The organism is Aeromonas sanarellii, assembly GCF_000820085.1.
Classification (GTDB): domain Bacteria; phylum Pseudomonadota; class Gammaproteobacteria; order Enterobacterales; family Aeromonadaceae; genus Aeromonas; species Aeromonas sanarellii.
In genome coordinates, this window is sequence record NZ_CDBN01000092.1 from 1 (window position 1) to 57,671 (window position 57,671).

Annotated in this window: 47 protein-coding genes, 4 tRNA genes, 1 pseudogene and 1 riboswitch (1 of these 53 running past the window's edge); of the genes and pseudogenes, 32 read left to right on the forward strand and 20 right to left on the reverse strand. The window is 62.3% G+C overall.

The window, feature by feature from the left end; genetic code table 11:
* The first annotated feature begins 513 nt into the window (after positions 1-513).
* A complete protein-coding gene (locus BN1132_RS17040) occupies positions 514-1,008 on the forward strand; it encodes an RNA recognition motif domain-containing protein (protein ID WP_042079006.1) in 495 nt (164 codons plus the stop codon).
* 4 nt (positions 1,009-1,012) lie between these two features.
* Here the strand turns inward: BN1132_RS17040 and murI are convergent, their stop codons facing one another.
* Positions 1,013-1,801: a glutamate racemase gene (murI, locus tag BN1132_RS17045; RefSeq protein ID WP_042079007.1), complete on the reverse strand. Its 789-nt coding sequence runs from the start codon at positions 1,799-1,801 to the stop codon at positions 1,013-1,015.
* 108 nt (positions 1,802-1,909) lie between these two features.
* Positions 1,910-3,775 (reverse strand): TonB-dependent receptor domain-containing protein, encoded by a 1,866-nt coding sequence (locus tag BN1132_RS17050; protein ID WP_042079008.1) that lies wholly within the window; start codon positions 3,773-3,775, stop codon positions 1,910-1,912.
* A gap of 52 nt (positions 3,776-3,827) precedes the next feature.
* Positions 3,828-4,005, reverse strand: a riboswitch (cobalamin riboswitch).
* 208 nt (positions 4,006-4,213) lie between these two features.
* On the opposite strand from BN1132_RS17050, the gene purE reads away from it, so the two are divergent.
* On the forward strand, positions 4,214-4,723 hold the full coding sequence (gene purE / locus BN1132_RS17055; RefSeq protein WP_042079009.1) for a 5-(carboxyamino)imidazole ribonucleotide mutase: 510 nt from the start codon (positions 4,214-4,216) through the stop codon (positions 4,721-4,723).
* Positions 4,720-5,844, forward strand: coding sequence for a 5-(carboxyamino)imidazole ribonucleotide synthase (locus BN1132_RS17060; RefSeq protein WP_042079010.1), 1,125 nt, complete (start codon positions 4,720-4,722; stop codon positions 5,842-5,844). The genes purE and BN1132_RS17060 overlap by 4 nt, the downstream gene beginning before the upstream one ends.
* 70 nt (positions 5,845-5,914) lie before the next feature.
* On the opposite strand, the gene BN1132_RS17065 is transcribed toward BN1132_RS17060, so the two are convergent.
* The 3 genes from BN1132_RS17065 to BN1132_RS17075 form a co-directional block, all read right to left on the reverse strand.
* Positions 5,915-7,111: an L-lactate MFS transporter gene (locus BN1132_RS17065; protein WP_042079011.1), complete on the reverse strand. Its 1,197-nt coding sequence runs from the start codon at positions 7,109-7,111 to the stop codon at positions 5,915-5,917.
* A 109-nt stretch (positions 7,112-7,220) separates the two neighbouring features.
* On the reverse strand, positions 7,221-7,949 hold the full coding sequence (locus BN1132_RS17070; RefSeq protein ID WP_042079012.1) for a LytR/AlgR family response regulator transcription factor: 729 nt from the start codon (positions 7,947-7,949) through the stop codon (positions 7,221-7,223).
* A gap of 46 nt (positions 7,950-7,995) precedes the next feature.
* Positions 7,996-9,669, reverse strand: coding sequence for a sensor histidine kinase (locus BN1132_RS17075; RefSeq protein ID WP_042079013.1), 1,674 nt, complete (start codon positions 9,667-9,669; stop codon positions 7,996-7,998).
* 168 nt (positions 9,670-9,837) lie between these two features.
* Here BN1132_RS17075 and BN1132_RS17080 point away from each other — a divergent pair, with 168 nt between their 5' ends.
* Positions 9,838-10,278, forward strand: coding sequence for a hypothetical protein (locus BN1132_RS17080; protein WP_042079014.1), 441 nt, complete (start codon positions 9,838-9,840; stop codon positions 10,276-10,278).
* Positions 10,279-10,306: 28 nt separating this feature from the next.
* On the opposite strand, the gene BN1132_RS17085 is transcribed toward BN1132_RS17080, so the two are convergent.
* The gene (locus BN1132_RS17085; protein ID WP_042079017.1) at positions 10,307-13,897 is read right to left on the reverse strand and encodes an ATP-binding protein; all 3,591 of its coding nucleotides are present in this window, start codon (positions 13,895-13,897) and stop codon (positions 10,307-10,309) included.
* A 5-nt stretch (positions 13,898-13,902) separates the two neighbouring features.
* A complete protein-coding gene (locus BN1132_RS17090) occupies positions 13,903-14,526 on the reverse strand; it encodes a response regulator transcription factor (RefSeq protein ID WP_042079018.1) in 624 nt (207 codons plus the stop codon).
* A gap of 476 nt (positions 14,527-15,002) precedes the next feature.
* Between BN1132_RS17090 and ecpA the strand changes: the two genes are divergently transcribed.
* The 5 genes from ecpA to BN1132_RS17115 all read left to right on the forward strand — a co-directional run bounded on the left by ecpA (position 15,003) and on the right by BN1132_RS17115 (position 21,136).
* Complete coding sequence (gene ecpA, locus BN1132_RS17095) at positions 15,003-15,575, forward strand: common pilus major fimbrillin subunit EcpA (RefSeq protein WP_042079020.1); 573 nt, start codon at positions 15,003-15,005, stop codon at positions 15,573-15,575.
* Between the two features lie 59 nt (positions 15,576-15,634).
* Entirely contained in the window at positions 15,635-16,294 is a 660-nt protein-coding gene (locus BN1132_RS17100; protein WP_042079022.1) for an EcpB family pilus assembly chaperone, read from the forward strand.
* Positions 16,295-16,374: 80 nt separating this feature from the next.
* Complete coding sequence (locus tag BN1132_RS17105) at positions 16,375-18,822, forward strand: fimbrial biogenesis outer membrane usher protein (RefSeq protein ID WP_244462964.1); 2,448 nt, start codon at positions 16,375-16,377, stop codon at positions 18,820-18,822.
* Positions 18,823-18,824: 2 nt separating this feature from the next.
* Positions 18,825-20,447 (forward strand): hypothetical protein, encoded by a 1,623-nt coding sequence (locus BN1132_RS17110; protein ID WP_042079024.1) that lies wholly within the window; start codon positions 18,825-18,827, stop codon positions 20,445-20,447.
* A 14-nt stretch (positions 20,448-20,461) separates the two neighbouring features.
* A complete protein-coding gene (locus tag BN1132_RS17115; protein WP_244462965.1) occupies positions 20,462-21,136 on the forward strand; it encodes a fimbrial biogenesis chaperone in 675 nt (224 codons plus the stop codon).
* 45 nt (positions 21,137-21,181) lie between these two features.
* Here BN1132_RS17115 and leuE read toward each other — a convergent pair whose 3' ends face one another.
* Complete coding sequence (leuE, locus tag BN1132_RS17120) at positions 21,182-21,820, reverse strand: leucine efflux protein LeuE (protein WP_042079027.1); 639 nt, start codon at positions 21,818-21,820, stop codon at positions 21,182-21,184.
* Between the two features lie 298 nt (positions 21,821-22,118).
* Here leuE and BN1132_RS17125 point away from each other — a divergent pair, with 298 nt between their 5' ends.
* Positions 22,119-23,336, forward strand: coding sequence for an MFS transporter (locus tag BN1132_RS17125; RefSeq protein WP_042079029.1), 1,218 nt, complete (start codon positions 22,119-22,121; stop codon positions 23,334-23,336).
* 80 nt (positions 23,337-23,416) lie between these two features.
* On the opposite strand, the gene BN1132_RS17130 is transcribed toward BN1132_RS17125, so the two are convergent.
* Both BN1132_RS17130 and ftnA read right to left on the reverse strand, forming a co-directional pair.
* A complete protein-coding gene (locus BN1132_RS17130; RefSeq protein WP_042079030.1) occupies positions 23,417-24,601 on the reverse strand; it encodes a BaiN/RdsA family NAD(P)/FAD-dependent oxidoreductase in 1,185 nt (394 codons plus the stop codon).
* A 158-nt stretch (positions 24,602-24,759) separates the two neighbouring features.
* Entirely contained in the window at positions 24,760-25,284 is a 525-nt protein-coding gene (gene ftnA / locus BN1132_RS17135; protein ID WP_042079031.1) for a non-heme ferritin, read from the reverse strand.
* Positions 25,285-25,493: 209 nt separating this feature from the next.
* Between ftnA and BN1132_RS17140 the strand changes: the two genes are divergently transcribed.
* Positions 25,494-27,275 (forward strand): GGDEF domain-containing protein, encoded by a 1,782-nt coding sequence (locus tag BN1132_RS17140; protein ID WP_042079032.1) that lies wholly within the window; start codon positions 25,494-25,496, stop codon positions 27,273-27,275.
* Positions 27,276-27,302: 27 nt separating this feature from the next.
* Here BN1132_RS17140 and fabV read toward each other — a convergent pair whose 3' ends face one another.
* Positions 27,303-28,490 (reverse strand): enoyl-ACP reductase FabV, encoded by a 1,188-nt coding sequence (gene fabV / locus BN1132_RS17145; RefSeq protein WP_042079033.1) that lies wholly within the window; start codon positions 28,488-28,490, stop codon positions 27,303-27,305.
* A gap of 454 nt (positions 28,491-28,944) precedes the next feature.
* On the opposite strand from fabV, the gene BN1132_RS17150 reads away from it, so the two are divergent.
* Both BN1132_RS17150 and trpS read left to right on the forward strand, forming a co-directional pair.
* Positions 28,945-29,379, forward strand: coding sequence for a universal stress protein (locus BN1132_RS17150; protein WP_042079034.1), 435 nt, complete (start codon positions 28,945-28,947; stop codon positions 29,377-29,379).
* A 192-nt stretch (positions 29,380-29,571) separates the two neighbouring features.
* Positions 29,572-30,585 carry a tryptophan--tRNA ligase gene (trpS, locus tag BN1132_RS17155; RefSeq protein WP_042079035.1) on the forward strand — a complete coding sequence of 338 codons (1,014 nt, stop codon included), beginning with the start codon at positions 29,572-29,574 and terminating at the stop codon, positions 30,583-30,585.
* Here the strand turns inward: trpS and BN1132_RS17160 are convergent.
* Complete coding sequence (locus tag BN1132_RS17160; RefSeq protein ID WP_042079036.1) at positions 30,564-31,523, reverse strand: LysR family transcriptional regulator; 960 nt, start codon at positions 31,521-31,523, stop codon at positions 30,564-30,566. The genes trpS and BN1132_RS17160 overlap by 22 nt on opposite strands.
* A gap of 91 nt (positions 31,524-31,614) precedes the next feature.
* On the opposite strand from BN1132_RS17160, the gene BN1132_RS17165 reads away from it, so the two are divergent.
* Together BN1132_RS17165 and BN1132_RS19775 are read left to right on the forward strand one after the other, a co-directional pair.
* A complete protein-coding gene (locus tag BN1132_RS17165) occupies positions 31,615-32,514 on the forward strand; it encodes a DMT family transporter (RefSeq protein WP_042079037.1) in 900 nt (299 codons plus the stop codon).
* Positions 32,499-32,660: a hypothetical protein gene (locus tag BN1132_RS19775; RefSeq protein WP_084203067.1), complete on the forward strand. Its 162-nt coding sequence runs from the start codon at positions 32,499-32,501 to the stop codon at positions 32,658-32,660. The genes BN1132_RS17165 and BN1132_RS19775 overlap by 16 nt, the downstream gene beginning before the upstream one ends.
* A 106-nt stretch (positions 32,661-32,766) precedes the next feature.
* Here BN1132_RS19775 and BN1132_RS17170 read toward each other — a convergent pair whose 3' ends face one another.
* Positions 32,767-33,237: a DUF6314 family protein gene (locus BN1132_RS17170; protein WP_042079099.1), complete on the reverse strand. Its 471-nt coding sequence runs from the start codon at positions 33,235-33,237 to the stop codon at positions 32,767-32,769.
* Positions 33,238-33,279: 42 nt separating this feature from the next.
* Between BN1132_RS17170 and BN1132_RS17175 the strand changes: the two genes are divergently transcribed.
* Positions 33,280-34,134 (forward strand): carboxylate/amino acid/amine transporter, encoded by an 855-nt coding sequence (locus BN1132_RS17175; RefSeq protein ID WP_042079038.1) that lies wholly within the window; start codon positions 33,280-33,282, stop codon positions 34,132-34,134.
* Between the two features lie 75 nt (positions 34,135-34,209).
* Here BN1132_RS17175 and BN1132_RS17180 read toward each other — a convergent pair whose 3' ends face one another.
* Positions 34,210-35,073, reverse strand: coding sequence for a sensor domain-containing diguanylate cyclase (locus tag BN1132_RS17180; protein ID WP_042079040.1), 864 nt, complete (start codon positions 35,071-35,073; stop codon positions 34,210-34,212).
* Positions 35,074-35,311: 238 nt separating this feature from the next.
* On the reverse strand, positions 35,312-36,025 hold the full coding sequence (locus tag BN1132_RS17185) for a 3-deoxy-D-manno-octulosonic acid kinase (protein WP_042079100.1): 714 nt from the start codon (positions 36,023-36,025) through the stop codon (positions 35,312-35,314).
* A 139-nt stretch (positions 36,026-36,164) separates the two neighbouring features.
* Between BN1132_RS17185 and BN1132_RS17190 the strand changes: the two genes are divergently transcribed.
* The 9 genes and pseudogenes from BN1132_RS17190 to BN1132_RS17220 all read left to right on the forward strand — a co-directional run bounded on the left by BN1132_RS17190 (position 36,165) and on the right by BN1132_RS17220 (position 43,657).
* Entirely contained in the window at positions 36,165-37,265 is a 1,101-nt protein-coding gene (locus tag BN1132_RS17190) for a glycosyltransferase family 9 protein (RefSeq protein WP_042079101.1), read from the forward strand.
* A gap of 27 nt (positions 37,266-37,292) precedes the next feature.
* On the forward strand, positions 37,293-37,424 hold the full coding sequence (locus tag BN1132_RS19780; protein WP_080989930.1) for a guanylate kinase: 132 nt from the start codon (positions 37,293-37,295) through the stop codon (positions 37,422-37,424).
* 96 nt (positions 37,425-37,520) lie between these two features.
* Entirely contained in the window at positions 37,521-38,147 is a 627-nt protein-coding gene (gene gmk, locus BN1132_RS17195; RefSeq protein ID WP_042079041.1) for a guanylate kinase, read from the forward strand.
* 79 nt (positions 38,148-38,226) lie between these two features.
* Positions 38,227-38,502 (forward strand): DNA-directed RNA polymerase subunit omega, encoded by a 276-nt coding sequence (rpoZ, locus tag BN1132_RS17200; RefSeq protein WP_005307060.1) that lies wholly within the window; start codon positions 38,227-38,229, stop codon positions 38,500-38,502.
* Positions 38,503-38,637: 135 nt separating this feature from the next.
* Complete coding sequence (gene spoT / locus BN1132_RS17205; protein WP_042079042.1) at positions 38,638-40,755, forward strand: bifunctional GTP diphosphokinase/guanosine-3',5'-bis pyrophosphate 3'-pyrophosphohydrolase; 2,118 nt, start codon at positions 38,638-38,640, stop codon at positions 40,753-40,755.
* A gap of 107 nt (positions 40,756-40,862) precedes the next feature.
* Positions 40,863-40,943 (forward strand): annotated as a pseudogene (locus BN1132_RS20520) (tRNA (guanosine(18)-2'-O)-methyltransferase TrmH); the annotation flags it as partial.
* Between the two features lie 31 nt (positions 40,944-40,974).
* Positions 40,975-41,721, forward strand: a complete 747-nt coding sequence (gene trmH / locus BN1132_RS17210) for a tRNA (guanosine(18)-2'-O)-methyltransferase TrmH (RefSeq protein ID WP_042079043.1) — start codon at positions 40,975-40,977, stop codon at positions 41,719-41,721.
* Positions 41,711-42,751, forward strand: a complete 1,041-nt coding sequence (locus tag BN1132_RS17215) for an alpha/beta fold hydrolase (RefSeq protein ID WP_042079044.1) — start codon at positions 41,711-41,713, stop codon at positions 42,749-42,751. Before trmH ends, BN1132_RS17215 begins: the two co-directional genes overlap by 11 nt.
* Before the next feature lie 93 nt (positions 42,752-42,844).
* Positions 42,845-43,657 carry a Cof-type HAD-IIB family hydrolase gene (locus BN1132_RS17220; protein ID WP_042079045.1) on the forward strand — a complete coding sequence of 271 codons (813 nt, stop codon included), beginning with the start codon at positions 42,845-42,847 and terminating at the stop codon, positions 43,655-43,657.
* A 58-nt stretch (positions 43,658-43,715) separates the two neighbouring features.
* Here the strand turns inward: BN1132_RS17220 and BN1132_RS17225 are convergent, their stop codons facing one another.
* From BN1132_RS17225 to BN1132_RS17245, 5 genes are all read right to left on the reverse strand, one after another.
* On the reverse strand, positions 43,716-44,228 hold the full coding sequence (locus BN1132_RS17225) for an RICIN domain-containing protein (protein ID WP_042079046.1): 513 nt from the start codon (positions 44,226-44,228) through the stop codon (positions 43,716-43,718).
* A 179-nt stretch (positions 44,229-44,407) separates the two neighbouring features.
* Positions 44,408-44,484: transfer RNA gene (locus BN1132_RS17230), tRNA-Pro, on the reverse strand.
* 64 nt (positions 44,485-44,548) lie between these two features.
* A tRNA-Leu gene (locus BN1132_RS17235) sits at positions 44,549-44,634 on the reverse strand.
* A 20-nt stretch (positions 44,635-44,654) separates the two neighbouring features.
* Positions 44,655-44,730 (reverse strand) — tRNA-His (locus tag BN1132_RS17240).
* A gap of 51 nt (positions 44,731-44,781) precedes the next feature.
* Positions 44,782-44,858: transfer RNA gene (locus BN1132_RS17245), tRNA-Arg, on the reverse strand.
* A gap of 269 nt (positions 44,859-45,127) precedes the next feature.
* Between BN1132_RS17245 and BN1132_RS17250 the strand changes: the two genes are divergently transcribed.
* The 7 genes from BN1132_RS17250 to kdpB all read left to right on the forward strand — a co-directional run.
* Positions 45,128-45,718, forward strand: coding sequence for a TetR/AcrR family transcriptional regulator (locus BN1132_RS17250; RefSeq protein ID WP_042079047.1), 591 nt, complete (start codon positions 45,128-45,130; stop codon positions 45,716-45,718).
* Positions 45,715-46,821, forward strand: a complete 1,107-nt coding sequence (locus tag BN1132_RS17255; RefSeq protein WP_042079048.1) for an efflux RND transporter periplasmic adaptor subunit — start codon at positions 45,715-45,717, stop codon at positions 46,819-46,821. Before BN1132_RS17250 ends, BN1132_RS17255 begins: the two co-directional genes overlap by 4 nt.
* Positions 46,822-46,836: 15 nt before the next feature.
* A complete protein-coding gene (locus BN1132_RS17260) occupies positions 46,837-49,917 on the forward strand; it encodes a multidrug efflux RND transporter permease subunit (RefSeq protein WP_042079049.1) in 3,081 nt (1,026 codons plus the stop codon).
* A 120-nt stretch (positions 49,918-50,037) separates the two neighbouring features.
* Complete coding sequence (locus BN1132_RS17265; RefSeq protein WP_042079050.1) at positions 50,038-51,996, forward strand: ATP-binding protein; 1,959 nt, start codon at positions 50,038-50,040, stop codon at positions 51,994-51,996.
* Between the two features lie 76 nt (positions 51,997-52,072).
* A complete protein-coding gene (gorA, locus tag BN1132_RS17270) occupies positions 52,073-53,422 on the forward strand; it encodes a glutathione-disulfide reductase (protein WP_042079051.1) in 1,350 nt (449 codons plus the stop codon).
* 441 nt (positions 53,423-53,863) lie between these two features.
* On the forward strand, positions 53,864-55,546 hold the full coding sequence (gene kdpA, locus BN1132_RS17275) for a potassium-transporting ATPase subunit KdpA (protein WP_042079053.1): 1,683 nt from the start codon (positions 53,864-53,866) through the stop codon (positions 55,544-55,546).
* A gap of 73 nt (positions 55,547-55,619) precedes the next feature.
* Positions 55,620-57,671, forward strand: partial view of a potassium-transporting ATPase subunit KdpB gene (gene kdpB, locus BN1132_RS17280; RefSeq protein WP_042079054.1) — the 5' portion only. The gene runs 6 nt beyond the window's last position; only the first 2,052 of its 2,058 coding nucleotides appear in the window; its start codon is at positions 55,620-55,622; its stop codon lies off the right edge, out of view.

The window sequence follows — 57,671 nt, forward strand, 5'->3', positions numbered from 1 at the left end:
ATCAAAAATTGTTTTTGATGCTCGATGCTGTGAGTGCCCACACAGATTGCTTGATTCAAATTGTTAAAGAGCGTCACGCTTATCGCGTTGAGGAGGCGCATCTTACGCTCCTCACTTCGAAAGTCAAGCGGTTGTTTTCGCTTTTCTTTCGGCGCTGGCTTCACGAGGAAGCGAGCTCATCAGGTTGGCGTGGTCCGCCGTGCTGGTAGGGGCGCATTATAGGGAGCCGCGCCGCGATGACAAGGGATTTTTTGAAGAAAGTCACGGAAACTTTAAATTATCCGGTTAGAAACAGCTTACCCAGTGTATATATACAATGTTATCCACAAGCCGATGATTTCAGCCCTGTTTTATTGGCACTTATTCGGATCTTCCATGCCGAAGGAATGCCATACTGAAGCGGATAATATGTCCCGAGTGGTCCATGGTAGCGCCTGCTCGTAAAGCTGGTTACCATGGAGGTGAATAGAGTGTTGCACCTTTTTTGCTTTCATTTACAAAAGGTCTTTAAAGATGAATTTATCCAAGTTTCCCGTTTATGTGCAGGCTGCAGTGCTTGCTCTGGTATTGGCGTTGCTCGGCTATCTGGTTGCCCAGGCCCTGCAGTTTTCTCTGAAAGCCGAGGTGATTTTTGCCGTGGGTCTGGCCATCGGCGGTTTCGTAGTACCGCTGTTCCTCAACAACCGCGCACCGGTTGGTACCACTGAACAGACTTCCAGCCAGGAGACCTGCACATTATATGTAGGCAACCTGCCCTATCGCGCCAACGAGATCGCCGTACGCGAGCTCTTTGCCGAACAGGGCCAGGTGATCTCGGTCCGTCTGATGAAAGACAAGGCCACCGGCAAGCGCAGGGGCTTTGGGTTTGTGGAGATGCCCGTCGCCGATGCGGCCAAGGCCATCGCCGCGCTCAACGACAAGGAGTATCAGCAGCGCACTCTGAAAGTACGCGAGGCCAATGACAAGCGGGACAGGGATGAGAAGGAAGGAAACGACGTCGACGCCTGATAGATCAGCATTCGACCTCTTCCAGTGATGACAGCCCCCATGCCTGCAAGGGGGCTGTCAGTTTTTGGGCCTGGGCATCCAACCGGCTGCAGTAGGCAAGACCTGTCCCCTCGTCGGGGAGGGAGGACGGAATCGCCGCCAGCAGATGGGCCACCCGCCTTGCGACGGCACAGCCCGAATCCACCAGCTGACACTCCGGCATCAGTTGTCGAATCTCTTCATTCAGCAGCGGGAAATGGGTGCACCCCAGCACCAGAGTATCCGGCCTCTCCTCTCCTTCTATCCAATCCGCCAGTACCTCTCTCAGTAGCGCCATATTGACAGGCAATCCCGCCAGCTTGCGCTCGGCCTCGATCACCAGCTCGGTGGCCCCCTTGAGCAACACGCGCTTGCCCGGTGCAAACTGGGCGATGAGTTCATGGGTATAGGCGCGGCTGACGGTGCCTGGCGTGGCCAGCAGGCCGATGCAGCCATTGCGGGTCAGGGCGGCAGCGGGCTTGATGGCGGGCACCACCCCCACCACCGGGATATTCAGGGAGGCACGCAGGGCAGGCAGCGCTATGGTGCTGGCGGTGTTGCAGGCGATCACCACCAGATCGATGGCGTGCTTGGCCACCATGTGGCTGACCAATCCGGTGCAGGCAGAAATCAGCTCTGATTCGCTCAACTCGCCGTAGGGGAAGTGGGCATTGTCGAAACAGTAGAAATAGTTGTGTGCCGGCAGGGCGCGACGGATCTCCCCATAGACGGTCAGCCCGCCCATACCGGAGTCGAACACGAGAATATTGGCCACCTGAGCTCCCCCTTGGATGCGAGGCGGCGATCATACTCCCGCCCGGCGCCAATAGAAAAGGCCCCGCCAATGGCAGGGCCCCTGATTTTTCCGATCCGGACGACGGGATCAGAGCGTGTAGTCCACCGTCACATAGTAGGCACGCTCGTCCGCCGGGTAACCCACCGAGGTCTGGTACTCCTTGTCCAGCAGGTTGCTGATCTTGCCGGAGACCTTCCAGGAAGGCGCGACCCGATAACCGACCGCCAGGTTCCACACGCTGTAACCGCCCAGCTGGGTGGTATTGGCGGCGTCACCATAGCGCTCACCCTGGTAGATCCAGCTCAGAGAGCCGTCGAACTGCTGCCACTGTGCCAGGCCAACCCATTTAGCCCCCTTGCGGGAGATCAGCTGCAACTGCTTGTCGGTGACCTTGTCCTTGGGATCCTTGTATTCGGCGGAGATTCGATGGGTCAACCAGCCGGTCTCGAACTCCCCTTCCAGCTCGACCCCTTCAATCCGCGCCTTGCCGACGTTTTGCGGCGTCCACATGCCCTGGCTGTCCGGTGCCCACTGGATCATCTGCTCGAAGTCGTTGCGATAGCCGGTCACACGCCACTCCACGCCGGCGGTCTGGCCATCCAGCATCAGCTCGCTGCTCTTCGACTCTTCCGGCTTCAGCTCGGGGTTGCCAGAGCCCGGATAATACAGATCGTTGAAGGAGGGGGCGCGGAAGCCGGTGCCGTAGCGGGCGCTGAGACGGTAATCCTCCACGAAGCGCCAGCCAGCGCCGGTCTGCCAGGTGTTGTGACGACCGAACTGCTCGTTGTCATCGCTGCGACCGCTCAGCTCCGCCTGCCACACCTGGTTGTCAAACTGGGCCAGGGCATAGAGCCCTGTGTTGTCGCGCTCATCGGCATCGCTCGGGAAGGCGACGCCAGAGGAGCGGGAACGCTCGTCCAGCATGTCGCGCTGCCAGTCTGCGCCACCGCCCAGGGTCCAGCGCTCGTCCAGCTTGACGCTGTTGACCCAGTTCAGGGTGTATTGGCGGGTATAAAGCCGATCGGCGGACTGATCGCGACCGCTGGTATCCGGATAGTCGTAGGCATCCTGCTTGGAGAAGGCCCCGCGCAGTTCGCTCAGATAACGCTCGTCGTGATAACGGGTACCGAGCTGGTAGCTCTGGTTCTCGGTCCAGGTTTCGTTGCGCTGATGGAATGCAGGCCCCCAGTCGGAAGCGGCAGAGGATCTGTCGTACTGGGCGATGTTGCGGAACCAGCGGGTCGTCCCGAACAGCTCCCAGTTGCCGGCCAGCGCCTGCTGATAATCCACCATGGCGTTGTAGCCCCGGTGGCCATGCTTGTCCCCATCGTTCACCCCCGGAATGGGGTGCACGTTGTAGCCGGTCTCGTCATCGAAGCCCCCGGCGACCTTGAGCTGGCCCGCCTCGCCGACCTGACTGGCGCTGCTGAAGGCGGCCTGGCGCTGCTTGTTGGAGCCGGCCCCCAGGTTGAACTTGTGCTGGTTGGTCCCCTGATCCGGGCGAGTGATGATGTTGATGACCCCACCGATGGCATCGGACCCATAAATGGTGGCGCGCGCACCGCGGATATATTCGATCCGCTCCACCTGGTTGAGGGGCAGGTTGTTGAGCTCGGTCATCCCGGCGGTCAGGGAGGCGCTGCGCACCCCGTCCACCAGCACCAGGGTCTGGGAGGAAGTGCCACCACGCACCCGCAACGAGCTGAGCTGGCCGCGACCGCCGTTGCTGACCACTTCCACGCCGGGCAGGGTCTTGACCACATCGGTCACGGTCTGGGCTTGCAGGCGATCGATCTCGTCACGGGTCACCACGTTGACGGGGGCCAGCACGCTGGAGGCGGGCTGGGCGACGCGGGTGGCGGTCACCACCATGGTGGGGTTGACGGGAATGGTCAGTTGTTGGGCAAAGGCCGCCGTTGGCAACAGGGCAGCCGCCAATAATGTCTTGGACATGAGAGATCCTTAGGTTCGCGTAAGCATCTACTTCGTGGCCGGTTTCTCTCGGCCCGAAATACGAACTTTGGCAGGTCTTCGGGCTTGGGGGCTGATGGCCTAAGGCGACGGCTTCCCACCTGACGGCAGTGCCCTGATGTCGCTTCGTTCCCCCTTACCGCTGCGCGCCAGCTCCGGATTCTCACCGGATTCCCTTTTAAGCAGAATGCGCCAAAGCGGGAGGATTATAGGCAGAGCCAGATTGGATGTATAGCCATCTAGATTTCTGTTTTTCGTTTTTTCCCTTCCGGCAGAGCCGAGTGGCTCAGTTACTACCCCCTCCTCTGCCGTCAGGCCCGCCGACGACCCTCGGAGAGGGACAGAGACGCGAAATGTTGAGCCAGATCCCACGGCTTTTTGGTAACATGCGGCAAACGTTTGACATCCGAGGAAGCCGTAATGACGACCCCCCCTATGATCGGCCTGGTAATGGGCTCCGACTCTGACTGGCCCGTGATGCAGGCCGCCGCCCGCATCCTCAAGGAGCACGGCGTGCCCTATGAAGCGCGCGTCGTATCCGCCCATCGCACCCCGGATCTGCTGTTCGAATATGCTGCCAGCGCCCGCGAGCGCGGTCTGCGCGCCATCATCGCCGGTGCCGGCGGGGCTGCCCACCTGCCGGGCATGCTGGCCGCCAAGACCACGGTGCCGGTGCTGGGCGTGCCCATCCCCACCCGACAGCTCAAGGGGATGGACTCCCTGCTCTCCATCGTCCAGATGCCCAAGGGGGTGCCGGTCGCCACCTTCGCCATCGGCGAGGCGGGTGCCGCCAACGCCGGTCTGTTCGCCGTCTCCCTGCTCTCCGTCGCCCAGGATGGCGACGCTCCCCGCTATCAGCAGCAGCTCGACGGCTTCCGCGCCAAGGAACGCGACCGGGTGCTGGCCCTCACCCTGGAGGAGCCGGCATGATACTGCCCCCCGCCACCCTGGGTATGCTCGGTGGCGGCCAGCTCGGCCGCTACTTCGTGATGTCCGCCCACCGCCTCGGGTACAAGGTGATAGTGCTGGATCCGGATCCCGTCAGCATCGCCGGTGCGGCCGCCGACGAGCAGATCGTGGCCGCCTATGACGATGCCGATGCCCTGCGCGATCTGGCCAGCCGCTGCGACGCCATCACCTGCGAGTTCGAGAACGTGCCCGCCGCCTCCCTGGCGCTGCTGGAGCAGTACAAGCCGGTGCGCCCGGCGGCGAGCGCGGTGCGCGTCTGCCAGGATCGCCGGGAAGAGAAAGCCTTCCTGACCCGCGCCGGCGTGCCGGTCGCCCCGAACCTGACCCTGCTGCCGGGCGAGCCACTGCCCGTACTGACCACAGACCTCTTCCCCGCCATCCTCAAGACCGCCCGCGAGGGCTACGATGGCAAGGGGCAGTGGACCATCCACCGGGCCGACGAGCTGCCCACGGCCCTGGCCGCCAGCGGCGTGCCCTGCGTGCTGGAAAAGCGGCTGCCGCTGGAGGGGGAGTTCGCCCTGACCCTGGCGCGCAGCCCGAGCGGTGCCATCAGCGCCCTGCCCCTGGTGCAGAACTGGCACAGCGGCGGCATCCTGGATCAGACCCGCTCCCCGGCCAATGTGCCCGCCCTGGAGGCCGAGGCCCAGCGCATCGCCGAGCACATCATCGCCGCCCTCGACTATGTGGGCGTGCTGACGGTGGAGTTTTTCCTGGTCGGCGGCCGGCTGCTGGTCAACGAGATGGCGCCCCGCCCCCACAACTCCGGCCATCCCAGCATCGACAACGCCGGTTGCAGCCAGTTCGAGCTGCAGGTGCGTGCCCTGTGCGATCTGCCGCTGCCGGCAAAGGCTGACGTTCAGCCCGCCATCCTGCTGAACCTGCTCGGGGATCTGTGGCAAGACGGCACGCCGGATTGGGCCGGCGCCCTGGCCCTGCCCGGGGTGCACCTGCACCTCTACGGCAAGGGCGAGGCCCGCCCCGGTCGCAAGATGGGTCACCTCACCGTCACCGGTCGCGACTGGCCGACGGTCGAGGCCACCGCGCACCAGCTGCGCGCCCTGCTGGGTCTGCCGCCGCGCTAAACGCCGCTCGTACCAACGAAAAGACCCGGGCCTTGGCCCGGGTCTTCTTTTTGGCGTCCGTTCGCCGGGGTCAGCCCCGATCCACCACCACGGCGACGGGAGCCGGCAGGCGGATGGTGAGGGAGAGCACCAGCGCCACCACCAGCAGCACCAGGATCAGGTTGAAGGTCGCCATGAAGCCGCCGAACAGGGAGGCCACGATGGAGCCGATGATGCTGCCCAGCCCGAAGCCCAGATAGATGACGCCGTAATTCTTGGTCAGGTTGTTGAGGCCGAAGAAGTCGCTCACCAGCGAGGGGTAGACGGTGATGGTGCCGCCGAAGCTGAACGCCACGCAGGCCACCGCCACGAAGAACAGGTTGGCGTTGAGCGGCACGAACAGCAGCAATCCCATACCACCGAGCGTAATCAGTTGGGCGATGGTGATGACCCGGATGCGGGACATCTTGTCGGAGAGGATGCCCAGCACCAGCCGGCCACCCAGGTTGGCCATGGCGATGATGGCGACGGCGTTGGCGGCGACCACGGCAGGCAGGCCCACCATCTTCTCGCCGATGTCCTTGGCCACGCCGATAACGTAGAGACCGCTCATGCAGGCGGTGAGGAACATCAGTGCCAGCATCCAGTACTGCGGCTTGCGCATCGCCTCGGCCAGGGTGAAGTCGCGGCTCTCGCTCTGCTGCACGGCGGCCGCCTGCTTGGGTGCGTCCTTCATCAGCATGCCGCCCACCAGCACCATGGACATGGCGATCAGCCCCCACAGCTGGAAGGTGGTCTCAAGGCCGTTGCTGGAGAGCAGCAGCAGGTTGATGTACTTGAAGCCCAGGCTGCCGAGGCCATAAGCACCGATGGAGCAGGCGGAGATCAGCCCCTTGCGCTCCGGGAACCACTTCACGCAGTTGGAGAGGGTCATCAGGTAGCCGGTGCCGTCGGCGAAGCCCACCAGGATGCCGGCGCAGAGGTAGAGCATCGCCAGGTTGCTGGCATGGGCGGTGAGGAAGAAGCCGATGCCAAGCAGCACGCCGGCCCCCAGGGTAACGTTGCGCACCCCGAACCGCTCCTGCAGCTTGCCCGCCAGGGAGGAGGCCACCGCCAGGGAGAGGCTGAGCAGGCCGAAGGCGAAGGCGACCTGGCTCACCGGCTCGTCCAGCTTGTCGGAGAGCTGGGCGTTGAACAGGCTCCAGGTGTAAACGGATCCCAGCGCGAACTGGGTGATGATGGTCCCCAACAGGGTGAGGTAGCGGGTGCGATTCATCTCTCTGGTCATGATGCGTCTCGGTCGATGGCCTTAAGGAAACTGGGGCCACTATAGGCAAGACGCCGCTCCCGCCGACCGATTACGGCATGAAATGCAGATCGGCGGGAATGAATGACAATCAGAGCCGCATCAGCTGACGGAACGCCTTGATGTTGCTGCGGCTGACCGGCACCTCGAACGGCAGGTCATGGAGCCGGATGAGATAGGTGCTGTTGAACCAGGGCACTATCTCGCGGATCTTGTTGATGTTGACGCAGTAGGAGCGGTGACAACGGAAGAACCCCTCGGCGGGCAGCCGGCTGACGAACTCGCTGAGGGTCATGGTCATCACGTAGCGATCGGTACGGGTGTAGACATAGGTCAGCTTCTCGTCGGCTTCCGCATAGTAGATCTGCTCGCAGGGGGTGACGATGATGCGCTCCCCCTTCACCAGGTTGACCGTGCGGTTCTGTGGCGTCCCTGACTCCGCGCCCTGGGGCTGGGACTTGCCCGCCAGTTCGAGCTTCTGCAGCAGATTGATGAGGCGCGGCTCGTTGTAGGGCTTGAGGATGTAATCGAACGCCTCCAGCTCGAACGCCTCCACCGCAAACTCCTTGTAGGCGGTAACGAACACGATGTGGGGCGGATGGCTCGACTTGTGCAGGTTCTTGGCCAGCAGCAGGCCGTCGATGGCGGGGATCTGGATGTCGAGGAACACCACGTCCACCTCGTGATCCTGCAGGTACTTGAACGCCTCCAGCCCGTCCTCAAAGCTCGCCACTATCTCTATGGTGCTGTGCTGGTTCACCAGATAGGCGAGCTCCTCCCTGGCCAGGTATTCATCTTCGACGATGATGGCTCTCAACATGGCTGTCCCTCTCGCGTCATGGCGTTCTTCTCAATATTGATGGCGATCAGCAAGGCATGGCCTCCGGATCCGGCAGATAGAAACAGACTTCGGTGCCGGGTTCCAGCCGTCTGAGCTGCAGGCCATCCCCATAGAGCAGCTTGACCCGCTGATGCACGTTCATCAGGCCGATGCTGCGGCTCTCCACCCGACCGGCGGCCACGCCATCGATCACCGCCTGGCTGATGCCGTAGCCGGTGTCGCGCACCGCGACCCGGATGCCGCCCGCCAGCTGCTTCACCTCTATGGTGACCCGACCCGGCGCACTGCGGGGCTGGATGCCGTGCAGGATGGCGTTTTCCACCAGGGGCTGCAACAGCAGGCTTGGCACCTGGATGTGCACGTCGTCCACCTCGAACACCACCTCCAGCTTGTCACCGAAGCGAGCCTGCTCGATGGCCACGTAGTCGCGCACCTGCTGCAGCTCCTCCTGGATGTCGATGAGGGTATCCCCCTTGTTGAGGTTGTAGCGCAGGTAGTCCGCCAGATTGGCGATGAGCTGGCGCGCCTGCTGGGGACGGATGCGGATGAGGGACGAGATGGCGTTGAGGGCATTGAACAGGAAGTGCGGGTTGATCTTGCTCTGCAGCGCGGTGAACTCCGCCTTGCGGGTCATCTCCTTGAGCTGCTCGATGCGCGACACCTCCATCTGGGTGGAGATGAGCTGAGAGAGGCCCACCGCCATCTCCTTCAGGGAGCTGGTGATGCTGTGGGTGCGGCGATAGTAGATCTTGAGGGTGCCGCTGACGGCGCCATTCTCCCGCAGTGGAATGATGATGACCGAGTGGAAGTCGGCCAGATGGTACTGACGCAGATCGTTGTTGATGATGATCTGGTCCAGCAGCACCGCCCGCTGGGTCATGTCGCTGATGGCGTGGTGCTCGTCCAGCTCGTAGTAGTCCTTGCCCACCCCCACGTAGGCCAGCACGTCCCGGGTGTCGGTGATGGCCACCGCATCGGCACTGATCTCGCTGCGAATGATGCCGCACACCTGACCGAGGGAGTGGCGGTCGATGTTCTGGAAGAAGGGCAGCGTCTTGTTCGCGATGTCGAGCGCCAGCTTGGCCTGCTTGGCGGCAATCAGCTCCTTCTCGTCGTCCAGATCCTGCACCAGCTTGATGATGAGCCCGATGCAGAGGGTGCCCGCGATCATCGGGTAAGCGATGTGGCTGACGATCTCGACCCCCACGACGTGGGGCTCGGTCAGCTGCCAGATAAGCAGCATGGTCAGCCCCTCGCAGGCCATGCCCGCCAGGATGCCGTACAGCCAGAGCCGCGACTTGCGGCAGCGCAGGTGCAGCCAGGTCGCCAGCAGGCCGGCGATGATGCTGGCGATGAGGCAGGGGATCGAGGTGTGGCCATCCATATCGATGAGGTAGCGGTGCAGCCCCGAGATGACCCCAGCCGGAATACCGACCCAGGGGCCGAACAGGATGCCGCCGGAGATGATGGCGATGATCCGCACGTTGATCAGCGCCCCTTCCACCGGGATGCCGGTGTAGGTGCTGAACACCGCGAACAGGCTGAAGATGCTGGCCACCAGCACCAGCTCGGCCGGGGTATGGTCCCGCTTCTGGAACAGCCGCTGGAACGGCCGGGTTCGGGTCAGGAGGAAGAGCGTCATCAACATCAGCGCCGCCCGCTCAAACACCGCCAACAACATCATCTGATTCTCGAGCAAATCAGCCCCCAGTGAACGACATGGCACAGCGCCAAGGTGCGGGATCATACCCCTTATCTCCTGCCGGCTCATTGCCGAATATCAGGTGACGGGTTCAGCTTTCGGGAATGGTGGCCGATAAGAGGAGGCTCCCGCCAAGGGGAGCCCAGTCCGACAAAGGAGATAACTATGTTTCAGAAAAACATGGTGCTGGCATTGATGATTGGCTGCAGTAGCGCCGCCGTTCACGCCAATGCGCAGGTGGGCCAGCTGAACTGGCAAGCCACCGCCAGCAAAGAGACCAACATGGAAGTATCCCTCACCCACCCCGGCTTCCAGCCCATCAACTCGGACCCGGTACAGGACCCCGTCCAGAGCCTGGCAGCCGACCTCAGTCACCCGGATTTCAACACCACCTATCGACTGCAAGCCCGCAAACTCTATGGCACCCTGCCACAGCAAGACGGCAGCCAGATCCACCTGACCCTGAATGGACAACCGCTCTCCGAAACCCATCCCCTGCCCCTGACACAGGCGACCCGCTACTACCTGAGTTATCAGGCCCCCTCAGCCAGGCCGGACCAGGTGGGTGAGGCCGCCTATGAGCTGATGGTCTACTGGCTCGGTTGAGCCGTCTGAAGGCATGCCCCGCATGCCTTCAGGTTTGTTCGTCCGCGGTCTGGAGCCGGGTGGCGGCCAGTCTGACCACCTCGTAGTCCTGGCGCAGCCGTGCCAGCGCCGCCGGCAGCGTCTCTTCGTCGAGTGTCCAGGACTCTATCTCGCCGCACGTGGCGACCAGTTTCAGGGTACCCATGATCCTGGCGCCCCCCTTGAGCCGATGCACCTTGTCCATGAAGCGACCGACGTCCCCCGCCTGCGCCGCCTGCTGCAGACCCAGCAGGTCGTCGTCACTGGCACGGACAAACTCGGCCAGCAGGGGCGACATCAGGGTAGACTGGTGCGCCGTCAGCGGCCCGAGGTATTGCCTTATCTCCCGCATGCAGGTGGCAATGTCGCTCTGATCTTCACGCTGCATATGGCGCCGCAGGCTCTGATCGAGCGCCTCCAGTCCGATCGGCTTGAACAGGCAGTCATCCATGCCCGCCGCCTGCCCCTCGTTGATCTGCTCCTGACGCGCATCGGCCGTCAGCCCCAGGATCACGCAGCGCGGCCAGCCGTGGCGCCGCTCCAGCGCCCGGTATTGCCGCGTCAGTTCGAAACCGTTCATGCCTGGCATGTTGAAGTCTGTGATGACGACATCCACCCGGGTATCGGCGAGCACCTGCAGGGCCTCCCCCCCCGAGGCCACGGCCTTGGCCTCATGCCCCAGATAGGCCAGTTGCTGGGTCACCAGCAGGCGATTGGCGGGGTGATCGTCCACCACCATCACCTTCAGCCGTCGCCCTTCCTCCACGGCCTGTCCCCGGTCGGCAGACGGGGGGGCCACCACGACCGCGGCCATGGGCAACTTCATCTCGACGCAGACCCGGGTCCCCTGCCCGAGCTCGCTCTCCAGCACCAGGGAGCCCCCCATGGACTCGCACAGGGAGCGCGAGATCATCAGGCCCAGACCGGTGCCGGACTGCTGGATGTGCTCGGGCTGGCTGGCCTGGCTGAACGGCTGGAACAGCCGAGCCTGCTCAGCGGGTGCTATCCCTATGCCGGTATCCCTGATGACGAGCTGCAGGGTACACCAGCCGTCGCTGACCCAGGATCCCAGCGTCACCCTGACCGACCCCCGCTCGGTGTACTTGATGGCGTTGCTGATGAGGTTGGAGACTATCTGCTTGTAGCAACGGCCATCTATCTGTACCCAGTGCGTCTCTCCCGTCACCAGCTCCAGCCGCAGATTTTTCTGCCTGGCCAGCGCGGTGAAGACGGTGACGACCGACTCGGTCAGGGCCACGATGTCGTGGGGCTCAGGCGCCAGCTCGAACCGGCCGGACTCTATCTTGGAGATATCCAGGATGTCGCCGATGAGGCTCAGCAGATCCTTTGCCGAGCCATGGGCAATGGTGAGGGACGCCTGATCCTCCTCGTGCAGCCGACCCCGCTTGAGGGCCAGTTCCAGCAAGCCGATGATGGCATTCATGGGGGTGCGGATCTCGTGGCTCATGGTCGCCAGGAAGGTGCTCTTGGCGCGGTTGGCCTCCTGGGCCTCCTGGCTGGCCACCGCCAGCTCATCCAGCAGGCGCACCCGTTCACTGACGTCTATCCAGCCCCCCACGCCCCCCTGCACCTTGCCCTCGAGATCGTAATAAGGCTGCACCCAGTGGTACACGTCCACTGCGCCCGTCGGCAGGATCAGGCGATGGTCTCCCTCCTGTGGCAGCCCTGTGTCCCGGGAGAGGGCCAGGTCTGCGAGCAGGGGGACAAGAAAAGGCCAGCGCGTGCGCGCGTCATCCAGCCCCGTGCCGAGCAGACTGACCTTGGGTTCCCCGAAGAAGCTCGCGTAGCTGCTGTTGCACAGGACCAGCCCCCCTTCCAGATCCCTCGCATAAATGGGGTGGGGCGTCCCGTCCACCAGGTCGGCGATGAACTTGAGCTGGGTGCTCAGCGCCCCCTCCACCAGCCGCCGCTCACGCACCTGCTTGCGCAGCGACAACCCCCACAGGCCGACCCAGAGAGTCAACAGCAGGATCAGCGCGATGAAGCCCCCAAACTCCCGCACCAGCTCCTGCCAGGAGATGGACTCCTGCTGGGCACTGACCCGCCAGCGGTTGGAGAGCCCCTCCAGCTCATCAGGGGGAATGATGGCGATGATCTTGTCCAGGATGTCCCGCAATATCTGCTGATCGGGGGCCACCGCAAAGGCGGCACCGATAGGAATGGAGTCGAACAATTCCCCCGTGATGATCAGGCTGTCGGGGAATTTGCTGTTGATGTAGTACTTGGCCACCCGCAGCGGCAGCACGGTCACGTCGCACACTTCCGTTGCCACGCAGCGCAGCGCATCTTCAATTCTGTCGAACTGCCGTGTCGTCAGCCTGCCGTAAGCCTCCGAGACGGCTTGCGTCGTGATATACCCCTTGATCACAGCCACGGTACCGGACTTGAGCAAGGTATCGGGCGACACGCCCTTGTGCCGCAGCCCCACCACGTAGGACAGGGGATCGAGGACAAAGGCCCTGCTGAACAGATAGCGGTTCCTGCGATCCGCCGACGGACTCAGTACACCGACGTCCACCAGGCCGCCATCCAGCAGCTGGGTCATCTGCTCGGGCGTCTTGACGGGCACGACCTCGATCTCCACTCCCAGCTTCGCGCGAATGACCTGCAGCAGATCGGCGACCACTCCATGCATGGTGCCAGTGACGTCGAGAAAGCTGAGGGGCGGCACGCCGCTGTTGACGGCAATCCGGATATTTTCCCGCCTGCCCAGCCATTCCCACTGCTCGCGGCTCAGCCCGACCTTGCTGGCCCCGATCGAGAGGCCTCCCCCATTCCAGCGCTTGGCCACTTCCGCCCGCTTGCCCTCCAGGATCTCCCCCAGCGCTATGTCCATTATTCTCTTGAGTCGCCGGTCTTTGGGATTGAGCGCAAAGGCAAAACCATTGGTATTGATATAAAGCGGCTTCAATAATTGAATGCTGCTCTGATAAAATTTGTTGACGATAAAGTTACCGGAGATCATATCCACCATGACGGCATCCGCCTGGCCATAAGCCACGGCGGAGAGCGCGCTATAACGGGAGGGATATATCTTAACTTTATAGTCGGACAAATAGCGCATGATATCCGTATATGGCAAATAATACTCGGGGACTGCCACCGACTTTATTTCTCGTTCCCTTATCGCGATATTTTTATAAATGGCGGGATCATCTGCAATATATTTATCGGTCAACAGGAGTTGCTGCTCTTGCTCATAAGTGTTCGAGGCGCTCAGCAAGTCGATCTCCCCTCGCTTGAGCGCCTCGATGGCAGCCGCTCTGGAGGGGTATCCCTTCACCAGGATCTGGATATGCAGCAAATGGGTGAGCATGCCGACGATGTCGGCCGTCACCCCCTCATAGGCATTGGCACGCAGGGTGATGTCCATGGGGGGATTATCGGGTCTTGGCACCCCCAGGATCAGCCGCTCACGCTCCTGCAGCCAACGCCACTCCTCCCCGTGCAACGGCAAGGGGCTGGCATCCAGGTACTCCCCGCCATCCCGCGAATAGACTTGCAGCAGCGGCTCCGCCTGCGCCCTAGGCGACAATGGCCACGCACAGATCAGAACGAGCAGTAACAGCAGCGGTTTCATCGCGCTCACAACAGCTTCTGCCGTCTGGCCAGACTGATCAGATCGACGATGTTGGTGATGTTGAGTTTCTTCATCAGCCGGGTCTTGTAAGTGCTGACGGTTTTCTCGCTCAGCAGCATGCTCTGGGCAATCTGCTTGTTGGCATGGCCCTGGCAAATCTGCAACAGCACGCTCATCTCCCGGGAAGAGAGGCTGGAGAGCAGATCCTCGCGATCGACGGTATGGGCATGTCTGGCGCCGGCAATCACCTCACGAGGATAGTAGAGCTGCTTCTTCTCTATTTTTGCGATCGCATCCTTCAATAAAGACAAATCATCCAGCTTGGACAAAAAACCCTCAGCACCGGCTTGCAGACAACGCACCATAATATGGTGGGTAGATTGGGCAGACAGCACCAGGATCCGGGGACCTATATCCAGCAGCTTGAGTCTTTTAATGACTTCGATACCATCCAGCTTGGGAATGCCAATATCAAGAACGACGATATCTGGTCGGTTTATCTTGGCTGCAGAAATAGCATCAACACCATTATCGACCTCTGCCAAAACATGATGTCCATCCTGTTCAAGCAGCATTTTCACAGCCATTCTTATTGCTGGGTGATCATCTACTATCAATACCTTTGACATATATAAACCTGCTGTTTAGTCCTTTCCAAGTAGTATATTAACTACAAATCAAGCAGCTATACCATACAGCCCCCTTGATGTTCACAAGATGTTACAAAAATAAGAAATCACAAATTTTAAAACTGGCGCTGATTATAGCGTTATTATTTTTTCATATATTTATCAATCGATTACATTTTCTACACCTCGTTTACCCCCTCTGCCAGCCGGGTTCACTACGGCGGATCCCTGGCTCCCCATCACTGCCTCCCACCCCCCCTTTGAGATTTTTCCTACACAGCATTCGATCGATCCAGGCAAGTCCTATCGCTATCTTAGTCGACGAAAAAACGAGCTGGTCCGAGGAACAACATGTTCCAGGGCCGGCTGCCTCCCTTGGTCAAATCGTCACAGGGGGCAACGACATGCCCATGGCGGGCAATGAATCAACCGGGTGGCCTGCGCCGCCTATCGGAAAACGTGTAGGAAATATCGTAATGAAGAAGACTCTGATTGCACTGACCATCGCTGGACTGGGCTTTGCCGCTACCGCTCAAGCTGCCGTGGAAGCCTCCGCCGTCGCTACCTGGCAGGCCACCGCCAAGAAAGACACCACCTCCGAGCTGGTGGTCACCCCGCTCTCCAGCCTCTCCTTCCAATATGCCGAAGGGATCAAGGGGTTCAACACCGTCAACGGCCTGTTCGATGTCGCCATCAAGGGGGATGCCAGCGCCACCTCCTTCACCCTGAAGGCGAAGAAGCTCAACGGCACCCTGAATCACCTGGGTGGCGATTCCACTGTCGACGTGGGCGTGCTGTGGGGCGGCGCACCGGTCAGCACCACCGCCTATACCACGCTGATCGACACGGCGGCCGGCATCACTGGGGGCAACCTCTCCCCCATCGCCAACGGCTTCCAGAACGATGCGCAGCGCACCACGGCCCAGGGCTCTTTCACCTTCAACATCGAGAGCGCCACCGCCAACGGCAGCAGCACCACCTTTGACGCCCTGCCGGATGGCCTGTGGAGCGGCGAAGTCAACGTCGAGTTCGTGGCGAACTGGGTCTGAGTCATTCACCGCATACCATTCGGGGCCCTGCGGGGCCCTTTTTACTCTCGAGATATCCCATGAATCTGAAAATCATAGCCATATGGTTGCTGCTCATTCCCGGCATCAGCCAGGCGATCAATGTCGGCGCCGTGACCACCTTCATCGACGCAGACAGCCAGGAGGTCGCCAAGCAGATCGAAAATGGCAGCGACCAGGCCAGGCTGGTCACGGTCACGGTCACGCGCATCTCCTCCCCGGAAGAGGGGGGACGGGAGATCCCCATGGAGGTGAGCGGTGAACTGATGCTGTCGCCCAGCCGGATGATGCTGCCCGCCAATGCCAAGAACAACGTGAGGTTCTTTTACAAGGGCCCGCAGGATGACAAGGAGCGTTACTACCGCATCCGCTGGCTGGACACGGCCCTCTCGGCAGACGATCAGCGCAGCGAGCGTCGGCAGGCGGTCGCCACCACCTCGGCCCAGATAGGCACCATCCTGGTGGTGACGCCGCGCCAACAGCGATTTGCCTACGACCTGAAGGGCGACACCCTGACCAACAAGGGCAATGCCTCCTACCGCACCGTGGCGTACGGCCCCTGCCTGAAAAGCCAGGAGTTGTGCAAGGAGACCTACTACGACCTGCCGGGAAAGCAACGCCGGTTCAAGCAGGTCGACATGCGTGATCCAAAGAGCCACCTGGGGCTCTGGCTGGGTCAGGAATTCGTCGTCGTCAAATAACCCCTTTTTACCGGTACTGTCCTCGCCCCTCGCAGGGTAACGAGGCCCCGTTGCCGACATCTGGAACCATGGTGCTCGATATGTTGAAGAAAGCCTGGCTGCTGCCGCTCTCATGGCTGATCGTGCTGTCAGCCCCGGCCAGCGCCACAGCCCCCCTCAGGATCGCCAACGTCATCATTCCCGCCAGCTTTGCCAGCGCACTGGAAGAGGGGCTGGCGGTGCCGGTGCGCCTCCAATACACGGATGAGGACAATCGGATCGACACCCTGACCGATGGCTCCATCGGCAACGCCACCCTGTTGCTCCAGGACGGCAAACTGCATTTGCTGCACCTTGATTTCAGTGCCGGCCAGCAGCAAGGCCTGCTGAACGACGCCCTCACCGCCATGCTCTCCAGCAAGCAGCAACGCACCTTTTCTGCCGATGGCAGCCTGCGGCTCGATGCCAATGCGAGCATGCAGCTGGATCTCGTCGCCATGCTGTTGACCATTCGGGTCTCGCGGGAAGCATTTGGCCAGGCCAGGCAGCCAGACAACCGGGTGGCATTGACCCCGACGGTCGATACCTTGACGGGGGTGCATCGCTACAACCTGGGCTACTCCTTCATCAACAACCCGCAAAGCGGTCACAGCGACTCCAATTTCCTGCAACTGGATAGCACCGTCGGGCTGGGTGCCCATCATGTCGCCATGGACGCCTCCCTCTACAATCTGGGTGAGCCTGAGCAGACCGGAGATATCTACCGCGCCATGTACGAACGGGATCTCGATGATCGCCGCATCGCGGCCGGCATGGTGTCAACGTGGGACCTGCAGACCCTGGGGGTGGTGACGGGCCTGACCACGGGCCGTATCTACGGGGCGTCCTATGGCAACCAGGCGCAGTCTCGCAAACAGACGGCCAACGAATCGACCACGCCGCTACAAGTCTTCATGCCCGCCAATGGCGAGGCCAGAGTCTATCGGGATGGACGCCTGATCGGCCTGCAAAACCTGGCTATTGGCAACCAGAGCCTGGATACCTCTGCTTTCCCCAACGGGGTCTACAACGTCACGGTCGAAGTCCATGTGGATGGACGGCTGACCAGCACCACGACACAGCGTGTCACCAAGCTGGGCGGCAACCTGGGTTTTACCCGGGAGTGGGGCTGGCAATGGTGGGGAGGCATGATGGAAGGTACCCAGAACAGCGGCGATTCCCCCCTGTTTGGCATGTCGCTGGCGCGTTCGCTGGACACCCTTGAACTGGCCACCACTACCTATGCCTTCGAGGAGGCGGCGGTAGGCGAGGCGCGCGCAAGCTGGCAGGTCACCGATCGCCTCGGCACTCAGCTGCAAAGCATGCTGGCTTCGGATCGTTCGTGGCGATTGGCCTCCAGCCTCTCCCTGCAGGCCCACGACTACGCCTCCTTGTGGATCAGCCAGGAGAGGCTGAAGACTGGCAGCACCCTGATGGTGGGCGATACCGAGCTCTACTCCGCCGGCATCACGCTCAACCTGGGTGGCTGGATCAGCGGGCTAGGTCAGCTGACCTTCAACACCCTGCACGATCGCCAGATGAACAGCGATCGCAGCTATATAGATTACTACCAGCACCTCTATGCGGGTCGATACGGCAACCTGTCGCTGCGCGCCAGCCTGCAGAGTGACAGTGGCACCCTCAATGGCTTCAGTAACAAGAGTGTGACCCTGGATTATTCGATTCCGTTCGACAACCTGTTCAGCTTTGGCATGAGCAGCAACGAACAGGGTCAGACAACGGCCAACCTCAGCTACCAGAAACGCATGGACGGCGTCATCAATCTGGCTGCGTTCAACGCCTCGCGCATGGTGCACGGCAGCAATGAGCACAATACGGCGCTCTCCGGCACCCTGGGTTTCGAGCACAGTGCCATGGGCGGCACCATGACGCTGGGCCGCGGCCATGGCGGTGACATCAACGGCAACCTCATTGCACGGGGCGCCCTGGTCACCACGGAGAATGCCGTGATCGCATCGAGCCGGAGTGCCTCGGGTGCAGGTCTGATCATCAATACCGGGATCGCCCGTGAAGGGAAGATGATCGCCAAGGTGAATGGGCAGGACTACCCCCTGCAAGGGGAACAGACCTTCCTCGCCCTCTCCCCCTATCAGGAATACGAGGTTGAGCTGCTCAACAGCAAGACGGGGAAAGACAGCTATGACATCAATACCGGCAAGCAGCGCTACACCCTGTTCCCCGGCAACGTCGCCACCCTGGATGCAAGCGATAGCGTCAAGGAGATGGTGACTGTCTTCGGCGTACTCAAGGCAGAGGATGGCTCACTGCTGGCCAACGCCCGCATTGACAACCATATCGGGACCACGGTCACCAACGACGCCGGCGAATTCTCTCTGGATGTGGACAAGGCCAATCCCTTGCTGACCTTCCGCCAGGGGAGTGACTTCTGTGAAGCCGAGCTGGATCTTGCAAGACACACGGGCGCGGCCTGGGTCGGAGTCGTGACCTGCCAGGGACTGCCCACCTATGCCATGGTGAGGAAATATTGATCATGAACATCACACACAGACTGCTATTGGTCATTGCGCTTGGTACTGGCTGGGCTCAGCAGGGCAGTGCGGCTGTCTCCAAAACCGTCTGGCCGAATGCACCACTTCGCAATTTCCTGTTCATTGAAAACCAGGAAGACAACAACCTGTTTGTTGCACCAACCGATGCACTGGATCCACGACTGACCGGTGCGAATGCCTGGACCTCGCTCAAAGGAAATGGACAGGTGAGTCTGGCGTACGTTGATAACGGGTACAACACCGATATCAACAACTGGAACGTCGACATGTGGGAGAACGGCCCCATCCGTCGCCCTTATGTCAACCAGCGGTGCATCATGACATATACCCGTTGCGATCCCGACACGGCAGAGGCAGTCAACAAGCCGGCCGTTGTCGATGATCTCGGCTTTTTCGGGCTCATGGGGGCATCCGCTGGATGGGGCCATGGCAAGCTGAGTCCAGGCTTCTTCGACTATCTGCGGGTAATGCCCGTTGGGGCGATTCTGAACAGGGAAATGAATCTGTGCAGGACCACGCTCAAATATGATGCTGCTGCCGGAGAACGCTGTGTCGATCAGAACAGCGGTAACTGGTATGTGAGGAACATGCAGCACAAGAAGGCCGGACATTTACGCTTTATACAAACCAACGCAATTAGCGAAGTGATCGTAGACAGCAATGGAACACCTTACGTCTTGCCGGGTTCACAGGGTTGCGAGAACTACAGGCTGGGCACTCGAGACGGTATTTTGTGTCGATTTCTTGATTACAATTTCAATGAAGATGGCAGCCAGAGCTATACCGAGCCTTATATGTATACCAATGTCAAAAACAGCTCGCTAAATAGCGCCATCGGCACAGCAGACCTGCAAATGAGCGCAGATCTAAAGAACTGGGCAAATAAGGGATCTCGTTACAATATCAGCTACTTAAGGGGGCAACAGTCTGTCTACCTTTTCTTGTCTAGCAACTTTTTCAAGCAGATCGTGAGACTGGGTTTACAAGAGCAGCTCACTCGCAGCCTGATCAACTTCAACATGAAAAACGGATATGCTCCAGAGAGTGGATATTATGAGTTCAGCGGTACAACCGAGATTCATATCAAACCACGGGATTTCAGCGTCTCGATCCTATCTTCGGATGGAGTAACCAATCCTTACAGGGAAGGCAGCGTCGGTAAAGATGTATTGAGCTTCCCATACAATATTTCGGATAGTGGCCCCATCAGTGCCGATCTGCTTGAGATCTTCATATCACAGGATAAGGGTGCCCCTTACCAGGGGTATTGCACTTTTTATCCTGCCGGAACGTCCACCTCCGAACAGGCCGTACCAATACCGACCAGGCTAGTATTCGATTCGGCGACGCATGGTGCCGCCTCCCGACATGCCATTCGCTGTGATCGGACCCCGGTAGATATTCGCGCATTGGGCATACAAGACAGCCAGCCACCGCAGGAATGGAACGATCCGATCAACGGCAAAGGCATTACGCGGTTCTATCAACTGGCGCTGGAATTTGACCTGACCGATCCCAGGGTACAGCGCACCGTCAACGATGAGATGTGGGAAGGTGCGGTAGAGCAAAGCGGCACCATTACCATCAAGGGAACCTGGCGCTGAGAATGGAGCACAACATGCATCGTCTTCTTTGGCCCTTGCTGGCCAGCCTCTTTGCCTCACAGGCCACGGCCATCGACATCGGGGCCATGACGGTTGCCATGGACCCGAAGGAAGAGTTCACCACGCGTACCGTGACCAACAACAGTGGCGCACCCAAGGTGTACGAAGTGCAGATGGAGAAGATCAGCGATCCCACGGCCAGAGGGCGCGCGGTGCCCACCATACCCGGTGAGCTGTTGTTTGCCCCCAAGCGCTTCACGCTGCACGGCAGGCAGGCACAGAACGTCAAACTCTACTACAAGGGACCGGCGGATAGCCAGGAGCGTTACTATCGCATCACCTTCACCGAGTCGCCGGCAGCCCAGGTGGATGAAGGCGGTCAGGCGCAGCGCCGGGGAACCGTAGAGGTGAAACTGGCTCTGCAATCCATCTTGGTCGTGCGCCCGCGTCAGTCACGTTTTGAATACCAGCTGGATCCGGCAAAGGGCAGCATCACCAATACCGGCAATACCTACTTCGAGTTCATGGTCAAACAGGGTTGTCAGCAGGCGGACAGCGAGGCCGACAGCAAGTACCTGCTGCCCGGCGAGACCTATCACAACCCCAGGATCGGTCAGCCGGGCAATCAGAAGCTGATCGTCTATCAATCCAGATTCATCCAGGTTGGCAGGGAGTGCTGGCCAGACTAGAGGCGCCCGGCACCGGGCGCCCAGGGTCCTGCAACCCTCCAAGGGTCAGGAGGAGAGGGTTGCCAGCCGGGCGGCGAAACCCATGAAGAAGAGGCCGATGAGGCCGTTGCCGAGGCGCGCCGCGGTCTGGCGCCGGCGGAAGAAGCGGGCCATCAGGGTGCCGCCGAAGATCAGCAGGGTAAGGTAGACGAAGCTCATGGCCTCCAGCATGCCGGCCAGCACCAGATAGGAGATCCAGGTGTGGGCATAGCTGAAGTCGATGAACTGCACGAAGAACGATACGTAGAACAGGATCGCCTTGGGGTTGGTGAGGCTTAAGGTGAGCGCCTTGGTGAAGTAGCGCTCCCCCGGGTCCATCGCCGACGCCTGCCCCGCCTTTCTGGCGACGAAGTTGGCATGCAATATCTTCACCCCCAGGTAGAGCAGATAGAGGGCGCCGAGGTAGCGCACCAGGGTAAACAGCAATGGGGTGGTGCGAATGAGGGAGGCGATCCCCAGGTAGGCGCAGAAAATCAGGATGGCGTCGCCGACGAAGACCCCGAGAGCCGCCTTGTAACCCGGGCCTATGCCGCGCACCGCTCCGGTACGCAGCACGTACAGGGAGTTGGGCCCCGGCGCTATGATGATGAAGAAGAGACCCACCAGATAGGTCCAGACGTTGATAACACCCAAACTCTCAAACATGGCGCGCCCCCCTGGACTTGGAAAATAGCCCGGTCAGGTAGGCCCAGACGTTGATGAAACCCAGGCTTTCGAACATGTTCCCTCCATGGCGGGTGATGAACCGGATAACGGCGGCAGGCCTTCTATACTAATCCGCCCCCCGCCAAGCACAAGATCTGGCCTGCTCTCCACACGCCTTAGGATGAACGGCCTGCGCGCCGATCGAGAGCAACCCCGGAGTTCGCCCACTTTGGTTATGTCCAGACGCCCAGGGATAAGGCATGGTAGAAGACGTTTTGAACCACAGACACCACACCCCATGGAAAAGATCCTGAGCACAGAGACGCTCGACGCGCCCCCCGCAGCCGATGCCCTGAACACCACCCGATACCCCGTGATCGCCGCCATCAGCTTCTCGCACCTGTTGAACGACATGATGCAGTCGGTGCTGCTGGCCATCTATCCGCTGCTCAAACTTGGTCTCGACCTGTCGTTCGCCCAGATCGGCCTCATCACCCTCACCTACCAGTTCACGGGCTCGCTGTTGCAGCCGCTGATCGGCCTCTGCACCGATCGCAGGCCCATGCCCTACTCCCTGCCCCTCGGCATGGGGTTCACCCTGGTGGGGCTGCTCTCCCTCTCCCAGGCGGACAGCTTCGGCGCCGTGCTGCTGTCGGCCATGCTGATCGGCATGGGCTCGTCGGTGTTCCACCCGGAATCCTCCCGGGTCGCCCGCATGGCGGCCGGCAACCAGCCCGGCCTGGCCCAGTCCCTGTTCCAGATCGGCGGCAACCTGGGATCGGCCATAGGTCCCCTGCTCGCGGCCCTGATCATAGTGCCGCAGGGTCAGGGCAGCGCCGCCTGGTTCTCCCTGTTCGCCCTGGTCGGTGTCGTGGTGCTCGTCTTCGTCGGGCGCTGGTCAAGCCAGCACGGTGCCCACTTCCACCGCAGGATGAAGGCCCAGATCGGCAACGGCCTGAGTCGCCGCCAGATCGGCTGGTCCCTGGCCATCCTGGGCCTGCTGATGTTCTCCAAGTTCTTCTACATGACCAGCCTGAGCAGCTATTACGCCTTCTACCTGATGGACAAGTTCGGCCTGTCGCTGGACAGAGCCCAGCTCCATCTGTTCGCCTTCCTGTTTGCCGTCGCGGCGGGCACCGTACTCGGCGGGCCGGTCGGCGACCACATCGGCCGCAAGCGGGTGATCTGGATCTCCATCCTGGGCGTCGCCCCCTTCACCCTGCTGCTGCCCCATGTCGACCTGTTCTGGACCACGGTACTGTCGATGATCATCGGCCTGATCCTGGCGTCGGCCTTCTCCGCCATCCTGGTCTATGCCCAGGATCTGGTCCCCGGCAAGGTTGGCACCATCTCCGGCCTCTTCTTCGGTTTCGCCTTCGGCATGGGGGGCATAGGGGCGGCCCTGCTGGGCCGGCTGGCGGATGCCACCAGCATAGAGACCGTGTATCAGGTCTGCGCCTACCTGCCGCTCATCGGCTTGCTGACCGCCTGCTTGCCGACCATCAGAAAGGGCTAGCGGATAGCCCGCGAGGAATGCCGACCATAAAAAACGCGGCCCGAACGGGCCGCGTTGAAGTGGATGAGAACAAGGGCAGGTCAGCAGTACTGGCCGGCCACCCAACCGGAAGACCAGGCCCACTGGAAGTTGTAGCCGCCGAGCCAGCCGGTCACGTCCACCACCTCGCCGATGAAGTAGAGTCCGGGCACCTTGCGCGCCTCCATGGTCTTGGAGGAGAGCTCGTTGGTGTCCACCCCCCCCAGGGTCACCTCGGCGGTGCGATAGCCCTCGGTGCCGTTCGGCAGGATCTGCCAGTCCCCCAGCAGGGTGGCGACGGCCTCCAGCTCCCGCTCGTTGTACTGGCGCATCGGCTTGCTGACCAGCTGACCCAGCTCCACCAGCTTGTCGACGAAGCGCTTGGGCAGCTCGCGCCCCAGCACCGTCTTCAGCTCCTGGGCCGGGTGGGCCTGGGCCCACTCCTTGAGGGCCGCCGGAATGTCCAGCTCCGGCAGCAGGTTGATGTGGATCTTCTCCCCCGCCAGCCAGAAGGAGGAGATCTGCAGGATGGCCGGGCCCGAGAGGCCGCGATGGGTGAACAGCATGGCCTCCTTGAAGCGGGTGCCATCCTCGGCGGTCACCGCCACCGGCAGGCTGACCCCGGCCAGATCGGCGAAGGCCTCCTTGTCGGCCTGATGCAGGGTGAAGGGCACCAGGCCGGCGCGGGTCGGCAGCACCCTGAGGCCGAACTGCTCCGCCAGCTTGAAGCCGTAGGGGGTGGCACCGAGCTTGGGCATGGAGAGGCCGCCGGTGGCCACCACCAGGGAGTGACAGCTGATTTCCCCCTGACTGGTGGTCAGCATGAAGCCCTCTTCGGTCTTGCTGACGGCGAGGATCTCGGTCTGGAACTGCAGGGTCACGCCGGCCCAGTCGCACTCGGTCAGCAGGATGTCGACGATCTCCTTGGCGCTCTCGTCGCAGAACAGCTGGCCGAGCGTCTTCTCGTGATAGCGCAGCCCGTGCCGGTCCACCAGATCGATGAAGTCCTGCTGGGTGTAGCGCGCCAGCGCCGACTTGCAGAAGTGGGGGTTGGCCGAGAGGAAGGCGTGGGGCCCGGCCTGGTGGTTGGTGAAGTTGCAGCGACCGCCGCCGCTGATGAGGATCTTGCGGCCCGGCTTCTTGGCGTTGTCCAGCACCAGCACGGAACGGCCCCGATAACCGGCCTGGGCCGCACACATCAACCCGGCCGCCCCGGCGCCGATCACCACCACGTCAAGCTGCTTCATCATCACTCACCCATCAAAAGAAAAACGGCCCCTGTACGAAAGACCGTCATTGTGCCCGGCAGAAACCATCGCCGCGGTTTCATGGCATGTCCAATAAAAAACAGCCCCTTTGCAAGGGGCCGTCATTGTACTGGCTGAACACTGAGTGTCCACGACTATCAGGCAGCGCCATCCATGATGCTGGCGGGAGCGCCCTTGGCCAGCTCGGCCAGCTCCTTGTCGATGAAGTAGAGGCCCTTGCCATCCTCGCCCACCAGCGACAGACGATCGACGATGCTCTTGAACAGCTTCTCCTCCTCGTGCTGCTCGGCCACATACCACTGCAGGAAGTTGAAGGTGGAGTAGTCCTGGGTGGTGAAGGCCACGTGGGCCAGGCCGTTGATGCACTTGGTGATGTGGTACTCGTGCTCCAGGGTGGTGCGGAAGATGTCGCCAAGGGAGTTGAACTCGTGGGGAGGCGCCTCGATGGCCCCCAGCAGCGGCATGGCACCGGTCTCGCTCACATAGGTGAACAGGCGCTCCATGTGCTGGCGCTCCTCGACGGCGTGCTGGCGCAGGAAGTTGGCCGCCCCTTCAAAGCCCCTGTCCTCGCACCAGGCGCTCATCTGCAGGTAGAGGTTGGAGGAATAGAATTCAAGATTAATCTGCTCGTTCAACTTCTCGATCATGGCTTTGGCCAACATGATGATTCTCCACTGTGATTTGCTCACGATTGTCGCCACTGTTGCATCCTGACGCAACCAGATACGACCGTCGGCGCGCGCAGTCATGACGGTTTCCCGCCTCATCCTGTCCCCCATACGGTTATAGAGAAGCAAAGAAACATGGTGTAGGTGACGTCAGCCATTATGATGGCGCCAGTGGTCAGGGACAGGATTCAATGAGATTCATTATGACACTGGCACTGCTCTGGATGATCCAGCTGCAGGCCGCTCCCTCCTTGCTCAGCGAGGCAGAATTGCAGGCAGCAAGGGATCCCATCGGATATCTTCAACGCCTCGATGCCAGCCCCCAGCAGGAGATGGAGCTGTTTCATGCCAGATCCCTGGCCAAGGCGGCACTGGGGCGCTATCCCGACGCCCTGCTGGACAACGCCCGTGCCCGCGCCCTGGCCACCGCCCGCCATGAAACCACCCGACTGCTGGATTTCCGGCTGCAGCAGGCGGCCCTCACCCTGGATACCGAAGAACCGCACCGGGCCCTCCGGCTGCTGGCGCTGCTGCAACCCGAGATCGGCGACCACCCTGCCCTGCTGTCGGAGTGGCACGCCCTCAACGGACTCGCCCTCTATCGCACCCAGCAGCTGAGCGCGGCGATCGCCGAGCTCAAGACCGCCTTCCGCCTCAAGCAGGCGGCGCCCGACTCCCCCATCGCCAGCCTGCAGTGTGCCCGCCTGCTGATGACGCTGGGCAACCTCTATGCCGATCTGAGCCTGCCCCGGGAGGCCGAAGGCTATTATCTGGAGGCCCTGCAACGCATGGTGCTGCTGAACGAGCCCAACAGCCAGATCATCATCCGCGCCAACATGGCGCGACTCTATATCGATACGGATCGCCCCGCCCAGGCCAGGCGACTGCTCGACAACCTGCTGGCCAACCCGGCGCTGGCACCGGATTACCGCGCCATCATTCTGGGTTATCAGGCCATGGCGCTCAACGCACAGCGCGACTGGGCGGGTGCCCTGCGCACCCTGGACGAGGCCCAGGCGCTCTATCAGCAGCTGGGTTATCCGGATGCCGGAGCACGCCTGCTGGAGACCCGGGCCCGGGCACTGCAGGGCACTGGCGAGAAGCAGCTGGCACTGCAACTGCTGACCACCCGGGGCGCCGCGGGAGCCAGCAGCAAGGCGCTGCAGGCCAGCCTGCTGGCCGATCAGGGACGCTATCCCGAGGCCTACCGGGCGCTCAGCGAATACGTGAGCGACTACAAGCAGCACTTCAACCAGACCCTGAGTCAGCATGCTGCCGCCTTCCAGGCCGAGATGGATCTGGCCCGCAGCGAGGCCAGCAACCGGGCGCTGCAGCAGGAGAACGAGAGCAAGCGCCAGCAACTGCTGCATCAGCAGAGCGCCCGTTACTACCAGCTGATGCTGGTCGGCCTGCTGGCCGGCGCCCTGCTGCTGCTCGGGCTCACCACCCACCGGCTGCACCGCAGCTCGCGCCACCTCTACAAGCTGGCTACCTTCGATCAACTGACCGGGCTGCCGAACCGGCGAGCCCTGCTGGAGCGGCTGGCGCAGCAGTGGCAGCTGGAAGTTCCCCTGACCCTGATCATCATCGACATCGATCATTTCAAGCAGATCAACGACAGGCACGGTCACCAGGCCGGGGACCAGGCCATCCGGCAACTGGCCAGGGAGCTCAAGAGCTGGGCGCCGGACCAGCACCAGATCGGGCGCCTGGGCGGGGAGGAATTTCTGGTGGCCATGGAGCAGGATGGCGCCACCTGCTGGCGGCTTGCCGAACAGCTGAGAAACCGGATCGCCTACCTTGCCGCCCCCCACATGACCATCAGCATAGGGGTGGCGGAGCGTTCACCGGACGATGACAACCTGGGCCAGCTCATCCACCGGGCCGACATGGCCATGTATCAGGCCAAGCGCCAGGGGCGCAACCAGACCGTCCTGGCCCTGGCTCCCCAGGCCCAGGACGAACTCGCCTGCAACGTCGCCTGAGACGTAGGCCCGGGCCTACCGTCAGGATCAGGGCATCAGCTCGGTGAGCGACGCCACACTCACCGGTTCCCCGTAGTCCACCCCCGGCAGCCCGAAACCGTTGAGCTGCAGGAAATCCTGACGCAGCCCGGCAAAGTCCCCCAGGGCGTGGAAGTTGTCCGGCGTCACCTTGGACCAGAGCGCCGAGACGGCGGCCTGAATGGCCGGGTCGAGCTCGTGGTCGTCCATCCGGATCAGCCGGTTGCCGTCGGCCACCACCCCTCTGGGTCCGTACATCTTGGTGGCGAACAGCCGCTGCATCTGCTCGATGCAGCCCTCGTGCACACCGCGCTCCTTCATCACCCCCATCAGCAGGCCGAGGTAGACAGGCAGCACCGGAATGTAGGCGCTCGCCTTGGTCACCAGCGCCTTGCAGACCGACACCCAGGCGTGGCCGCCGACTTCCGCCAGTTGCAGGTTGATGGTCTCGGCGGTGGCGTGCAGATGCTCCTTGGCATAGCCGATGGTGCCGTCCCGGTAGAGGGGATAGGTGGATTCGGGGCCTATGTAGGAATAGGCCACGGTTTGCGCGCCGGGGGCGAGACAATCCGCCTGTTGCAGCGCCTGCATCCAGAGCTGCCAGTCCTCGCCGCCCATCACGGTGACGGTGTCGCGGATCTGCTCCGGGGTGGCGGGAGCCAGGGATTGCTGTACCAGGGCGTCATGCTCCAGATCCAGCCCCCAGCCGCTGAAGGGCTGGCCCGTGGTCTTGAGCACGGAGCGCACCTGGGTGCCATCGGCCAGCACCCGGATGCCGCTCGCCAGCGAATAGATGACCAGGTCCACCTGCCCGAGCTGCTGGCGTATGGTCTCGATGGCCTGCTGGCGCATGGCATCGGAGAAGGCATCGCCGATCAGGTTGACGGCGATGCGCCCTGCCTGCTCCGCCTCCTTGCGAAACCAGATGTTGTTGTACCAGCCGGCGCTGCCCAGCCCCTTGTCGGAGGGGCCGCGCTCGAACGACACGCCGACGGTGTCGGCACCGGCACCGAAGGCGAGCGTGATGCGAGACGCCAGCCCGAAACCGGACGAGGCCCCAAGCACCAGCACCCGTTTGGGCCCGTTGAACGATCCCTCCGCCCTGACGCTGGCAATCTGCTGCATCACGGCGGCGCGGCAGCCGATGGGGTGGCAGTTGCGGGCAACACAGCCCTGGATTTGCGGGTGAATGATCATCGAGGAGTCTCCGGGAAAGGGGTGCAACAGGAGGAACGTCCGTGGCGGGCCGGCCCGCTCTCGGGGCCCGGTGACGCACGACGGTTTGCCAAGGGAACTGGCTACAGCATAACCAAGCGGCGGGGGATTACCTTGACATGGGGCGGAATATCGACGGGAAAAGGGCAGAAAAACAAAAGGGAGCGCGAGGCTCCCCAAAGCGGTATTCAGATGCTTTTTGTTGTTTTGTGTTCATTGCGAAGCACGGGCACATCCTATGCCCCTCCCTCTGTCGGGGCAATAGACCGCCTGTGATCGGCTTCAAACTCCTGTTCAAAATATACACTACCTTTTCATCGGGCACGGCAGCCCGGGTGTACGGGGCCCATGCAAATCCTGAAACTGTGGCAACGCCGCCGTTTTAGTTTCAGCAGACATTGGTATAGTGGACCCAGGATCAGTGAGGAGAACTCCCATGAATGGAACCTATTACAAACACGTACTGGCCGCGATCGACCTGTCGGAAGACAACCGCAAGGTGATCGAGAAGGCGGTCGACCGGGCCCGCTCCAACGGCGCCAAGCTGTCGGTGATCCATGTGGATGTGGACCTCAAGGATCTCTACACCGAGATGATCGACATCGACATCGACAACGTGCAGGACCAGGTGATCGCCGAGGCGAAGGAGAAGCTGGAAACCTTCCTGGCCTCGGTGGACTACCCCATCGAGAAGAAGCTGGTGATCTGCGGTGATCTCAGCGAGCGGGTCAACCAGGCGGTCAAGGATTACCAGATAGATCTGCTGGTGTGCGGCCATCGTCAGAGCTTCTGGAGCCTGCTGACCTCCAGTGCCCGCCAGCTGATGAATACCGTGCCCTGCGATCTGCTGGTCGTGCCCTTGCAGAAGTGATCAAACAGGCGTAGCTTGATTTGCCATGAACATGACCTCATTCAATCACAAGAACTGGTGGTGCCGCTTCTAAACAGGCGGCGCTGCTTTTCTATGTAAATTTTCCCAAAGAAAACACCGTGACCGCCGAGAGGCGGTCATTGTTTTCATCCCTGTGTCGCCTCCCGGCCCACCCCAACCGGAGAGAGTGACATGCACAACCCCATCATACTGACCGGCGATCGCCCCACCGGCCGCCTGCACATCGGCCACTACGTCGGCTCATTGCGCCAGCGCGTGGCGGTCCAGCACCATTACCGCCAGTTCGTGATGATCGCCGATCTGCAGGCGCTGACCGACAACGGCCACAACCCGGCCAAGGTGACAGATCACGTGCTGGAGGTGATGGCTGACTACCTGGCGGCCGGCCTCGACCCGGCCAGGACCACCTTCTGCCTGCAGAGCGCCCTGCCCGCCCTCGCCGAGCTCACCTGCTACTACCTGAACCTAGTCAGCGTCGCCCGGCTGGAGCGCAATCCCACGGTGAAGGCGGAGATCCAGCAGAAAGGGTTCGAGCGCAGCCTGCCCGCCGGCTTCCTGGTCTACCCGGTCAGCCAGGCCGCCGACATCACGGCCTTTCGCGCCACCCATGTGCCCGTGGGGGAGGATCAGCTGCCCATGCTGGAGCAGACCAACGAGATAGTGCGCCGCTTCAACGCCCTGGTGGGCAAGGAGGTGCTGACCGAGTGCCAGCCCATACTGAGCGACACCGGCCGCCTGCCCGGCATCGACGGCAAGGCCAAGATGTCCAAGTCCCTCGGCAACACCATAGAGCTCGGCATGTCGAGGGACGAGATCAAACAGGCGGTGTTCGCCATGTACACGGACCCCGAGCACCTCAAGGTGAGCGACCCGGGCCGGGTGGAGGGCAATACGGTGTTCGCCTATCTGGATGCCTTCCACCCGGACAAGGCCCTGGTGGCCGAGATGAAGGCGCACTACAGGCGCGGCGGCCTCGGCGACATGCGCTGCAAGCAGGAGCTGAACGACTGCCTGCAGAGTCTGCTCGCCCCCATGCGGGAGCGGCGCCAGGCCGCCATCGCCGACAAGGGCCAGCTGCTGGCGCTGCTGCACCGGGGCACGCTGCAGGCCCGGGCCCTCACCGACGAGGTGCTGGCCGAGGTGAAGGGAGCCATGGGGCTGGACTACTTCGCCGGGCTGCGCTGAGCCGGCGTGCCCAGCGCGGCCTCGCCGTAGCGCTCGAAAGCGAGGCCGTGCAGCAGGCTCTTGAACCAGCGGATCGCCTCGTCGTGGGCGCTGAGCGGGTGGCCCGCCATCAGATAGACGATGGGGATGGCGGGATCCAGCGGATGGAGGCGCAGCGGATAATGGCGGCAGAAGTGGCGCCCTATCATCTCGGGCACCACCACCAGGTAGCGTCCGGTCGCCATCAGGGGCGGCACCGCCATGAAGCTCGGCAGTCGGACCCCCAATTCCCGCTCCACCCCGAAGCGCCCCAGCCAGAGATCCACCATGGCCTGGCTGTGGCCCCAGCTGGAGGTGTGGATGTGGGGCCGGCTGACCAGATCGTCCGGCCCCAGTGCCTCGGGCAGCGCGCTGCCAAGCGGCGACAGGCACACCAGGGGATTGCTGAACCACTCCTCCCGCCACAGCCGGGGGGAGAGATGGTTGGCGCCGGCGAACCCGATCACCAGATCCAGCTCCCCCTTCTCCAGCTCCCGCTCATAGTCGCTGTCCGCCAGCTCGCACACTTCCAGACGGCAGTGGGGCGCCAGCTGCACCATGCGCTCCACCAGCGTCGGGACCAGGCCGTGCTCCACCGACCCCGGGGTGGCGATGCGAAACACCCGCTGGGCGCTGGCGGGATCGAAGTCCTTGGCCTGCCTCAGCCCCTGCTCCAGCATGGCCAGCGCCTGGCGTACCGGTCCCGCCAGCGCCTTGGCCCGCTCGGTCGGCATCATCTCGCGCCGGCTCATCACGAACAGGGGGTCATCCAGCGCACTGCGCAGCCGCCCCAGGGCGTGGCTGACGGTGGACTGGGAGAGGTGCAGCCGTTCGGCGGCACGGGTGACGTTGCGCTCCTGCATCAGCATGTCGAACACGGTGAGCAGGTTGAGGTCGAGGCGGGAGAGGGGCAGTTCCATCGATATTGGCCATAGTTGAATGACGACAATTCATTTTTGGCATAGTATCAGATTGCATAGAATGCGCAGGCGAATTACATCGGAGATTCAAATGCGTAGCTATCTGTTGTTGCTGGCGATCGGCCTGTTGTGGGGCTCCCAGTTCATCTTCATGCACCAGGCCGTGGCGGAACTGCCCCCCATCCTGGTGGCGGCCGGCCGCGCCCTGTGCGGCAGCCTGACCCTGGGCCTGCTCTGCCTGTTCATGCGCCTCAAGAGCGAACACACCCCCTGGCGCACCTACATGCTGATCGCCCTGCTCGACGCCACCCTCCCCTTCATCATGGTGGCCTGGGGCCAGCAGTACGTGGACAGCGCCATCGCCGCCGTGGTCATGGGTTGTATCCCCTTTGTGACCATTTTGGCGGCCCCCTTGTTTATTTCTGGTGAAAGAATCACCAAGGGTGGCCTCGTCTCCGTGCTCATCGGTTTCGTCGGCGTGCTGGTGCTGTTCTGGCCGAAGCTGGCCAGCGGCATGAATGCCGGTCTGCTCGGCGCCATGGCCATACTGTTCGGGGCCAGCTGCTTCGCCATCGGCCTGCTGATGATCAAGCGCTTCGCCAAGGATCACCCCGTGGTGGTGGCGCGCAACATCCTGATCTCGTCCGCCGCGCAGCTGCTGCTGGCCGCACCCTTCGTCGCGGACCTGAGCGCCTTCACCCTGCCGAGCCAGCAGGCCATGGGCGCCGTCGCCATGCTGGGGATCTTCTGCACCGGTCTGGTCTACTTCCTCTATATGGCGCTGATCCAGAAGGCGGGCCCGACCTTCGCCTCCTTCAGCAACTACCTGGTGCCGCTGTTCGGCGTCATGCTGGGGGCCCTGTTCCTCGGCGAGCAGATCCAGTCCACCACGGGTGTGGCGCTGGCGCTGATCCTGGGCTCGGTCGCCCTCAACCAGTGGGCCCAGCAGCGCCGCAACCAGCGGGAGGCCGCCCCATGTCAGGCATCCTGACCACGCTCTGCGGCGGCCTGGTGCTGATCGCCAGCTGGCAGTATCGCCACCGTCTGGCCGGGGTGCTGGGTCTGCTGATGGTGCTGCTGCCCTGGTTCTTCGACAGCAAGCTGCAAGCCATGCTGAACTATGCGCTGAGTGCCTGAAGACCCTCTCTGCGTGTGTGACGAGAGTGAGTCTCTCCTGTTTTTTGGGACCGTTTTGAAAAAACCTCCGATTTGTCCCTTCTACCGGCGCCCTGCGCCGGTTTTTTTATGCCTGCCCCCCGGGCCCGTAGCGGTAGCTCAGCCGCTCGTTCTTGCGCGGCCCCCGGATCTGCCAGCCGAGCAGGAAGCCGCCCTCTGTCTCGGTCAGCTCGGCACTGTAGTGATCCTGGCCACACAGGTGGGGCTCGGCGGTGAGCCAGCGGCCATCCGCTTGGGGCAGCAGCTCGAACAGCGCCACCGGCTGCTCGTAGCGCAGGTGGGAGAGCAGAATCCCCCTCGGGGTACGCTGCCACCAGAAGCGGTTGTGCATGGCCAGCACCCGGCCATGGGGGGTGGTGTAGTGGCCTCGCTCGGCAAACAACCAGCCTCCCTGGTGATCGGTCACAGTCACAACCCCCTCGCCGCGGCCGCACCAGTCGGTGGCGGAGCCCGCCCCGTTGCTCGCCTCGAAGGCAAATGCTCCGATCTGTGGCAAGCCTTCCCATAAACGCTGGATCGCGCCTTCCAACTCGGCCATCATAGCGCCCTCCAAATTGACAATTGACGACATTTCAATCACATGAACTACTTGATAGGGGTTACCCTGCTCTGGTCCTTCTCCTTCAGCCTGATCGGGGTCTACCTCGCCGGCCAGGTGGATGCCTACTTCTCCGTGCTGACCCGCATCGTCCTCGCCAGCCTGGTGTTCCTGCCCTTCCTGCGCCGCCGCTGGCTGCGCCCCGATCTGGTCGCCAAGCTGATGGCGCTCGGCGCCATCCAGCTTGGCATCATGTACCTCTTCTACTACCACTCCTTCCTGCTGCTGACGGTACCGGAAGTGCTGGTGTTCACCATCTTCACCCCCATCTACGTGACCCTGATCCACGATCTGCTGGAGGGCCGCTTCAAGCCGACCTATCTCTGGGGGGCCCTGCTGGCGGTGCTGGGTGCGGCCGTCATTCGCTTCGACGGTCTCACCGAAAGCTATGTGCTGGGATTCCTGGTGGTGCAGGGGGCCAACGTCTGCTTCGCCCTGGGCCAGGTGGGCTACAAGGTGCTGCTGGCACGGGAGGCCGAGCAGCCGCCCCAGCTCGCCGTGTTCGGCTGCTTCTATCTGGGGGCCCTGGTGATCGCGCTGCCAGCCTGGTGGCTGCTTGGCCAGCCCCAGTACCCGACCAGCAACCTGCAATGGGGCATTCTGATCTGGCTGGGGGTGGGGGCATCCGGGCTCGGTTACTTCCTGTGGAACAAGGGGGCAACCCTGGTCAGCAGCGGCGTGCTGGCCATCATGAACAACGCCCTGATCCCGGCGGGCCTGCTGGTCAATCTGGTGCTCTGGGGCAAGGATACCGACCTGCTCAGGCTCACCCTGGGCGCCCTGCTGATGCTGGCATCCCTCTGGGTCTGCCAGCGTCGCCGGGTCAGTGAAGGCTGACAGGAAACGGGCCCGCCCAGGCTGGCCCTCTTTGGTTCCACAGGTATTCGCGGGTGAGTGAGCGCTGACTGAAGATCAGCCGACGACGGTGTTGTGTTCCCGCTTCGCCTGGCCGTGGCAGGAGGCCAGTCGGGCCAGCAGATGATCGAGCTGCTCGGCACTCTGGCTCTGCACCAGGCCGATGCTGACGGTCACCGGGCGCTGGGGCAGTAGGCTGGCGTCGGCGATTTCGAGGCGCAGCCGCTCGGCGATCTCCAGCCCGCTCAGGCGATCGGTCTGGGACAGCATCAGGATGAAGCCGTCTTCGTCCCAGCGGGCGAAGGGATCTTCCCGCCGCAGCTCGCGGCGCACGATACGGGCCAGCTTGGCCAGCATGGCGTCGCAGGCGGCCTCCCCGAACAGCTGCAGGATCTTGCTGCGGTGATCCACGCTGAACTGCAGCAGACAGAAGCTGCCGCTCTCGCTGGCCAGCCGCTCGTCCAGCAGCATCTCGAAGTGGCTGCGACTCTCGAGGCCGGTGAGGGGATCCGTGTCATGGCGATCGTCCAGGGGCGGCATGGCCGCATCCAGATGGCGCACCACTCCCAGCAACTGCCCCCGCTCGTCGCGACGAACCCGCTCCTCCAGCCGGATGTAATGGCCCTGATGGTGCAGGATGCGGTATTCGAGCCGCAGCCCGCTGCTGCGTCCCTCCTGACAGGCCTCCAGGGCCTCGGCCAGGCGGGGGGCATCGTCCGGGTGCACCCGGTCCAGCCAGCCGAGATCATCCAGCTTGCTTCCCTCCAGCCCCAGCAGCTGCAGGCAGGAGGGATCGCGCCTCAGGCCGCGCTCGGCCGACCAGGTCCAGATCCCGGCCTCCAACATCGCCATGGCTTGTGCCATCAGCGTCACCTCAAGGGGAGTGGTGACCTCAACCCTGGGAGTCTCATACCTTTCCATCACGCGCCTCGACACCGGATCCGAATATCTGACCAATCAAACACTCTCAATAAGTAACATTGGCACTGGCGCCGAGCAACCGCGCCAGCACCACTTCCTCACCCCTCCAGGCCCTGATAACCCTTTATCAGAGCCTGCCAACCTCCAGACACTAAGTGGAGGTCGGGCTCAGTCCGTCTTGTCCTGATAGCCCTTTATCAGTGCCTGCCAGCCTCCAGACACGAAGTGGAGACCGGGTTCAGTCCGTCTTGTCCTGATAGCCATTCATCAGTTCATGCCAGTTATCCGGCACGAAGTGGAAACTGGTATGCAGCTGGGACTCCTTGTTGAAGGAGCGCAGCAACCGCTCCAGATTGGCCTGCTGCCAGCTGCCTGGGGAGCGGATCGCCCCCTTGTCGAAGTCGATCACCCACACCTTGCCCTCCTTGTCGAGCAGCAGGTTGTGGCTGTTGAGGTCCGCGTGATAGACGCCGGCATCGTGCAGCTGGCGCACCGTCTTGCCTATCTTGTGCCAGACCTCACCGGCGATCGGCCCCTGCTTGAGCAGGGCCACCAGATCGTTGGCACCGCGGATGCGCTCGATCAGGATGTCGGCCCGATAGAAGGGCCCCTGTTTGACCATGCGCGCCGCGAACGGGCGCGGCACCGGCAGTCCCTGCTCGCTCAGGGTGGCCAGCAGGCGGTACTCGGCCATGGCCCGACTCGACTCAACCCCTTCGAACCAGAAGCGATCCCGCACCAGCTTGCCCACCATGCCGCCACGGTAGTAGTGGCGCAGCACCAGGTGGCGCGACTCATCCTTCACGAACCAGGTCACTCCGCGACCGATGGAGGACCCCACCACCTGACGATGGGTCTGCCACCAGGCCGGATCGAACAGGGAGGGGGAAGGATCGCGGAAGGCACCGTCGGCATACCAGCAGATCTGGTTGTGGGTGGTCTGTGTCAGCATCATGAGAATTCCGGTCGATAGTGGGATGCAGGGCACCCCTTCAGGGGACTGTGCCGGTCGGGCAGCTGGCGCAATTTTACAATCCGCAGGGGAGTTTGCATAATGCCATCCATCCATTTTGCCATCGTTGCGCCACATCATGCCGCTGTTCCAAACGCCGCCCTCCTCCATCTGCATCCTGCGGCTCTCCGCCATCGGGGATTGCTGCCACGCGCTGGCGCTGGTGCGCGTCATCCAGCGGGCGTGGCCAGAGACCCGCATCACCTGGATCACCGGCAAGATAGAGGCAACGCTGTTTGCCGATCTGCCCGGCGTCGAGGTCATCCCCTTCGACAAGAGCAAGGGCTGGCGTGGCTATCGCGATCTCTGGCGCACCCTAAAGGGACGCAGGTTCGATGCACTGCTCCATCTGCAGGCGGCCCTGCGAGCCAGCATCGCCACCTTAGGCATCCGCGCCAGGGTCAAGCTCGGCTTTGACCGGGAGCGGGCCAGCGACGGCCAGTGGCTGTTCACCAACCACAGCGTCCCCTCGCCCGCCTCCCCCCACGTGCTGGACGGCTTTCTCGCCTTTGCCAAAGAGCTCGGCATCGAAGATCTGACCCCTGACTGGCAGCTCCCCCTTAGCGCCGAGCACCAGGCCTGGGCCAGGGAGACGATCGGCGGCAAACCGACCCTGCTCATCTGCGCCGCCGCGAGCAAACCCTTCAAGAACTGGACGGCCGAAGGCTATGCCGCCCTGGCGGATCACGCGGCCGGCAAGGGCTTTCAGGTCTATCTGTGCGGCGGCCCGGCCAGGCTGGAGCGGGATCTCGCCGCCGACATCCAGCGCCTGAGCCGCAGCAAACCGGTGGATCTGGTGGGGCAGACCAACCTCAAGCAGCTGCTGGCGCTGATCAAGGAGGCCAGCCTGGTGCTGGCCCCGGATACCGGCCCCGCCCACATGGCCACCCTGGTGGGCACGCCGGTGATCGGCCTCTACGCCCACCACAACCCGGCGCGCACCGGCCCCTACCTGTGCCGCGATTACCTGGTCAGCGTCTATCGGGAACTGATCGAGCTGGAGACCGGCAAGCCGCTGGCCGAGCTCGACTGGCGTACCCGCCTCAAGGATCCGGACGCCATGAGCAAGATAACCCGCGAGAGCGTCATCGCCGCTTTCGACCGCCTCTGCGCCGCTCGCCATCTCCTGCCCGCCCGGGGCAACTCGGAAATTCCGAGCCATGAGGCAGGGATAATCTGATGGCCCTCCCCCGGCACAGGAGGCAGAATGACGGCCAATGTGGGTAACGCTCCCGCAGCAAGCTACGAATATTTTGATCGGCTGGAATATGATTCCGGCCGTTTTTTTATCCGCCCCCATCTGCTAACATTCGCCGCCTTTACATCCTCCTGGCTCTGATTCTTCCGCGTATTGCGAGCAACCGTCTCCCTGTCGGGCACAAGACGGCGGCCTCTGCTACAACCAAAGCGCGGCTCATCGTTTAAAGGTACAGACATGGCGCAACAAGGCACTCTCTACATCATCTCCTCCCCGAGCGGGGCCGGTAAGTCCAGTCTGCTCAACGCCTTGCTGACCAAACACAACAGCGCAGGCAAGATGCAGCTGTCGGTCTCCCACACCACCCGCGCCAGCCGTCCCGGCGAACAGCACGGGGTGCACTACCACTTCGTGCAGGTGGAGACCTTCAAGGAGCTGATCGAGCGCGGCGACTTTCTGGAGTGGGCCGAGGTGTTCGGCAACTACTACGGCACCTCCCGCGCCGCCATCGAGGCCTGCCTGGCTCAGGGGATCGACGTCTTCCTCGACATCGACTGGCAGGGGGCCCGCCAGATCCGCGAACTGATGCCGACCAAGTCCATCTTCATCCTGCCCCCCAGCCGCGAGGAGCTGGAGCGCCGCCTGATCGGCCGTGGCCAGGACAGTGCCGAGGTGATCAGGGGCCGGATGGAGAAAGCCATTGCCGAAATGGTGCACTATGACGAATATGACTATGTCATCATCAATGAAGACTTTGAGCAGGCACTGTTCCAGCTCAGGGCCATCATAGAGTGCCAACGCCTGGAATTGCGCCAGCAACAGCAGGCCCAGCAAAACTTGCTGAAACAGCTACTGGCAGAGTAAGCCAAAAACAAGTAAACTTTTGCGTCATTTTTAAACACCGCTTTTTCAATCACAGAAAGCCCAAACACTGGAGTCCCGCATGGCCCGCGTTACTGTAGAAGATGCTGTAAAACAGGTAGGTAACCGTTTTGACCTGGTGCTGGTCGCCGCGCGCCGCGCCCGTCAAATCGCGGTACAAGGCAAGGATCCCCTGGTCGACGAAGAGAACGACAAGCCGACCGTGATCGCCCTGCGCGAGATCGAACTGGGTCTGGTCAACAACCAGGTGATGGATACCCAGGACCGTTACGAGCAGCAAGAGCAGGAAGCCGCCGAGCTGGCTGCCGTTGCCGCCATCGCCGAAGGTCGCGGCTAAGTCAGTCGTTTCCCATAGTCGGCGCCCGCCCGGGTGCCGGCTGTTATCCCCATTTACAACCGCTCGAAAACCTCGCAAACTCGAGGGCATACCCTCAATTTCACGGATTGCCGTTTAACCGCTGCGGGGACTGTCTTGTATTTATTTGAAAACCTTAAAGAAATAGCCAGTTCCTACCTGCCACCCGAGCAGGTTGAGAAGCTCAGGCAAGCCTATGTGGTAGCCCGCGACGCTCACCAGGGACAGATGCGTTCCAGTGGTGAACCCTACATCACCCACCCCGTTGCCGTGGCCCGCATCCTGGGCGACATGCGCCTCGATCACGAAACCCTGATGGCCGCCGTGCTGCACGACGTCATCGAAGATACCCCGGTCACCAAGGACGACCTGGCCGAGCTGTTTGGCAACGCGGTCGCCGAACTGGTGTCCGGCGTCTCCAAGCTCGACAAGCTGAAATTCCGCGATCGCAAGGAAGCCCAGGTCGAGAACTTCCGCAAGATGATGATGGCCATGACCCAGGACATCCGGGTCATCCTGATCAAGCTCGCCGACCGCACCCACAACATGCGCACCCTGGGCTCATTGCGGCCCGACAAGCGCCGCCGCATCGCCCGCGAGACCCTGGAGATCTTCGCCCCCATCGCCAACCGTCTCGGCATCCACACCATGAAGAACGAGCTGGAAGAGCTCGGCTTCGAGGCGCTCTATCCTATGCGCTCCCGCGTGCTGCGGGAATCGGTGCGCCGCGCCCGCGGCAACCGCCGCGAGATCATCGACTCCATCCAGAGCGAGATTGAAGGCCGTCTGCGGGAAGCAGGCATCGACGCCCAGGTGAGTGGACGCGAGAAGAACCTGTTCTCCATCTACAACAAGATGGAGAAAAAAGAACTGCAATTCCACGAAGTGATGGATATCTATGCCTTCCGTGTCCGGGTGAAGGACATCGACACCTGCTACCGGGTGCTTGGGCAGATGCACAGCCTCTACAAGCCGCGCCCCGGTCGCTTCAAGGATTACATCGCCATCCCCAAGACCAACGGCTACCAGTCCCTGCATACCTCCCTGGTGGGGCCGCACGGTGTGCCGGTGGAGGTGCAGATCCGCACCGAGTTCATGGACCAGATGGCCGACAAGGGGGTCGCCGCCCACTGGGCCTACAAGCAGGATGGCGACAGCTCGGGCACCACGGCGCAGATCCGCGCCCAGCGCTGGATGCAGAGCCTTCTGGAACTGCAGCAGAGCGCCGGCAGCTCCTTCGAGTTCATCGAGGGGGTCAAGACCGACCTCTTCCCGGACGAGATCTACGTGTTTACCCCGGAGGGGCGCATCATGGAGCTGCCCGCCGGCGCCACCCCGGTGGACTTCGCCTACACGGTGCACACCGACATCGGCCACGCCTGCGTGGGCTCCCGGGTCGACCGCCACCCCTACCCGCTCAGCAGCCCGTTGCACTCGGGACAGACGGTGGAAATCATCACGGCGCCGGGCGCCCGCCCGAACGCGGCCTGGCTCAACTTCGTGGTGACCACCAAGGCACGTTCCAAGATCCGCCAGTTCCTCAAGAACCTGCGCACCGAGGAGTCGGTAGTGCTGGGCCGCCGCCTGCTGAATCACGCGCTCGGCGCCAAGAACATCGAAGACATCCCGGAAGCCCGCGTCAAGCAGGTGCTGGCCGACACCAAACACGAGAACCTGCAGGGGCTGCTGGCCGACGTGGGCCTTGGCAACGCCATGAGCGTCATGGTGGCGCGCCGCATGCTGGGAGATGAACTGCCGCCGGAAGAGCAGCCCAAATCCACCAGCAAGAAGATGCCGATCAAGGGGGCCGACGGCATGCTGGTCACCTTCGCGAACTGCTGCCGCCCCATTCCGGGGGATGCCATCATCGCCCACATCAGCCCGGGCAAGGGCCTGGTGATCCACCAGGAGTCCTGCCGCAACATCAAGGGCTACAGCCGCGAACCGGACAAGTACCTGCCGGTACAGTGGGAAGTCGACAAGGAGCAGGAACAGGAGTTCCGCACCGGCATCAGCATCGAGATCGTCAACCACCAGGGCGCCCTGGCGGAGCTGGCCAACGTGATTGCCGCCACCGGCGCCAACATCCACGCCATCAGCACCGAGGAGAAGGATGGCCGGGTCTATGTGGTCACCCTGCTCATCACCACCAAGAGCCGGATCCACCTTGCCAACATCATGCGCAAGATCCGGGTGATGCCGAACGTGCTCAGGGTGAGCCGACAGAAGAACTGAACACAGGCGGCGCAAGCCGCCTGCTGCTTTTCAAGAGATACCCATGGCCCCATGCGGCAGGCCACCAGCCTTGTTGCGTGGACCAGCCTCACGACATAGAAACCGACATGACTCCTGAACGCTTCAAACGCATTTCCGACATGCTGGCCCAACGCCAGCTCGACCTGACCGTCTGCATGCAAGAGATGCGTGCACAAGCCTCACGACATAGAAACTGATATGACTCCTGAACGCTTCAAGCGCATCACCGACATGCTGGCCCAGCGCCAACTCGATTTGACCGTCTGCATGGAAGAGGTCCACAAGCCGCACAACCTGGCCGCCATCGTGCGTACCGCCGACGCCATCGGCATCCACCGGGTGCACGCGGTCTGGCCCAAGAGCTGGATCCACAAGCGCAAGGGCACCGCCCGCGGCAGCCAGAACTGGGTGGACGTGAAGCTGCATCCGGACATCGGCAGCGCGGTGGCCGAACTCAAAGCCTCCGGCATGCAGATCCTGGCGACTCACCTCTCCGACAGCTCGGTGGACTTTCGCGCCATCGACTACACCAGGCCCACCGCCATCCTGGTGGGCCAGGAGAAGCACGGCATCGGAGAAGAGGCGCTGGCCCTGGCCGATCACCATATCGTCATCCCCATGGTGGGCATGGTGCAGTCCCTCAACGTCTCGGTGGCCGCCGCCGCCATCCTCTATGAGGCCCAGCGCCAGCGCGAACAGGCCGGCTGCTACCAGCGCGGCTGTCCGCTCAGTTTGGAAGAGCAGAACACCATCTTGTTCGAGGGGGGCTATCCCGTCTATGCCCAGCTCTGCAAGGAGAAAGAGATGCCCTACCCCCAGCTCGGCCCGGCCGGCGAAATCCTGGCGGACGAGCGCTGGTGGCAGCAGATGCAGCTGACCCGCAAGGGGTGGGCCGCGCAACAGGAAGAGACGATGGAGATGGAGTATCCAGACGATGAAAATTAACTGCCTGCCCTTGCTGGCCCTGACCCTGTTTTCTGCCGGAGCCCTTGCCGTGAACCATGCCGTCCCCCTCACCACAGAGCACGAGGTCCCCGCCCTCTATCAGCAGACCCTGCCCGACTTCTGGCGCCAGCACGCCGTCGAGGGGGCCTTCAAGGGCAAGGACGGGATCACCATCCGCTACGCCGCCCTGCGCCAGGCCAAGGTGGACAGAGCCATCCTCATCGTCAACGGCCGGGTCGAGAGCTATCTCAAGTACCAGGAGCTGGCCTGGGATCTGTGGCGCCAGGGCTACAGCCTCTACCTCATCGATCACCGCGGCCAGGGGCTCTCCGGCCGGATGCTGGCGGACCCCGAGAAGGGGTATGTCGACCAGTTCGACGATTATGTGGTGGATCTCAAGCAGTTCCATGACGAGGTGATCGCGCAGGACAAACCCGCCAAGCTGTTCCTGCTGGCCCACTCCATGGGCGGCGCCATCTCGGCCCGCTATCTGGAGCGCTGGCCGGACGACATCCAGGCGGCGGTGCTCTCCTCCCCCATGATGGGCATCAATCTGGGCGGCCTGCCCAAGTGGCTGGCCAAGGGGCTGGCGGCCACCATGGGCAGGGTCGGTGGCTGGTTTGGCGAGGCCCCTTATGGTCCTGGCCAGGGGCCTTACGAGGATCACGGCTTTGCCGACAACGAGCTGACCCACAGCGAGGCACGCTATCAGGCCTTCCGGCAGGTCTATGCGCAGCATCCGCAGATCCGGCTGGGGGGTGCCACAGCCCACTGGATCCACCAGGGCATCGCCGGCTCCGATGCCGCCGTGGCCGACGCGGGCGCCATCAAGACGCCGCTGCTGGTGCTGCAGGCCGGCGACGACAGCGTGGTGGACAACGCGGCGCAGGATGCCTTCTGTGCCAACGCCCGTTGCGAAGGGGGCAAGCCGCTTCGCATCGAGGGGGCCTGGCACGAGCTCTTCATCGAGGCGGATCCCCAGCGCCAAGTCGCGCTCAACGCAACCCTGGCCTTCTTCGCACGCTACTAGCGGATGGTTATTTTTTGTGCCCCTAAATAAATGGGGTCGCGGGAGCGGTTGCTGTACACTGCTCCCGCTTTCATTCGTAACCCCGAGGTGATGATGTATAAGGTCGTTGTATCCGATCTCGATGGTACCCTGCTCAACGGGCAGCACCAGATCTCCCCCCGTACCCGGGATACCCTGCACCGCCTGGTGGCACAGGGTGTCAAGTTCGTGGTGGCCACAGGCCGGCACCATGTGGACGTGCGCAGCATCCGCGACACCCTCGGACTCGATATCTATCTCATCACCTCCAACGGCGCCGTGGTGCACGACAAGCAGGATCAGCTGGTCTACAACCAGGCGCTGCCGAGCACGGTCGCGGCCGAGCTGATCGCGCTGGAGCGCGATCCTTCCATCCACATCAACGTCTACTACGGTGACGAGTGGCTGGTGGAAGAGGAGATGCCCTGGCTGCTGCAGTTCCATCACGATTCCGGCTTCAGCTACCGTCTGACCGATCTCGCCAACCACCCGCTGGACAAGATCAACAAGGTGTTTTACATCGGCGACCACGAGAAACTGCTGCTGATCGAGGCCGAGCTCAACCAGCGTTACGGCGACCGGATCAACGTCACCTTCTCCCTGCCGGACTGTCTTGAGGTGATGCACGCCGGTGTGCACAAGGGCAATGCCGTCCGCGCCGTATTGGAGCAGCACGGGCTGGAGATGTCCCAGGCGGTGGCCTTCGGCGATGGCATGAACGACTTCGAGATGCTGAGCATGGTGGGTCGTGGTGTGGTGATGGGCAACGCCCACGATCGCCTCAAGCTGGCCCTGGCGCACCACGAGCAGACCCTCACTTCCGATGAAGACGGCGTCGCCGTCTATCTGGAGCAGCTGTTCGCACTGACCGGCGTCAACGTCGCCTGACCCCTTCCGCCATGGGCATCCCCTGCCCATGGCACCATCCTCTGCAACGACCTGCGCCTCAGCGGATGAGGCTTTTCAGATCCGGCAGTGTCATCACCCCCTCTTCCGACTGCCACGCGAAACTCTGGTTGGCGCCGCCGTAACATTCGGCCAGTCGCAGCGGTGTTCCCGGCTGGTGGCGACGTCCAGCCACGTCCAGGCAGAGGCCGGTCTTGCGGTTGAACAGGCGATCCCCCTGCCACTGCCATTGGCGGCTCTCATCTCCACACTCGGCCATGGCCAGCTCTCCCTCCCCTCTGGCGACCAGGCAACGCTGCGCCAGTTGCAGGGCGCCGGCATCCCAGCTGAATTGCTGGCGGACACTCAGGTCACAAGGCTGGGTGATCAGCCGATCCCGGGCATCCAGGGCCACGCAGAAGCCCCCGTCTGTCACCAGCGCCGAGGCAGGGGGGGCTCTCTGCATGGGGGCGGCCCCCATCAAGAGCTCGTCGGGTTGCGGCTTGTAGGCGCAGCCACCGAGAGCCACGACAACCAGCGCCAGGGCGTTGGCGCGAACAGTGTTAGGGGACATAGGGCATGCTGGCCTGCAGTGTGTTCGATCACGAATGCCCGCGGATAGCGGGTCAGCCCCAGCATACCCGAAGCCTGGACGGGAAAGAGCCAACTGAAGTGTAAACAGACGTGACAGAGCGGAAAGGCCGCCAGAGGGCAGAAAGCAAAAAACCCCGCATGGCGGGGTTTTTCAGAATGTGGTCGGTGATAAAGGATTCGAACCTTTGACCCTCTGGTCCCAAACCAGATGCGCTACCGGGCTGCGCTAATCACCGAAACTATTTTGATTTTACAAAAAACAAAGACGACCCTGTGGTCATCCTCGTTATACAGCAAGTATGGTGCGAAGAGAGGGACTCGAACCCTCACACCCGGGGGGCACTAACACCTGAAGCTAGCGCGTCTACCAATTCCGCCACCTTCGCATACCTGACAAGCTGTAAAATGGGGTGGCTGATGGGGCTCGAACCCACGACAACCGGAATCACAATCCGGGACTCTACCAACTGAGCTACAGCCACCACAGCTGTTTTTCGTTCTTCAACACGCCCGTTTAACCGGCGCACGTTGGATGGTGCGCCCGACAGGATTCGAACCTGTGACCTCTGCCTCCGGAGGGCAGCGCTCTATCCAGCTGAGCTACGGGCGCTACGCTGTCGAACGGGGCGCATTATTGATGATGGCGCTCACCTTGTCCACTCTTTTTTTGACACAAAGAATCAAGTGACTGTTTTTCAATCACTTTCGGCCCTTTTCAAGTATTTTTGTTTTGTTCAGCCTGGATCCAGCTTTACCCGCTACTTTTGACTCCCCTCATACAGCCACCATACAGCGATCGATGACGGGCAGAGTCTTGACTTGCCTCACGACCCACCTAGAATGAATGAACGTTCATTCAGTCATTGATTTCTGATAACCATGGATAAGAAAGAACGCATTTTTGAAGCGGCTCACGAGATCCTCGGCGAGCAAGGCTTCTACGGCCTTTCCATTGCCGTGGTCGCCAAGAAAGCCAAGGTGGCGGCAGGGACCATCTATCGCTACTTCAGCGACAAGGATGATCTGATCCGCCAGCTCTATCAGCACACTATTCTCAAATGTCATCCCCTGGTCATGGAGGGCGTGCAGATAGAGGAGGTGTCATACCGGCAGTATCGCCGCCTCTGGCTCAACATAGATGCCATCTTTACCAGCTACCCCAATGCACTCAAGTGCAAATTGCAGTACGAAAGTTCTCCATTGGGGGCTGAATTGGAGCGGGATCCGGTCATAATGGCGACGTGGGCGCCACTTGAGCGCTTCTTCGAGCAGGGACGCCAGCAGGGACTCTTCATCGACCTCCCCGTCCTGGTGTTGCAGGCATTGAGTCTGGATTGCGTGGCCAACCTGGCACAGCAACGCCGGGTTCACGATTTCGAATTGACGCAGGAACAGCTGGAGACGGTCATCCGGGCCAGCTGGAATGCCATTTTAAACCCTAATGTTTCCATCACAGGAGCCTGTTCATGAAAAAGTGGATGGCCGTCATGCTGCTGATAGCACTCGCCCTGTTTGGCAGTGTCATCGGTTTCAATATGTTCAAACAGAAGAAGATCGCAGAGTTCATGGCCAATCGTCCCGAGCCTGAGTTCCCGGTCACCGCCATGGTCACCAAGGCCCAGGACTGGGTCCCCACCATAGAGGCGATCGGCTTCATCGAGCCGAACCAGGGGGTCACCCTCTCCAGCGAGCTGTCAGGCACCATCGACGCCATCCGGTTTGAATCCGGGGCGCACGTCAAGGCGGATCAGCTGCTGCTGAGCCTGGACTCCAGCGTGGAAAAGGCCAACCTGAACTCTTCCCAAGCCAGACTGCCGGCTGCCCGAGCCAAGTTCGAGCGCTACAAGAACCTGTACCAGAAGAACTCCATCTCCCGGGACCAGCTGGATGATGCCGAGGCGAGCTACCGCTCCCTGGAGGCGGACATCGACAGCCTGAAGGCCACCATAGCCCGTCGCGAAGTGCGCGCCCCCTTCAGCGGCGCCGTGGGCCTGCGCAACGTCTTCCTCGGTCAGTACCTGGAGCCGGGAACCGAGATAGTGCGGCTGGAAGACACCAGCGTGATGCGCCTGCGCTTCACCGTGCCCCAGACCGACATCTCCAGGATTACCCTGGGCCAGACCATCAAGATCAACGTGGATGCCTATCCCCAGACCCAGTTTGACGGCCAGATCACCGCCATCGAACCTGCGGTCAACTACCAGAGCGGCCTGGTCCAGGTGCAGGCGGACATCCCGAACAACGAGGGTCAGCTCCGCTCCGGCATGTTCGCCCGTGCCAGCATCATACTGCCCACGGTGAAGGATCAGATCGTGATCCCGCAATCCGCCATCTCCTTCACCCTCTATGGCGAGAACGTCTACGTCATTCACGAGGTGGACGGCGTGAAACGCGCCAAGCAGGTAGTGGTCAAGGCGGGTGAGCGCCGTGGCAACGACGTCCATGTGCTCTCCGGCATCAAGGCCGGCGATCAAATCGTGCTGTCGGGCCAGGTTCGCCTGAGCAACGACACCAAGGTACGCGTGGTCGAGAACGATGCCCTCGCCGTCCCGGCACAAACCCCGATGCTGTAAACGCGGAGATCTGCGATGCGATTTACCGACATATTCATAAAACGGCCGGTGCTGGCGATCTCGCTCAGCTTCCTGATAGCCCTGCTGGGCTTCCAGGCCATCTTCAAGATGCAGGTGCGGGAATACCCCGAGGTCACCAACACGGTGATCACGGTCACCACCAGCTACTACGGCGCCAGTTCGGACCTGATCCAGGGCTTCATCACCCAGCCGCTGGAGCAGGCGGTCGCACAAGCCGACAACATCGACTTCATGACCTCCTCGAGCCAGCTGGGCAGCTCCACGGTAACGGCCTACATGAAGCTGAACACCGATCCCAATGCCGCGCTGTCCGACATCCTGGCCAAGGTCAACTCGGTGCGTTCCCAGTTGCCCAAAGAGGCGGAAGACCCCTCGGTCACCTCCTCCACCGGCTCCACCACGGCGGTGCTCTACATGGGCTTCACCAGCCCTGAGCTCAACTCCAGCCAGATCACCGACTACCTGGAACGGGTCATCAAGCCCCAGCTGTTCACCGTGGGCGGGGTCTCCAAGGTGGATCTGTACGGCGGGGTCGAGTTCGCCCTGCGGGTGTGGCTGGATCCGGCCAAGATGGCCGCCTTTGACCTGACCTCCAGCGACGTGATGACGGTGCTCAACAGCAACAACTATCAGTCTGCCACCGGCCAGGCCACGGGTTACTTCACCCTGTTCAACGGCAACGCCGAAACCCAGGTCAGCAACATCGAGGAGCTCAAGCGCCTGGTGGTGGCGACCCGGGACAGCAAGGTGATCCGCCTCTCCGACATCGCCAAGGTGTCGCTGGAGAAGAGCCACGACATCTATCGCGCCAGCGCCAACGGCCGCGAGGCCGTGGTACTGGCCATCAACGCGGCGCCGACCGCCAACCCCATCAACATCGCCCACGATGTGCTGGAGCTGCTGCCGAGCCTGAAGAGCAACATGCCGAGCACCATGCAGGTGAACGTCCTGTATGACTCCACCATCGCCATCAATGAGTCCATCCACGAGGTCATCAAGACCATACTGGAGGCGGCCGCCATAGTGCTGGTGGTGATCACCCTGTTCCTGGGTTCGTTCCGGGCGGTCATCATCCCCATCATCACCATACCGCTGAGCCTCATCGGGGTGGTGATGATGATGGACATGTTCGGCTTCTCGATAAACCTGATGACCCTGCTGGCCATGGTGCTGGCGATCGGCCTGGTGGTGGATGACGCCATCGTGGTGCTGGAGAACGTCGACCGTCACATCAAGGAAGGGGAAGAGCCGTTCCGGGCCGCCATCATAGGCACCCGGGAGATCGCCGTGCCCGTCATCGCCATGACGGTCACCCTGGCCGCGGTGTACGCGCCCATCGCCCTGATGGGGGGCATCACAGGCTCCCTGTTCAAGGAGTTCGCGCTGACCCTGGCGGGGGCGGTCTTCGTCTCCGGCATCATCGCCCTGACCCTGTCGCCCATGATGTGCGCCAAGATGCTCAGGGCCAACGAGGAGCCGGGCAAGTTCGAGCGTACCGTGCACGATCTGCTGGACCGGATGACGGCCCGCTACGACAGCATGCTGCATGCCGTGATGCAAAAGCGCATCGTGGTCATCCTGTTCGCCGTCATCGTGTTCGCCAGCCTGCCGCTGCTGTTCAAGTTCATCCCGAGCGAATTGGCACCGTCCGAGGACAAAGGGGTCATGGCCGTGCTGGGCACGGCGCCCTCCAACGCCAACCTGGACTACATCGAAAACACCATGGCGGACGTGAACAAGATCCTGGACGACCAGCCCGAGATCGCCTACTCCCAGGTCTTCTCCGGGGTGTTCAACGCCAACCAGGCCTTCGGCATCGCCTCCATGGTGCCCTGGAGCCAGCGTGAGGCGAGCCAGAAAGAGGTGCTGGATCGGGTCGCCGGTCTGGTGCAGGGCATCCCCGGGATGGCCATCACCACCTTCCAGTTCCCCGAGCTGCCGGGTGCGTCGAGCGGTCTGCCCATCCAGTTCGTCATCACCACCCCGAACAGCTTCGAGAGCCTGTTCCTGATCGCGGGTGAGATGCTGGCGGCCACCCAGGCCAACGGCCAGTTCGTCTATTCGGATCTCGATCTGAACTACGACTCGGCCACCATGAAGATCAGCATCGACAAGGACAAGGCGGGTGCCTACGGCATCACCATGCAGGACATCGGCATCACCATGGGCACCATGATGGCGGACGGTTACGTCAACCGTATCGATCTGGATGGCCGCTCCTACGAGGTGATCCCGCAGGTGGAACGCAAGTACCGCCTGAACCCCGAGTCCCTCAAGGGCTACTACGTGCGTGCCGCCGACGGCAAGTCGATCCCGCTGGGCAGCCTGATCAAGATTGAGGTGGTGGGCGAGCCCCGTGCCCTGCCCCACTTCAACCAGCTGAACTCCGCCACCATAGGCGCCGTTCCGGCACCTGGCGTGGCCATGGGGGATGCGATCAACTGGTTCAAGGCCACCGCGGAAGAGAAGCTGCCCCAAGGCTATCGTTATGACTTCATGGGGGAAGCCCGCCAGTTCGTGACCGAAGGCAATGCGCTCTACGCCACCTTCGCCCTGGCCCTGGCCATCATCTTCCTGGTGCTGGCGATCCAGTTCGAATCGGTGCGCGATCCCCTGGTGATCATGGTGTCGGTGCCGCTCGCCATCAGCGGCGCGCTGATCGCCCTGGCATGGGGCATGGCCACCATGAACATCTACTCCCAGGTCGGTCTCATCACCCTGGTCGGTCTGATTACCAAGCACGGTATTCTGATCTGCGAGGTGGCGAAGGAGGAGCAGCTGCTGCACGGCCTGAACCGGATGCAGGCCGTGATGCAGGCCGCCAAGGTGCGTCTGCGCCCCATCCTGATGACCACGGCGGCCATGATCGCCGGTCTGATCCCCCTGCTCTATGCCTCGGGGGCAGGGGCGGCCCAGCGCTTCAGCATCGGCATCGTCATCGTGGCGGGGCTGGCCATCGGCACCCTGTTCACCCTGTTCGTGCTGCCGGTGATCTACACCTTCCTGGCATCCGAGCACAAGCCGCTGCCGGAATTCGACGAGTCCATCCCGGCAAAAGCCAAGGGCGGTCACTGATCCCAGCCCACACAAAAAAGGCCCCGAAAGGGGCCTTGTTTTTATCCATTTGATCACACACGACACAAGTCCATGAAGCAGTTACACTAAACCGTTCTCAATCCAGACCGCAAGGACGCCATGTCAGGACTCTTCTCCAAGGCCGTCGGCCTTAACGGACTCTCATATCGTCTGCTTTCCTACATTCTGATCTGCAGCACGTTGCTGGCGCTGGCCATCACTGTGCTGCAGCTCGCCTGGGACTACAACAAGGACGTGACCGTCATCGAGGCCAGCATCGACCAGATCGAGGCCTCCTTCCTGCAGCCCATCTCCGCCAGCCTGTGGAACCTGGATGAAGAGCAGGTCAAGGTGCAGATCGAGGGCATCATGAACCTGCCCAACATGCAGTTCGTCATGGTCAAGGAGATGCTGGGCAACTCCGAGGTGCCCCTGCTGACCCAGGGAGTGGAGCAGGCCCAGTACGACATCTCCCGCGAATTCACCCTCAGCTACCAGGGGGAAGTGGTTGGCAAGCTGTTCGTCGCCGCCTCGCTGGATCAGGTCTATCAGCGCCTCATCGAGAAGTCCGTGCTGATCCTGGTCAGCCAGACCATCAAGACCCTGGTGGTCTCCTTCTGCATCCTGGTCATCATCTACTATCTGGTGATCCGTCATATCAACCGCATCGTCAGCTACGCCCAGAAACTGAGCCTGGATCGCCTGGCGGTCGAGCTGACCCTGGAGGGGCGCCCCCTGCCCCGCAAGCATCCGGACGAGTTCGATGCGCTGGCCGCCACCCTCAACCAGATGCGCACCCGGCTGAACGACGAATTCACGGCCCGCCACCAGGCCGCCGATCAGCTGCAACAGGAGCGGGACTTCTCCGCCACCCTGATCAACTCCGCCAACATGGTCATCTGCTGCATGGAGCCGGATCTCAACATCGCCAGCATCAACCCGGCCGCAATACTGCTGACCGGCTATCACCATGAGGAGCTGCTGCAGCACAACTGGCTGGATCTCTTCGTCAGCCAGGAGCAACGTGACGAGCTGGCCGCCATCCTGACCGAACAGGGGGCGCTGGAGGACAGGGAGATCACCATGCACGACCAGCAGGGCAACGAGCTGGTCCTGCAGTGGACCTTCGCCCCCTTCTACGAGGGGCCCAATCTCAAGTACCTGATCGGCTTTGGCTACGACATCACCCCCCTCAAGAAGGTGGAGCGGGAGATCACCCTGTTCAACGAGCAGCTGGAGGGCAAGGTGGCGGAGCGTACCCGCAGCCTGAGCGATGCCAACGAGCAGCTCGGCAAGGCCTACGACGATCTCAAGCAGGCCCAGCAGACCCTGGTGGAATCGGAGAAGATGGCCTCTCTCGGATCTCTTGTCGCCGGCGTGGCCCACGAGATCAACACCCCCATCGGCATCAGCGTGACCGCCTCCTCCTATCTGCAGGAGCGGGTCGCCGACTTCAAGCAGCACCTCGAGGCCAAGCAGCTCTCCCGTTCCTACCTCAACGAGTTCACCCAGAATCTCGACGAGTCGATGCAGCTGCTGCAAGGCAACCTGAGGCGGGCCTCCGAGCTCATCGCCAGCTTCAAGCAGGTGGCGGTCGATCAGTCGTCCGAGGCGCGCTACAACTTCAGCCTCGCCGACAACCTGCACCAGGTGGTGGTCTCCCTCGGCTACAAGCTGAAGAAGGCCCAGTGCGAGGTCGACATCCAATGCGATCCCAAGCTGACCCTCTACTCCTTCCCTGGCAGCTTCACCCAGATCTATTCCAACCTGATCCTCAACTCCATCCATCACGGTTTCGATGACTGGGACAGACCCAGAAAGATCACCATCAAGGTGGAGCAGCAGGGAGACGAGCTGGTCATCGACTACAGCGACAACGGTCGCGGCATCCCGCCGGAGATACTGCCGCGCATCTTCGATCCCTTCGTCACCTCCAAGCGGGGTCATGGCGGCAGCGGGCTCGGCACCCACATCATCTACAACCTGGTGGTGCAACTGCTGCGCGGCCGCATCCACTGCGCCAGCGAACCGGGACAGGGTGCCCAGTTCCACATTCGCCTGCCCATCCAGCAGAACTGAGCACCGGCTCTTGTGAGCCGGCCGCTTTGTCCCCATCATGCTGTGATTGCATCCTCAACGAGCGGAGAACCTCGCAATGGCACAGCATTTTGACTACATCGCCATCGGCGGCGGCAGCGGCGGCATCGCCTCGGCCAACCGGGCCGCCATGTACGGCAAGAGAGTCGCCCTGATCGAAGCCAAAGAGCTGGGTGGCACCTGCGTCAACGTCGGCTGTGTGCCGAAGAAGGCCATGTGGTATGCAGGCCAGATCGCCGATGCCCTGAAATACGGTGCCGACTACGGCTTCGACACCACCCTCAACCACTTCAGCTGGGCCAGGCTGGTCGAGTCCCGCCAGGCCTACATCGGCCGCATTCACCAGTCCTACCAGAACGTGCTGGGCAAGAACCAGATCACCGTCATCAAGGGCTTCGCCCGCTTCGTCGACAGCCATACCGTCGAGGTGAACGGCGAGCACTACAGCGCCGATCACATACTGATCGCCACCGGCGGCCGCCCCGAGATCCCGACCATTCCGGGCGCCGAACTGGGCATCGACTCCGACGGTTTCTTCGACCTGCAGAGCCAGCCCAAACGGGTCGCCGTGGTGGGTGCCGGCTACATCGCCGTGGAGATCGCAGGCGTGATGCAGGCGCTCGGCTCCGAGACCCATCTGGTGGTGCGCAAGCACGCGCCGCTGCGCAACTTCGACCCCATGATCCACGAGACCCTGGTGGAGATCATGGCGCAGGAAGGGCCCAGGCTGCACACCCACGCCATTCCGAAAGCGGTGGTCAAGAACGCCGACGACAGCCTGACCCTGCAGCTGGAAGATGGTCGCCACCTCACCGTAGACTGCCTCATCTGGGCCATCGGCCGCGTCCCGGCCACCGACAACCTCAATCTGGCCGCCACCGGCATCACCCTGGACGAGAAGGGCTTCATCCCCACCGACAAGTTCCAGAACACCAATGTCGCCAACGTCTATGCCGTCGGTGACAACACCGGCCGCATCCAGCTCACCCCGGTGGCCGTCGCATCGGGCCGCCGCCTCTCCGAGCGGCTGTTCAACAACAAGCCGGGCGAGCACCTCAACTACGATCTGGTGCCAACCGTGGTGTTCAGCCACCCCCCCATCGGCACCATAGGGCTGACCGAGCCGGAAGCCGTCGCCGAATACGGTGAAGATCAGGTCAAGGTCTACCGCAGCCAGTTCACCGCCATGTACTCGGCGCTGACCCAGCATCGCCAGCCCACCCGGATGAAGCTGGTCTGTGTCGGGCCGGAAGAGAAGGTGGTCGGCCTGCACGGCATCGGCTTTGCGATGGACGAGATCCTGCAAGGCTTCGGCGTCGCCATGAAGATGGGCGCCACCAAGGCGGACTTCGACAACTGCGTCGCCATTCACCCCACCAGTGCGGAAGAGTTTGTAACGATGCGCTGATGGCCGTGTGAGGGGAGAAATTCGAGGTCTGTTCGACAACTGCGTTCTCCCTCTTCATCCCACCAGCGCGGAAGAGTTTGTGACGATGCGATAAGCATGGTTGAAGCTGGCCTGTCACTATCAGGCCAGCTTCAACCACTTACTGCACAACCCGGCCCAGGCCGGGTTTTTTGTGCCTTGCCCGTCCACCAGCCGGCAACACCCGCCTTCTTTACGCCGATTTTACGCCCGCTCCCGGCCGCTTTATGGCGCCTTTACGCCCCTTTTTCATACCCTTTCAGCGTCAATGACACCTCTGGGATCGACACGGATATGCATCGGTCCCTGACGCTAATTACCTCAACGGAGTCGTTATGAATTGGCTATATCTGCTGCTGGTCCTCGCCCTCGCGGGTTATCTGCTGCGCGCCCTCGCGCGCACCCATGAGTGAGGAACCGGATATGTGGCAAGAGATCATCTATCCCGTCGCGTTCGTGCTGCTGGTGCTGCTGCCGGCACCTCTGCTTGGCAACTACCTCTATCGGGTGTTTGAAGGCAAGAGTCGCTGGCTGGCCCCGCTTGAGCGCGCCACCCTGGCCTGCTGTGGCACGGACGGGCGCGAGCAGGACTGGAAGTCCTACGCCCTCAGCCTGCTGGCCTTCAACGGCGCCGGCTTCGGCCTGCTGTTCCTGATCCTGCTGGCGCAGGGGCTGCTGCCCCTCAACCCGCAACAGCTGCCCGGGCTGAACTGGCAACTCGCCTTCAACACCGCGGTCAGCTTCATGACCAACACCAACTGGCAGGCCTACTCCGGCGAAGCCAGCCTCTCCTACTTCAGCCAGATGGTGGGGCTGACCACCCAGAACTTCGTCTCCGCCGGCACCGGTGCCGCCGTCGCCGTCGCCCTGTTTCGCGGCATCGCCCGCCAGCAGACCACCCACCTCGGCAACTTCTGGCAGGATCTGGTGCGTTTCTGCCTCTATGTGCTGCTGCCGATGGCGCTGATCCTGGCGCTGCTGCTGGTCTGGCAGGGGGTGCCCCAGAGCCTGTCGGCCTACCTGCCGTTCCACGGACTGGAAGGCCAGGAACAGCTGCTGCCGCTCGGCCCGGCCGCCTCCCAGATCGCCATCAAGCAGCTCGGCTCCAACGGCGGCGGCTTCTTCGGCATCAACTCGGCCCATCCGTTCGAAAACCCCACCGCCCTCTCCAACTGGCTGGAGATGGTCGCCCTGCTGACCCTGGCTGCCGCCATGGTCTGCACCCTGGGTCGCTACGTGAAGGATCTGGCCCACAGCCGCGCCATTCTCATCGCCATGACCATCATGCTGGTGCTGGGGCTCTGCCTCGCCATCGGCCAGGAGCTGAAACCGGATCCCGCCCTCTCCCACCTCACCAGCGAAGCCGGCAACTGGGAAGGCAAGGAGAGCCGTTTCGGCCCCGTGCTGTCCAGCATCTGGGAAGTGGCCACCACCGCCGCCTCCAACGGCTCGGTCAACGCCATGCACGACAGCTTCACCCCCCTCGCCGGCATGGTCGGCATGATCAACATGCTGCTGGGTGAAGTGGTGTTCGGCGGCGTCGGCGCCGGCATCTACGGCATGATGCTGTTCGTGCTGCTCACCGTGTTCCTGTGCGGCCTGATGGTGGGGCGCACCCCCACCTATCTGGGCAAACGGCTCGGCATCACCGAGATGAAGTGGGTGGTCGCCAGCATGCTGGTGATGCCGGTCGGGGTATTGGTGATCGGCGGCATTACCCTGCTGATGCCGGACTCCGCCACCGTCATCGGTCACGATGGCCCCCACGGTCTGTCACGGCTGATCTATGCCTACGCCTCGGCCGCCGGCAACAACGGCTCCGCCTTCGCCGGCTTTGCCGCCGCCGACAGCTGGCAGTGCATCGCCATCGGGCTGGCCATGCTGCTCGGTCGCTTCGGCTACATCATCCCCGTGCTGGCCATCGCCGGCCAGCTGGCCCGCACCCCTCGTCAGGAGCGAAGTGAAGGGGACTTCCCCATCAGCGGCCCGCTCTTCATCACCCTGCTGATCGTCACCGTGCTGCTGATGGGGGGTCTCTCCTTCCTGCCGGTGCTGGCGCTGGGCCCGGTGGCGGAACACCTGAGCCTGCTGGGAGGTGCCTTCTGATGCTGCACACCCGACTGATCTGCGTGACCAACTATTCGATGCTGGGAGCTTTCCAATGAGCAAGTCCGCTTCAATGAGCAAGTCCGCTTCAATGAGCACCGACACCCTCAAGGTGAAGGGCAAGAAACAGAAATCACAGATCCTGCAGGCCATGGTGGAAGCCCTCTATCGCTTCAACCCCAGGGCACTGCTGGGCAGCCCCATCCTGTTCACTCTCTGGCTGGCGGCCGTGATGGCGACCCTGGAGTCGCTGCTGGGGCAACCGCTCTCCGGAGTCGCTCCTTCGCTGGCCTGGCAGCTCACCGCCTGGCTCTGGCTGACCCTCTGGTTTGCGAACTTCGCCGAAACCCTGGCCGAAGGTCGCGGCAAGGCGCGTGCCGACAGCCTGAAGGCGGGCATGAGCCAGCTCAAGGCACGTCGTGTCACAGACCCCAGGGATGGGCAAGGGGAATGGGTGCCGGCCACCAGCCTGCTCAAGGGCGATCTGGTGCTGGTACGCAGCGGCGAGATGATCCCGGCAGACGGTGAGGTCATCGCCGGCATCGCCTCGGTCAACGAGGCGGCCATCACCGGGGAATCCGCCCCCGTGATCCGCGAGTCGGGCACCGACCGCAGCGGCGTGACCGGCAACACCACAGTCGTCTCCGACGAAATCTGGATCCGGGTCAGCAACAACCCGGGTGAAAGCACCCTGGATCGCATGATCGCCCTGGTGGAAGGGGCCAAGCGCCAGAAGACGCCGAACGAGATGGCGCTGGACGCCCTGCTGGTGGGGTTGACCCTGATCTTCCTGCTGGTGGTGGCCACCCTGCCCTGGTTCCTCGACTACAACGGCACCCAGGTGCCCAGGCTCTATCTGCTGGCGCTGTTCATCACCCTGATCCCGACCACCATAGGCGGCCTGCTCTCTGCCATCGGCATCGCCGGTATGGACCGGCTGGTGAAGCTCAACGTCATCGCCAAGTCGGGCCGCGCGGTAGAGGCCGCCGGCGACGTGCGCACCCTGCTGCTGGACAAGACCGGCACCATCACCTTCGGCAACCGGATGGCGGACGAGCTGATCCCGGCCCCCGGCGTGGATCCCTCCCTGCTGGCCCAGGCCGCCATGCTGGCCTCACTCGGTGACAATACGCCGGAAGGCAAATCCATCCTGACCCTGGCGGGCAAGAGCCACACCAGACCGAGCCAGCTGGAGAGCGACAAGGTGATCCCCTTCAGTGCCGAGACCCGGTTGAGCGGGCTGGATCGCAACGGCCATCAATACCGCAAGGGGGCGGTGGACGCGGTGCTGCGCTACCTCTCCCTCGATCGCAAGGGGGTGCCCGAGCTCATCCTCAAATCCGTCGATCACATCGCCCGCCAGGGGGGCACGCCGCTGCTGGTCTGCACCCACGAGAAGCTGCTGGGGGTGGTGTTCCTCAAGGACATCATCAAGCCGGGCATCAAGGCCCGCTTCCAGATCCTGCGCCACATGGGGATCCGCACCGTGATGATCACCGGCGACAACCCGCTGACCGCCGCCGCCATCGCCGCCGAGGCCGGGGTGGACGACTTCATCGCCGAGGCGACCCCGGAGAAGAAGCTGGCCTACATCCGTCAGGAGCAGGCCGACGGCCGCCTGGTCGCCATGTGCGGGGACGGCGCCAACGACGCCCCTGCGCTGGCCCAGGCCGACGTGGGCCTGGCCATGAACGAGGGGACCCAGGCCGCCAAGGAGGCGGGCAACCTGGTGGATCTCGACTCCAACCCCACCAAGCTGCTGGACGTGGTGCTGGTGGGCAAGCAGTTGCTGGTGACCCGCGGCGCCCTGACCACCTTCTCCATCGCCAACGACGTGGCCAAGTACTTCGCCATCCTGCCGGCCCTGTTCATCGCCGCCTATCCGCAGCTGGGGGTGCTGAACCTGATGCAACTGGGCAGCCCGGAAAGCGCCATCCTGTCGGCCATCATCTTCAACGCCCTGATCATCGTCGCGCTGGTGCCGCTGGCCCTACGCGGGGTCAGCTTGCAGGGCACGGCCGCCAGCCTGCTGCGCCGCAACCTGCTGATCTACGGCGTCGGCGGTCTGATAGTGCCCTTTATCGGTATCAAGCTGATCGACCTGGTTATCACCGGCCTGGGGCTG

Excerpts from the sequence above, each read along its gene's own strand:
- BN1132_RS17040 (WP_042079006.1), top strand. The coding sequence starts at position 514 with ATGAATTTATCCAAGTTTCCCGTTTATGTGCAGGCTGCAGTGCTTGCT.
- BN1132_RS17050 (WP_042079008.1), bottom strand. The coding sequence starts at position 3,775 with ATGTCCAAGACATTATTGGCGGCTGCCCTGTTGCCAACGGCGGCCTTT.
- purE (WP_042079009.1), top strand. The coding sequence starts at position 4,214 with ATGACGACCCCCCCTATGATCGGCCTGGTAATGGGCTCCGACTCTGAC.
- BN1132_RS17060 (WP_042079010.1), top strand. The coding sequence starts at position 4,720 with ATGATACTGCCCCCCGCCACCCTGGGTATGCTCGGTGGCGGCCAGCTC.
- BN1132_RS17065 (WP_042079011.1), bottom strand. The coding sequence starts at position 7,111 with ATGACCAGAGAGATGAATCGCACCCGCTACCTCACCCTGTTGGGGACC.
- BN1132_RS17070 (WP_042079012.1), bottom strand. The coding sequence starts at position 7,949 with ATGTTGAGAGCCATCATCGTCGAAGATGAATACCTGGCCAGGGAGGAG.
- BN1132_RS17080 (WP_042079014.1), top strand. The coding sequence starts at position 9,838 with ATGTTTCAGAAAAACATGGTGCTGGCATTGATGATTGGCTGCAGTAGC.
- BN1132_RS17085 (WP_042079017.1), bottom strand. The coding sequence starts at position 13,897 with ATGAAACCGCTGCTGTTACTGCTCGTTCTGATCTGTGCGTGGCCATTG.
- BN1132_RS17090 (WP_042079018.1), bottom strand. The coding sequence starts at position 14,526 with ATGTCAAAGGTATTGATAGTAGATGATCACCCAGCAATAAGAATGGCT.
- ecpA (WP_042079020.1), top strand. The coding sequence starts at position 15,003 with ATGAAGAAGACTCTGATTGCACTGACCATCGCTGGACTGGGCTTTGCC.
- BN1132_RS17100 (WP_042079022.1), top strand. The coding sequence starts at position 15,635 with ATGAATCTGAAAATCATAGCCATATGGTTGCTGCTCATTCCCGGCATC.
- BN1132_RS17105 (WP_244462964.1), top strand. The coding sequence starts at position 16,375 with ATGTTGAAGAAAGCCTGGCTGCTGCCGCTCTCATGGCTGATCGTGCTG.
- BN1132_RS17110 (WP_042079024.1), top strand. The coding sequence starts at position 18,825 with ATGAACATCACACACAGACTGCTATTGGTCATTGCGCTTGGTACTGGC.
- BN1132_RS17115 (WP_244462965.1), top strand. The coding sequence starts at position 20,462 with ATGCATCGTCTTCTTTGGCCCTTGCTGGCCAGCCTCTTTGCCTCACAG.
- leuE (WP_042079027.1), bottom strand. The coding sequence starts at position 21,820 with ATGTTTGAGAGTTTGGGTGTTATCAACGTCTGGACCTATCTGGTGGGT.
- BN1132_RS17125 (WP_042079029.1), top strand. The coding sequence starts at position 22,119 with ATGGAAAAGATCCTGAGCACAGAGACGCTCGACGCGCCCCCCGCAGCC.
- BN1132_RS17130 (WP_042079030.1), bottom strand. The coding sequence starts at position 24,601 with ATGAAGCAGCTTGACGTGGTGGTGATCGGCGCCGGGGCGGCCGGGTTG.
- ftnA (WP_042079031.1), bottom strand. The coding sequence starts at position 25,284 with ATGTTGGCCAAAGCCATGATCGAGAAGTTGAACGAGCAGATTAATCTT.
- BN1132_RS17140 (WP_042079032.1), top strand. The coding sequence starts at position 25,494 with ATGACACTGGCACTGCTCTGGATGATCCAGCTGCAGGCCGCTCCCTCC.
- fabV (WP_042079033.1), bottom strand. The coding sequence starts at position 28,490 with ATGATCATTCACCCGCAAATCCAGGGCTGTGTTGCCCGCAACTGCCAC.
- BN1132_RS17150 (WP_042079034.1), top strand. The coding sequence starts at position 28,945 with ATGAATGGAACCTATTACAAACACGTACTGGCCGCGATCGACCTGTCG.
- trpS (WP_042079035.1), top strand. The coding sequence starts at position 29,572 with ATGCACAACCCCATCATACTGACCGGCGATCGCCCCACCGGCCGCCTG.
- BN1132_RS17160 (WP_042079036.1), bottom strand. The coding sequence starts at position 31,523 with ATGGAACTGCCCCTCTCCCGCCTCGACCTCAACCTGCTCACCGTGTTC.
- BN1132_RS17165 (WP_042079037.1), top strand. The coding sequence starts at position 31,615 with ATGCGTAGCTATCTGTTGTTGCTGGCGATCGGCCTGTTGTGGGGCTCC.
- BN1132_RS19775 (WP_084203067.1), top strand. The coding sequence starts at position 32,499 with ATGTCAGGCATCCTGACCACGCTCTGCGGCGGCCTGGTGCTGATCGCC.
- BN1132_RS17170 (WP_042079099.1), bottom strand. The coding sequence starts at position 33,237 with ATGGCCGAGTTGGAAGGCGCGATCCAGCGTTTATGGGAAGGCTTGCCA.
- BN1132_RS17175 (WP_042079038.1), top strand. The coding sequence starts at position 33,280 with ATGAACTACTTGATAGGGGTTACCCTGCTCTGGTCCTTCTCCTTCAGC.
- BN1132_RS17180 (WP_042079040.1), bottom strand. The coding sequence starts at position 35,073 with ATGGAAAGGTATGAGACTCCCAGGGTTGAGGTCACCACTCCCCTTGAG.
- BN1132_RS17185 (WP_042079100.1), bottom strand. The coding sequence starts at position 36,025 with ATGCTGACACAGACCACCCACAACCAGATCTGCTGGTATGCCGACGGT.
- BN1132_RS17190 (WP_042079101.1), top strand. The coding sequence starts at position 36,165 with ATGCCGCTGTTCCAAACGCCGCCCTCCTCCATCTGCATCCTGCGGCTC.
- BN1132_RS19780 (WP_080989930.1), top strand. The coding sequence starts at position 37,293 with ATGACGGCCAATGTGGGTAACGCTCCCGCAGCAAGCTACGAATATTTT.
- gmk (WP_042079041.1), top strand. The coding sequence starts at position 37,521 with ATGGCGCAACAAGGCACTCTCTACATCATCTCCTCCCCGAGCGGGGCC.
- rpoZ (WP_005307060.1), top strand. The coding sequence starts at position 38,227 with ATGGCCCGCGTTACTGTAGAAGATGCTGTAAAACAGGTAGGTAACCGT.
- trmH (WP_042079043.1), top strand. The coding sequence starts at position 40,975 with ATGACTCCTGAACGCTTCAAGCGCATCACCGACATGCTGGCCCAGCGC.
- BN1132_RS17215 (WP_042079044.1), top strand. The coding sequence starts at position 41,711 with ATGAAAATTAACTGCCTGCCCTTGCTGGCCCTGACCCTGTTTTCTGCC.
- BN1132_RS17220 (WP_042079045.1), top strand. The coding sequence starts at position 42,845 with ATGTATAAGGTCGTTGTATCCGATCTCGATGGTACCCTGCTCAACGGG.
- BN1132_RS17225 (WP_042079046.1), bottom strand. The coding sequence starts at position 44,228 with ATGTCCCCTAACACTGTTCGCGCCAACGCCCTGGCGCTGGTTGTCGTG.
- BN1132_RS17250 (WP_042079047.1), top strand. The coding sequence starts at position 45,128 with ATGGATAAGAAAGAACGCATTTTTGAAGCGGCTCACGAGATCCTCGGC.
- BN1132_RS17255 (WP_042079048.1), top strand. The coding sequence starts at position 45,715 with ATGAAAAAGTGGATGGCCGTCATGCTGCTGATAGCACTCGCCCTGTTT.
- BN1132_RS17260 (WP_042079049.1), top strand. The coding sequence starts at position 46,837 with ATGCGATTTACCGACATATTCATAAAACGGCCGGTGCTGGCGATCTCG.
- BN1132_RS17265 (WP_042079050.1), top strand. The coding sequence starts at position 50,038 with ATGTCAGGACTCTTCTCCAAGGCCGTCGGCCTTAACGGACTCTCATAT.
- gorA (WP_042079051.1), top strand. The coding sequence starts at position 52,073 with ATGGCACAGCATTTTGACTACATCGCCATCGGCGGCGGCAGCGGCGGC.
- kdpA (WP_042079053.1), top strand. The coding sequence starts at position 53,864 with ATGTGGCAAGAGATCATCTATCCCGTCGCGTTCGTGCTGCTGGTGCTG.